Origin of the sequence: Alteromonas sp. LMIT006 (assembly GCF_024300645.1) — a bacterium.
Classification (GTDB): domain Bacteria; phylum Pseudomonadota; class Gammaproteobacteria; order Enterobacterales; family Alteromonadaceae; genus Opacimonas; species Opacimonas immobilis.
Genome location: NZ_CP101291.1, coordinates 1 through 57671 on the forward strand (window position 1 = coordinate 1; position 57671 = coordinate 57671).

At 44.1% G+C, this 57671-nt stretch carries 44 protein-coding genes, 1 tRNA gene, 1 other RNA gene and 1 pseudogene; 21 read left to right on the forward strand and 26 right to left on the reverse strand.

Features of this window, described 5'->3' with window-relative positions; all coding sequences use genetic code 11:
• Positions 1-49 precede the first annotated feature (49 nt).
• The 3 genes from NLG07_RS00005 to NLG07_RS00015 form a co-directional block, all read right to left on the reverse strand.
• A complete protein-coding gene (locus NLG07_RS00005) occupies positions 50-1945 on the reverse strand; it encodes a recombinase family protein (RefSeq protein ID WP_254855654.1) in 1896 nt (631 codons plus the stop codon).
• Positions 1946-2208: 263 nt separating this feature from the next.
• Positions 2209-2607 carry a hypothetical protein gene (locus tag NLG07_RS00010; RefSeq protein ID WP_254855648.1) on the reverse strand — a complete coding sequence of 133 codons (399 nt, stop codon included), beginning with the start codon at positions 2605-2607 and terminating at the stop codon, positions 2209-2211.
• 1 nt (position 2608) lies between these two features.
• Positions 2609-2920, reverse strand: coding sequence for a hypothetical protein (locus tag NLG07_RS00015; protein ID WP_254855649.1), 312 nt, complete (start codon positions 2918-2920; stop codon positions 2609-2611).
• Between the two features lie 192 nt (positions 2921-3112).
• On the opposite strand from NLG07_RS00015, the gene NLG07_RS00020 reads away from it, so the two are divergent.
• A complete protein-coding gene (locus NLG07_RS00020; protein ID WP_254855655.1) occupies positions 3113-4621 on the forward strand; it encodes a hypothetical protein in 1509 nt (502 codons plus the stop codon).
• 355 nt (positions 4622-4976) lie between these two features.
• The gene (locus NLG07_RS00025) at positions 4977-5240 is read left to right on the forward strand and encodes a hypothetical protein (RefSeq protein ID WP_254855656.1); all 264 of its coding nucleotides are present in this window, start codon (positions 4977-4979) and stop codon (positions 5238-5240) included.
• Between the two features lie 49 nt (positions 5241-5289).
• On the opposite strand, the gene NLG07_RS00030 is transcribed toward NLG07_RS00025, so the two are convergent.
• From NLG07_RS00030 to NLG07_RS00045, 4 genes are all read right to left on the reverse strand, one after another.
• Positions 5290-6504, reverse strand: a complete 1215-nt coding sequence (locus NLG07_RS00030) for a DUF3644 domain-containing protein (RefSeq protein ID WP_254855657.1) — start codon at positions 6502-6504, stop codon at positions 5290-5292.
• 89 nt (positions 6505-6593) lie between these two features.
• Complete coding sequence (locus NLG07_RS00035; RefSeq protein WP_254855658.1) at positions 6594-6977, reverse strand: hypothetical protein; 384 nt, start codon at positions 6975-6977, stop codon at positions 6594-6596.
• Positions 6974-7759, reverse strand: a complete 786-nt coding sequence (locus NLG07_RS00040) for an RHS repeat-associated core domain-containing protein (protein ID WP_254855659.1) — start codon at positions 7757-7759, stop codon at positions 6974-6976. The genes NLG07_RS00035 and NLG07_RS00040 overlap by 4 nt, the downstream gene beginning before the upstream one ends.
• 235 nt (positions 7760-7994) lie before the next feature.
• Positions 7995-8071 (reverse strand) — tRNA-Ile (locus tag NLG07_RS00045).
• A 214-nt stretch (positions 8072-8285) separates the two neighbouring features.
• Between NLG07_RS00045 and rimK the strand changes: the two genes are divergently transcribed.
• Genes rimK through NLG07_RS00060 form a run of 3 tightly spaced genes read left to right on the forward strand, consistent with a single transcriptional unit; the run spans position 8286 to position 10650 of the window.
• Positions 8286-9191: a 30S ribosomal protein S6--L-glutamate ligase gene (gene rimK, locus NLG07_RS00050; protein ID WP_254855660.1), complete on the forward strand. Its 906-nt coding sequence runs from the start codon at positions 8286-8288 to the stop codon at positions 9189-9191.
• Positions 9191-10210, forward strand: a complete 1020-nt coding sequence (locus NLG07_RS00055; protein WP_254855661.1) for a succinylglutamate desuccinylase/aspartoacylase family protein — start codon at positions 9191-9193, stop codon at positions 10208-10210. The genes rimK and NLG07_RS00055 overlap by 1 nt, the downstream gene beginning before the upstream one ends.
• Positions 10207-10650, forward strand: a complete 444-nt coding sequence (locus NLG07_RS00060; RefSeq protein WP_254855662.1) for an ATP-dependent zinc protease — start codon at positions 10207-10209, stop codon at positions 10648-10650. Before NLG07_RS00055 ends, NLG07_RS00060 begins: the two co-directional genes overlap by 4 nt.
• 93 nt (positions 10651-10743) lie before the next feature.
• Here the strand turns inward: NLG07_RS00060 and NLG07_RS00065 are convergent, their stop codons facing one another.
• Complete coding sequence (locus NLG07_RS00065; protein ID WP_254855663.1) at positions 10744-11610, reverse strand: DMT family transporter; 867 nt, start codon at positions 11608-11610, stop codon at positions 10744-10746.
• A 122-nt stretch (positions 11611-11732) separates the two neighbouring features.
• Between NLG07_RS00065 and NLG07_RS00070 the strand changes: the two genes are divergently transcribed.
• Positions 11733-14426, forward strand: a complete 2694-nt coding sequence (locus NLG07_RS00070) for a zinc-dependent metalloprotease (RefSeq protein WP_254855664.1) — start codon at positions 11733-11735, stop codon at positions 14424-14426.
• Positions 14427-14487: 61 nt separating this feature from the next.
• Here NLG07_RS00070 and hldE read toward each other — a convergent pair whose 3' ends face one another.
• Positions 14488-15924 (reverse strand): bifunctional D-glycero-beta-D-manno-heptose-7-phosphate kinase/D-glycero-beta-D-manno-heptose 1-phosphate adenylyltransferase HldE, encoded by a 1437-nt coding sequence (hldE, locus tag NLG07_RS00075; protein ID WP_254856875.1) that lies wholly within the window; start codon positions 15922-15924, stop codon positions 14488-14490.
• Between the two features lie 29 nt (positions 15925-15953).
• Positions 15954-16859, reverse strand: coding sequence for a DUF350 domain-containing protein (locus NLG07_RS00080; RefSeq protein WP_254855665.1), 906 nt, complete (start codon positions 16857-16859; stop codon positions 15954-15956).
• 76 nt (positions 16860-16935) lie between these two features.
• On the opposite strand from NLG07_RS00080, the gene glnE reads away from it, so the two are divergent.
• The gene (gene glnE, locus NLG07_RS00085) at positions 16936-19644 is read left to right on the forward strand and encodes a bifunctional [glutamate--ammonia ligase]-adenylyl-L-tyrosine phosphorylase/[glutamate--ammonia-ligase] adenylyltransferase (RefSeq protein WP_254855666.1); all 2709 of its coding nucleotides are present in this window, start codon (positions 16936-16938) and stop codon (positions 19642-19644) included.
• A gap of 104 nt (positions 19645-19748) precedes the next feature.
• On the opposite strand, the gene lpxL is transcribed toward glnE, so the two are convergent.
• Positions 19749-20672, reverse strand: coding sequence for an LpxL/LpxP family Kdo(2)-lipid IV(A) lauroyl/palmitoleoyl acyltransferase (lpxL, locus tag NLG07_RS00090; protein ID WP_254855667.1), 924 nt, complete (start codon positions 20670-20672; stop codon positions 19749-19751).
• A 121-nt stretch (positions 20673-20793) separates the two neighbouring features.
• Between lpxL and NLG07_RS00095 the strand changes: the two genes are divergently transcribed.
• The gene (locus NLG07_RS00095) at positions 20794-23925 is read left to right on the forward strand and encodes a PAS domain S-box protein (protein WP_254855668.1); all 3132 of its coding nucleotides are present in this window, start codon (positions 20794-20796) and stop codon (positions 23923-23925) included.
• An 11-nt stretch (positions 23926-23936) separates the two neighbouring features.
• On the opposite strand, the gene NLG07_RS00100 is transcribed toward NLG07_RS00095, so the two are convergent.
• Positions 23937-24194 (reverse strand): DUF3081 domain-containing protein, encoded by a 258-nt coding sequence (locus NLG07_RS00100; RefSeq protein WP_254855669.1) that lies wholly within the window; start codon positions 24192-24194, stop codon positions 23937-23939.
• Positions 24195-24297: 103 nt separating this feature from the next.
• Between NLG07_RS00100 and NLG07_RS00105 the strand changes: the two genes are divergently transcribed.
• The 11 genes and pseudogenes from NLG07_RS00105 to NLG07_RS00155 all read left to right on the forward strand — a co-directional run.
• A complete protein-coding gene (locus NLG07_RS00105; protein WP_303049211.1) occupies positions 24298-26574 on the forward strand; it encodes an acyl-CoA dehydrogenase in 2277 nt (758 codons plus the stop codon).
• Positions 26575-26676: 102 nt separating this feature from the next.
• Positions 26677-27267 (forward strand): thymidine kinase, encoded by a 591-nt coding sequence (locus tag NLG07_RS00110; RefSeq protein WP_254855671.1) that lies wholly within the window; start codon positions 26677-26679, stop codon positions 27265-27267.
• A 119-nt stretch (positions 27268-27386) separates the two neighbouring features.
• A complete protein-coding gene (locus NLG07_RS00115) occupies positions 27387-28619 on the forward strand; it encodes an acyl-CoA dehydrogenase family protein (RefSeq protein ID WP_254855672.1) in 1233 nt (410 codons plus the stop codon).
• Positions 28616-29695, forward strand: coding sequence for a phosphotransferase family protein (locus NLG07_RS00120; RefSeq protein ID WP_254855673.1), 1080 nt, complete (start codon positions 28616-28618; stop codon positions 29693-29695). The genes NLG07_RS00115 and NLG07_RS00120 overlap by 4 nt, the downstream gene beginning before the upstream one ends.
• 33 nt (positions 29696-29728) lie before the next feature.
• Entirely contained in the window at positions 29729-30475 is a 747-nt protein-coding gene (locus tag NLG07_RS00125; protein WP_254855674.1) for an SDR family oxidoreductase, read from the forward strand.
• Between the two features lie 8 nt (positions 30476-30483).
• On the forward strand, positions 30484-31365 hold the full coding sequence (locus NLG07_RS00130) for a bile acid:sodium symporter family protein (protein ID WP_254855675.1): 882 nt from the start codon (positions 30484-30486) through the stop codon (positions 31363-31365).
• A gap of 81 nt (positions 31366-31446) precedes the next feature.
• Positions 31447-33093: a serine hydrolase gene (locus NLG07_RS00135; RefSeq protein ID WP_254855676.1), complete on the forward strand. Its 1647-nt coding sequence runs from the start codon at positions 31447-31449 to the stop codon at positions 33091-33093.
• A gap of 4 nt (positions 33094-33097) precedes the next feature.
• The gene (locus NLG07_RS00140; RefSeq protein ID WP_254855677.1) at positions 33098-34843 is read left to right on the forward strand and encodes an autotransporter assembly complex family protein; all 1746 of its coding nucleotides are present in this window, start codon (positions 33098-33100) and stop codon (positions 34841-34843) included.
• Complete coding sequence (locus NLG07_RS00145) at positions 34807-38001, forward strand: translocation/assembly module TamB domain-containing protein (protein ID WP_254855678.1); 3195 nt, start codon at positions 34807-34809, stop codon at positions 37999-38001. The genes NLG07_RS00140 and NLG07_RS00145 overlap by 37 nt, the downstream gene beginning before the upstream one ends.
• A gap of 41 nt (positions 38002-38042) precedes the next feature.
• Positions 38043-38462 (forward strand): secondary thiamine-phosphate synthase enzyme YjbQ, encoded by a 420-nt coding sequence (locus NLG07_RS00150; protein WP_254855679.1) that lies wholly within the window; start codon positions 38043-38045, stop codon positions 38460-38462.
• A 401-nt stretch (positions 38463-38863) separates the two neighbouring features.
• Positions 38864-39703 (forward strand): annotated as a pseudogene (locus NLG07_RS00155) (mechanosensitive ion channel family protein); the annotation flags it as partial.
• A gap of 108 nt (positions 39704-39811) precedes the next feature.
• Here the strand turns inward: NLG07_RS00155 and NLG07_RS00160 are convergent.
• From NLG07_RS00160 to gcvT, 6 genes are all read right to left on the reverse strand, one after another.
• Entirely contained in the window at positions 39812-41455 is a 1644-nt protein-coding gene (locus tag NLG07_RS00160; protein WP_254855680.1) for an amidohydrolase, read from the reverse strand.
• A gap of 38 nt (positions 41456-41493) precedes the next feature.
• Complete coding sequence (gene purT / locus NLG07_RS00165) at positions 41494-42675, reverse strand: formate-dependent phosphoribosylglycinamide formyltransferase (RefSeq protein ID WP_254855681.1); 1182 nt, start codon at positions 42673-42675, stop codon at positions 41494-41496.
• A 68-nt stretch (positions 42676-42743) separates the two neighbouring features.
• Complete coding sequence (locus NLG07_RS00170; protein WP_254855682.1) at positions 42744-44336, reverse strand: ABC-F family ATPase; 1593 nt, start codon at positions 44334-44336, stop codon at positions 42744-42746.
• 273 nt (positions 44337-44609) lie between these two features.
• A complete protein-coding gene (gene gcvP, locus NLG07_RS00175) occupies positions 44610-47519 on the reverse strand; it encodes an aminomethyl-transferring glycine dehydrogenase (RefSeq protein ID WP_254855683.1) in 2910 nt (969 codons plus the stop codon).
• Between the two features lie 78 nt (positions 47520-47597).
• On the reverse strand, positions 47598-47987 hold the full coding sequence (gene gcvH, locus NLG07_RS00180) for a glycine cleavage system protein GcvH (RefSeq protein ID WP_254855684.1): 390 nt from the start codon (positions 47985-47987) through the stop codon (positions 47598-47600).
• Positions 47988-48038: 51 nt separating this feature from the next.
• Positions 48039-49118: a glycine cleavage system aminomethyltransferase GcvT gene (gene gcvT / locus NLG07_RS00185; RefSeq protein ID WP_254856876.1), complete on the reverse strand. Its 1080-nt coding sequence runs from the start codon at positions 49116-49118 to the stop codon at positions 48039-48041.
• A gap of 155 nt (positions 49119-49273) precedes the next feature.
• Between gcvT and NLG07_RS00190 the strand changes: the two genes are divergently transcribed.
• The gene (locus NLG07_RS00190; protein WP_254855685.1) at positions 49274-50122 is read left to right on the forward strand and encodes a LysR family transcriptional regulator; all 849 of its coding nucleotides are present in this window, start codon (positions 49274-49276) and stop codon (positions 50120-50122) included.
• Positions 50123-50127: 5 nt separating this feature from the next.
• Here NLG07_RS00190 and NLG07_RS00195 read toward each other — a convergent pair whose 3' ends face one another.
• Both NLG07_RS00195 and NLG07_RS00200 read right to left on the reverse strand, forming a co-directional pair.
• Positions 50128-50526, reverse strand: coding sequence for a TerB family tellurite resistance protein (locus NLG07_RS00195; protein ID WP_254855686.1), 399 nt, complete (start codon positions 50524-50526; stop codon positions 50128-50130).
• A gap of 311 nt (positions 50527-50837) precedes the next feature.
• Complete coding sequence (locus NLG07_RS00200; RefSeq protein ID WP_254855687.1) at positions 50838-51743, reverse strand: histone deacetylase; 906 nt, start codon at positions 51741-51743, stop codon at positions 50838-50840.
• 177 nt (positions 51744-51920) lie between these two features.
• On the opposite strand from NLG07_RS00200, the gene NLG07_RS00205 reads away from it, so the two are divergent.
• Entirely contained in the window at positions 51921-52127 is a 207-nt protein-coding gene (locus tag NLG07_RS00205) for a hypothetical protein (RefSeq protein WP_254855688.1), read from the forward strand.
• Here NLG07_RS00205 and NLG07_RS00210 read toward each other — a convergent pair.
• The 6 genes from NLG07_RS00210 to zapE form a co-directional block, all read right to left on the reverse strand.
• Positions 52124-53083, reverse strand: a complete 960-nt coding sequence (locus tag NLG07_RS00210) for a lipopolysaccharide assembly protein LapB (RefSeq protein WP_254855689.1) — start codon at positions 53081-53083, stop codon at positions 52124-52126. The two genes, NLG07_RS00205 and NLG07_RS00210, sit on opposite strands and share 4 nt — an antisense overlap.
• A 9-nt stretch (positions 53084-53092) precedes the next feature.
• Complete coding sequence (locus tag NLG07_RS00215; RefSeq protein ID WP_254855690.1) at positions 53093-53596, reverse strand: hypothetical protein; 504 nt, start codon at positions 53594-53596, stop codon at positions 53093-53095.
• 56 nt (positions 53597-53652) lie between these two features.
• Positions 53653-55179 carry a coniferyl aldehyde dehydrogenase gene (locus tag NLG07_RS00220; RefSeq protein WP_254855691.1) on the reverse strand — a complete coding sequence of 509 codons (1527 nt, stop codon included), beginning with the start codon at positions 55177-55179 and terminating at the stop codon, positions 53653-53655.
• A 108-nt stretch (positions 55180-55287) separates the two neighbouring features.
• An RNA gene (rnpB, locus tag NLG07_RS00225) (RNase P RNA component class A) lies at positions 55288-55637 on the reverse strand.
• Positions 55638-55694: 57 nt separating this feature from the next.
• Complete coding sequence (locus NLG07_RS00230) at positions 55695-56417, reverse strand: YebC/PmpR family DNA-binding transcriptional regulator (RefSeq protein ID WP_254855692.1); 723 nt, start codon at positions 56415-56417, stop codon at positions 55695-55697.
• Between the two features lie 59 nt (positions 56418-56476).
• Positions 56477-57586, reverse strand: coding sequence for a cell division protein ZapE (zapE, locus tag NLG07_RS00235; RefSeq protein ID WP_254855693.1), 1110 nt, complete (start codon positions 57584-57586; stop codon positions 56477-56479).
• Positions 57587-57671 lie beyond the last annotated feature (85 nt).

Below are 57671 nucleotides of genomic sequence, written 5' to 3' on the forward strand. Positions count from 1 at the left end.
AAATCCCCCTACCCACCCATAGCAATATGAGTAAGTAGGGGGCATTATTTTAAAGCTCAATGGCGGCCACTTGGCAGGCGTTTCTAAGCGTCTCCTGAGATATTTTTGCATATCTAAGGGTGGTGGTATAACAGGCATGATTCGCTAACTGTTGAACACTCGCTAATGAAACGTTGCTCGATACAAGATTACTACAAAACGTATGACGTAGGTCATGTATACGCACAGTCTGAGGTATATCAGCCTCCCTTAAAGCACTCTTAAACGACTTTTTAAAATCGTTATATGGCTTTTGCGTCACAGGATTAATAAACACATAAGTACAATGCATTCCTAACACTCGGGATAAGATATCCATGGCGGTTGTGTTGAGTAAGATCACATTTTGCTTTTTATTCTTAGCGACACTAGGTGGAACCGTTATTGTGCAGCTATTCATATCGACCCAAGACCATTGAAGCGCTTTTGCTACCCCACTTCTTACTCCCGTTACCAGTAAGAATATCATCAATAGGTTAACCGGGCGCTCAGGGTGCTGGATGAGGACTTCGATAAAACGCTGTTGCTCTTGAGGCGTTAAAAAGCGCTCTTTTTGATTATCAAACTTAATGTACTCAACCTTATCACATGGGTTCTTAGTGACAAGCTCCCATTGTATTGCCAATGTAAACATGCGACTCAATAACTTTAAGTGTCCGGTAATATGACTACCTGATAAATTTTGCTCTAACAAATTAGTTTGAAACCGCTCTATATCTATCACCTTAATCTCCTCAAGCTGCTGACATCCAAAAGTTGGCTTAAGACGAAGTCGCCACATCGACTCAATATTCCTAAATGTGCGCAATCGGGTTTTGACATGTGGCCAATAATACTGCTCCCAAAACGCATTCAAGCTCAACATTGACATATGACTCGTCTGGGTAATGGGTGGTGAAAGGGGGGAATGAGGGGATTGGCTGGATTGAGGGATGAGCTGAGCCACTTTTTGTAATGCTTCTTCCAATGAAAGCCTATCGGAACGTCCTAAGTTGTGGTCTTTTTCTTTGGTGCGGTAGCGATATGTCCCCACCCCTTTTGACGTCTGACGTATCTCGATGCGAAAGCCTTTCGGTAAATTGTCCGCTCGATACTCCGCCTTAATCTTGTCCTTTGGTGTGGGTAAATTATCAATAAAAGCTTGGTCAATATATGAGTATTTCATCATTATCTCCGGTATAAAATGTTGTTTAATGCTTTGAATGAAAAGGCAGGGGTGAGCCTGCCTTGTATGATTAAGCCTGACGCAGTAGTCGTGACACGATGGCACTGCTGAAAGGCTTGTTACGATAACTGCATAACCCACGTTGATTGAGCAAGTGGGCCAGTTCGACCGTATTGGCTTGCGGGTACTGAGCTTGCAGATGATGGATGACCTTGATGATTTTTTGTCGCCAAGCGCCTTGAGCAGACGTACGGGCTTGAGTTGCAGAAATAGTGTCAGTATTACGACAACGCTCAGTTGGGGGTTACCCAATTTCACACCACGCAACTTTGCCGCACTAAGGGCTGCTTTAGTTCGTTGCGAAATCATCTGCGCTTCATGTTGGGCCATTGCAGCCAAGATATGAATCGTCAGTTGGTCGATGTCAGGGAAATCAGCGAGTTTAAAGCGGACCCCTTTTTTCTGTAAGTCAGTAATAAAGTGTAAGTCTCGGCTTAGCCTATCTAGTTTAGCCACTAACAAAACAGCATTAGCCAGTTGAGCATATTCCACAGCCCTTTCAAACTCTGGACGGTCAGAGGCTTTGCCCGAACCAACCTCTGTATACTCAGCCACTAAGATGCCATTGTGTAGCCTTAGAAAATCACTTATGGCCTGTTTTTGAGCTTGCATTCCTAAGCCAGCTTTTCCTTGCTTCACCGTCGAGACTCGGTAATAAGCCACATAGTTAATTTGACTCATGCCTTACTCCTTTTGGCACTCTTATAAAATCGATGGATTTTCGTAATGAGCAAAATAAGCAAGCTGAACATACCAAACATGCACTGGCTTAGACGCTCTAGTGCGAGAGGTTTGGTACAAATGAGGTAAATAGTAAATAATGATAGTATCAAGAACATCTTTGGTTTCCTTTGAATGTGATACACCCACACCAAACAAATGCATAACGCTAAAAGGACATTTAGTGATATGTATTGATTGGGGTGGGCAAGTTTATTGATGATTTAAGACGTCGTCTTGTTAGGGACAACTGCGTGGTTTTTACAGATGGCATCGAGGTTGCCAATTTCGTGTCGATAAACATGCTTTGAGGATGGGCAAAGCATGCCTTCTTGGCGTAATACTGCTGCTAAAAAAGAAGCGTTATTTGCGCTTTTTCCAACAAACAAGCAATTGAATACCGTTGAGCTAAATACTTTCTCTGTTGGGAGTTTCTGCAAAACATCTTTGATTGCTGTTATAGCAATGATGTCCGGGCTAAAAAACCCACCTCCAGAGTTCGATACGAAGCGCAAATAGATATTCTGTTTGTCATCATGCAGGATGTCGTAGTTAAGCTTTGCATGCGAACGTGCATTGAGTAGAGGGCATTGTCCCGATGATATTAGAGTATAACCCTCCATGTTAGACCTCCTCAGCGTGCAAGATGAGTAAAAACACACCGCCCCCGGCATTACCGGTGATCTGACAGTAAAGTGAACATCCATCATCATGCTCGACAAAGTCCGGCTCTAATAAACAGCGAGTTTGAGCATCCGTCAAAACAGTTGGATAATCCGATAACTGAATATGCAAGCAGCATTTGGTGTCATGCCAGAATGCTTTTGACTCCTGCAAGTTATCAAAAGGCGTTACGATGACATCATGTAATAACCGATGCGCATGACTAGAGATTGCCATAGGGGTATCCCATGGCCACGTGTATGTTGTATACATAAGGTATTCCTATAAATGAATAAGATGGAGCAGTGCACGTAATGAAATACCGTGCTCTGTTTGGAAGGAGTTTTCCGATATAGATACTGATTTTTTCTCAGTTTAAATAATCAGTTTTTGCGAGCATCTCTGATTATGTTTATTCTATAGCGATACCTATTTTGTAATGTGCATGAACAGTAAGGAGCTGTGTTGACTGATAAACTCGATAGACGCTTTGATTGGTACCCAACTTTTACCAACAAGAGTATCAATAAGCTGGTGGATGAGTTAGCCAATACCAGTGTTGAACTATTGAACAAATCTCAGCAAGGGGGTAATGCACAAAAGCGACGAGTTGCATTGGAAGACATTGCCAGACATCTGATATGCGCACTATTTATTAACTACCAAGAAAAGCAATACCACAGGCATGAAAAGCTCATCAGTATTCCTTTGCACAAGCGCCATTACCACCTCACTGACCCCAACAAAATTCCTTATGTATACCCCAACAAAGTCGAAGCGGTCTTTAAGGCGCTTGATAGATTAGATTGGATAACGATACAAAAAGGTCAATATCGCTCCTCAGGTCAATCCAAAGTCACGGTTTTTAAAGCAACACAAATACTGGAAACGGCCTTTTCTCAGTTAAACATACACTGGCTTGCACAACAGCCCATGCCAATGCAAAGAGGCGTTGAAATCAGAGACAAAGACAAAACAGATAAGGCCGTTGCTATTGCTCATACCCACCCCAATCTTGACCATGAAAAATTGCACACATATCAACAAAATTTGGCGAAGATAAATGGTCACCTTGTACAACAGTGCATCCACCTTGATGCCACGGACGAGCAGCTCAGGCAAATACTGACACGTGAGCATGTTGACCAACGCACTCAACAACCTTACCAACACCATATAGATATCAATATGGTGCAATTACGACGCATATTTGCAAAAGGACGTTTAGATAGAGGGGGGCGATTTTACGGAGGCTGGTGGCAAGGGGTATCATCAGAGCACCGCCCAGTCATTCGGATCAACAACCGCAAGACCATCGAAATAGATTTCAGTGGAATTGCCATCAATATAATATATGCACTTAATAAGACATGCCTGCTTCCTAAAATAGATGTATATGATATTGGATTACCAAACTGGGAGGGGAAAGAGGATAGACGTCGCCCTGTGGTAAAAAAGGCCTTTAATGCGTTTATCAATGATGAAAAGGGACATTATCGATTAAGTGGAAAAGACATTAAGGCCCTCGGGTGTAACACTCAGGAACTGAAAAAAAAAATCATACTCACCCACCCTGTTATAGAATCTATATTCAGTACACAAATAGGCCTAGAGGCTCAGTATTACGATAGCTGTGTGGCAGAAGATATCATGCTGTCCCTCTTGGCACTTGGGATAACCTGCTTGCCCATTCATGACAGCTTTATTGTGACAGCATCACACTGGGATATCCTACAAACACAGATGCAACAAAGCTTTAAGAAAATAATGGGTGTGGAGATAACAGTAAAACCAGAGGTCATCAAGTCACACCGCACTTTGCATATCCAGAATAAAGATATGGCACTCAGGCCACCCCATGAGGACATCCTATCAACACAAGAACTTCATCAAGCATTCCTATTTAAGCAAGAGGGAAACCTCATGCAGAGATATTATGATAGCTATACTGATATCAAGGGAAAGGATATTTAGTATTCATCTTCTTTAGATACTATTAAATATTAAAGAGAATAATAAGAATAACTCCCCTAATGTTCTCTAAGTAGCACTAAGGGGCTACTAATGGTCCCTAATGAAAGCCTATGGATGCCTAAGGCTACCTCATTAGTGGCCCCAACTTTGTAATAAGTACCATTAGGTGATTAAGAGTGCTTTGTGTCCGTCCGGCAAACCCCGTCTAGCAACACTGGTAAGGCCTGAGACTTCCCGACACTTTTTATGGTAAAAATGTAACTATAACCATAAGAGGTAAATCGTGTCCGTCCATAGTAAAGGCAAAACGCTGACCATCAGGATGTGCATCGTTTCAATTTTTGATGGTGAGGAAATGGTCGGGAAAATTTTATGGGGTATATGTGTCGAGGACATGACGTACCGCTTTGCAACCAACGACTACATTAGCACATCAAAAATAGTGGAAATATCACCTAACAATCAGTTAATCAAAACCACTAGCGGTAGCCTTTATCAAGTTATTGGCGCAGGCAAAAAAGCCGAAGTGCAGATGAGAGATTTCCAACTCCTTCGGCATGGATTTTCGCCTGAACAGATCACCCAATTGAATGTGGCACCAAACGACTATTTTCATTGACCCAAAAAACAAAACCAGTTTCCGCTGGCTTTGGTTTGAGAGCAAAAGCTTATTTGTTTCTCAGTTGTTTTTTACGAAATTCTTTAGCAGAATCCAACCAATTAGGCTGCATTAAATTTTCTACAAACCACACAATAAACTTTTCTGAGTAGCGGGGTCTCCCATCAATTTCATATCGAAATTCGGATTTCTTTTGCTTTTTGATCTTGTGTTTACTTATTACAGCCTGAAATGCTCCGCTTTTTATAAATGCGATATCTTGCCGTTTGTTAATCTCGTCTAAAGCTTCTTTCTGATGATATGGATGAGTCAACTCTGGGTCTTTGGTTTTAGTAATTATTATCGCACCTTCACCTTCATCTCCCACGCTTAAAGAAAGGTCACTTTCATCCTCTCGCTTAACAAGAGCAAGTCGATAATCAATTGGTATCGAAAATTCAGTTGAATCAACTTCCTTGGCTGTTTTATCAAACCTATTAATGAATTTAGAAACAGAATTGGCGGTATGCTTGCCATATTGCTTTTGAATAAGGGCTATTTCTGGCTTGGGGCCATCAAGTACAAGGCTTAACATACCGACACTTTGCCCAGCCAAAGGCGCATTACCCATTTCATTTTTATATCTGGTTTGATAGTTCAAGACGGTTGCTTGAAACAGCCGTGATAGCTGCGGTTGCAATTCAGGCATTAACAAATGAACAGCTTGATCTCGCAAGTCTACTAGTGTTTCCAAATTTATACGTACAGGATCTTTCTCTTGAAGCCTTCGTTTTAAAGCATCGGAAACAGAAAGACTTCTATCATTGTCATAGAAAATCTTGTCATATCCTTCGACCTTTAAGATCTCCGCTTTTAACAATAACTCCCAAGCATTAACTATCATAATAGTAAATGCTTCGACTCTATTCTTCATACTTGGACGATTGTATACTTCTAGCGCCAACGTGAACGCATCAAGACTTCGACCAATCAATTTCTCGTAAAATTGTTCTTCGGGTGTCTTCTTCTTAGCTTTCGCAGACTGACTCATAACAGCCAGAAACTCTTCATTTGAAAGTGCTGCGATTCCTTCACACCTATATTTAGTGCGGGAGCCAGCGTGAAAAACATACTTATCTAAAAGCTTTTCATTTATGTATTTATTGACTGAGTTTTTGCTATATGTTGTCTGCTCTACAATCATATCAGCAGTGAAAATAGTGCCGTTTACTTCAAATTCTCGTAAAGTTTCTGCTAGTTTTATCTGGTTATAATTCCTTGCCATTTAACCTTTTCCATAAAAAGTTGGTTATTCTTTATCTTCTATGTCAGATATTAAAAAGCCCCGACTAGCGAGGCTTTGGATTCAAAAGGTTACTTCACCACATATTTTAACGATAGGCCGCAATTTTCACCATAATCAAACGTTATGAAATTTCCAACTACAAGCTGCTCATCAGCATCATACCAAGAAGAAACTCTACTGTTTTCAACGTATGTGTTTAAAGGAATGGTAAACACCGTCTGCCCTTTTTCTATTTTATGAAGGAGCACACCTTGCAGTACTTTCCCTTCAATTTCAGTGGGAGCGGAAAGTTCTACATTTAGCAACGGTCCTCGCTTCGTGAGCGTTATTTTGAATAGTTCTGCATATTTACTACTATTTTCAGCAATACTCTCTTCAGTAATCAAGCAAGTAGTCGCTTTGCAACCAAAACTAAACGCAAGAAAAGTAATTAAAACTATATATTTAATCATGGATAGACTCGACTCATAACGTGATCTGGGTTTTTATAACGTTTCCCTTTAGGCAAGTTTTTAAATGACATCTTTTGTCCAAAACTACCAAATCTATACGGCACAAAACCCATATATTTAGGATGTGTTAAACCTACATTATGCAAAGACTCATGCCCAGCCATCCATTGAGTATTTCTATTGTTACCGAATGCAGCATGGTCCGTTGCTACGTTGATGGTTGTACCACCAACTACAGCATTTCCAAAATTACCGTTAATATCACTGGTTGAAACCGCATTTGCCATGTGCCCACCTGAGCCATCATCATTTAACTTTGCAGCTCCGGCATCAAGGTCGTTTGCCATAGAGTTTAGCTCTGAGGCTGAATAGCCATCTCCATTAGTTGCTCCATCTTCTAGTCCTGCCGCCTCTTCACGCATTGATGCAGCACTTGCGGTCATATCTGAAGCTGCTTGTTTTTGAGCTGCATCAAATTGCTCCCATTGCTCATCCGTCCAACCACTTCCTCGACCATACATACCCGTTGGGTCAACCATATTAATAGGATCATTCCCCACATATGCATACAGATTCATCTGATCTTCATAACCAATAGGGTCAGTTTGCAGGAATCGCCCAAGCTTTGGATGATAAATCCGTGCTTTGTAGTAGTATAATTGTAACTCGTTTAAATACAATTGCCCCGTATAGGCAAACAAGGTGTTATTAATGCCAGCAGGCACACCAAAAGCATCGTATTGATTGACCTGCGATACTTTGCTATTGCTCAGATTGCTCACCGCAATGACACTGCGTTGGTAATTGGCATGTAAGTATTGAGTGGCACTGTAACTTGCTGCTGCGCCTTGGTATTGGATGAGCGGCTCATCGATTTGATCGGAGTGAATAAATCGCGCGGTGATATTGTTATTGCCATCCGTTGTGGCAATTAGCGCATCCCTTGCAAATACATAGTAACTCGTTTTGTCATTGATAATGGTCTTGTATAAACGCCCATTTAGATCGTAGGTAAAATGGTGGCCCGACCCCGACTTGAACGGGGGACCTGCCGATTATGAGTCGGATGCTCTAACCAACTGAGCTATCGGGCCATTGAGAGGTTCAGCACAGAAGTGCGGGTCGCATTATAAGGACATTTACAGGCGTTGTCATCACAGAATTGTGAAATCCTACACAAAAACCCAATCACCAACATATCAGCCTGATTATAATTAAAGAGATCATTGAACACTTTTACTAGGTGAATTGGCATTCCTGAATTATGATTGCTTTAAAAATATTTCATTACTTTAACAAGGACAGAGAATGCGAATTGGTATTTTATCGCGCAATCCCAACCTCTATTCCACTCGCCGACTGCGTGAAGCGGCTGAGCTGAAAGGCCATGTAATCGACATCATCGATACCATGCATTGCTACATGGATATTACCAGTGCCAAACCATCGGTTCGCTATAAAGGACGTGCATTACCTCATTATGATGCGATCATTCCTCGCATTGGTGCATCGGTTACGTTCTATGGTACCTCGGTCGTGCGTCAATTTGAGATGATGGGTACCTATTCCATTAATGAGTCGGTTGCGATCAGTCGTTCTCGTGACAAGCTGCGTTCATTACAGTTACTTTCTCGCAAAGGCATTGGTATGCCGCGTACCGGGTTTGCCAACCATCCAGACAGGATTGACGATTTGATCAAAAATGTTGGCGGTGCGCCTGTGGTCATAAAATTACTCGAGGGCACCCAAGGTATTGGCGTGGTACTCGCTGATACCAATAAAGCAGCAACGGCCATCATTGAAGCCTTTATGGGGCTGAATGCCAACATTCTGGTTCAAGAATATATTAAAGAAGCTGGTGGTGCAGACATTCGTTGTCTGGTCGTCGGAGGCAAGGTCATTGCCGCGATGAAGCGTCAAGCCCCTCCAGGAGAGTTTCGCTCTAATCTTCATCGAGGTGGTACTGCAAGTTTGGTAAGACTTTCTCCTGCTGAACGTAAAACGGCTGTTGATGCAGCCAAAACCATGGGCTTAAACATGGCTGGAGTCGATATTTTGCGCTCGAATCACGGCCCTGTGGTAATGGAGGTGAATTCATCTCCAGGCTTAGAAGGCATTGAAAAAGCGACCGGCAAAGACGTGGCAGGTATGATCATTGATTTTATTGCCAAATCTGCCAAACCCAACGCCACCAAGACTCGAGGCAAAGGCTAGTGAAAATCGCCCCTTTAACGATTGCGGGACAGACCATTAACGCTGGGGAAACGGTTCGATTGGGGTTGGAGATGCCCCCACTCTACACGGATACAAGCATGCACATCCCCATTGAGGTAAGACGTGGAAAACGCGCTGGCCCGATTATGTTTGTGAGTGCAGCCATCCACGGGGATGAGTTAAATGGGATTGAAATCATCAATCGTCTACAAAAAAGTCGCTCGATTAAGAACCTAAAAGGCACTTTGATTACGGTACCCATGGTCAATGTATACGGTGTGCTGAATCAAAGTCGTTATTTGCCAGACCGGCGCGATCTGAATCGCTGTTTTCCGGGTAGTCGCAAAGGCTCACTTGGTGGTCGTATTGCGCATCTTTTCGTCGAGGAAATTATTAAAAAATGTGATGTCGGTATTGATTTGCACACCGGAGCGATTCATCGCTCGAATTTACCTCAAATACGAGCTAACTGTGATGATGCTGAAACGTTGGAGATGGCAAAAGCTTTTGGTATGCCGGTCATTTTGAACGCTGATTTACGGGATGGATCCATGCGCGAAACCGCTAGCGAGCTTGGTGCCAAAGTGTTGTTGTATGAAGCTGGTGAAGCCTTGCGTTACGATGAATTTTCGATTCGAGCTGGTGTTAAAGGGATCATCAATGTGATGCGTCAAATCGGTATGCTCAATAAGGTCAAGCGCAAGGGGCACCCAATTGCACCATTCATCGCTCGGCAAAGTGGCTGGGTGCGCGCAAATGAAAGTGGCTTAATCAATCATCATGCTCAACTTGGCGATCATGTGAGTAAAGGCGAAGTGCTAGGCACTATCGCCAATCCTTATGGCGATGTATTGGACAAAATCCTCTCTCCCTCGGAGGGGGTTGTGATTGGCAAACAAAATATCCCGCTTACTCAAGAAGGGGAGGCGGTCTATCACATTGCGTATTTTCATAAACCCGATACCGTGGCAGAACACGTCGAACTGCTGCAAGATAATTTGGATACGGTAACACGATGAACAAAACCATCATTGGGGCAATTGAACAGTGCAATTTGCCCAAATTAGCCATCAAAGGCTTACATATTCGCGTTGATACTGGCGCCGCCACCTCATCTTTGCATGTCGATAATATCGAAGAATTTGAAAAAGACGGCATACCGTGGGTCAGTTTTGACATCCACCCTGACTATCACGATGTCAAACGAGTCGTGCGCCGTGAAGCACCGGTGGTATCTCGCAAAATCGTCAAAAGCTCAACTGCGACCCGCGAAAGACGGTTTGTGATAACGACCCCGATAACGATGAATGACACCACTTGGGACATCCAATTGACCCTCACCGATCGCTCGAACATGACGTATTTGATGTTACTTGGACGTGAAGCGATGCAAGACCGCTTTATTGTGGATCCAAGTATTGAGTATATTCTGGGGCGCTTTGCTACAGAAGATAACTAAATTCAGCTCTTAAATAGGTAATTTGTCACTTTGTCCAAGCTTTAGCTATCGCCAGGTTTACTTGGAATGATAACGCGTATGGTGCGCCAAGGGCTATTGGTTACCATGCTGATTTTGCACCGTTTTCTTTTGGCGAAAGTACAAGACGATACCTACTCCACCCAAAATTGAAATGCTAGCAATGCTCAAACGCAATGTCAGCATTTCATCCAATAATACAACTCCAGCAACGGCCGCAATGACCGGGACACTGAGTTGTAAACTGGCCGCTGTACTGGCTTTCATGCTTGGCAACACTGCATACCAAATTGCATAGCCTACACCTGATGTGATCGCACCTGATAATACCGCATAGATCACGCCATACCCATCCAAGGTTGCATAACTCAAGCCAATCACACTTAATACCAGCGCAAATGGAATACTGTAAATAAAATTTAGAGCCGTCGTTTGCGTTGGATCACCCCCTTGTTGCCCGCGTAAGGTATACAAGGCCCACGCTATGCCTGAACCTATCATCAACATTGCACTGGTCAGGGGCGGAGCCGTTACCCCAGGTAAAAACAAATAAACCAAGCCCAACCAGGCCATAACAAAGCCGAGCCATTGCGGTTTTGAGAAGCGGTCACCTTTCCACCAACTCAAACTCAACATGGTGAGTTGCACCGTCGCAAACAAAATTAACGCCCCAGTGCCCGCTGATAGACCTATGTAAGAGAGCGAAAAACAAATCGCATAGACAAATAACCACAAAGCCGAACGCCAGCTTTTTTGCGAATAAATTAAGCTCTGCCGCTTAACCAAGTATACAATAAGTAGCAGACACAACGCGCCAGAAACCAAGCGGATTGTGGTAAACGATACTGGATCGATATTAGTTTCATACAAAGCTATTCGGCACAGTAACGAATTTCCAGCAAACGCTAGAAGCGCCAAAATGGTTAAGATAATTAGTCGCATAACATCTCCTTTACAGTATTTGTAAAGCTTTGTTACAAACTAAGCAATGATTAGTTAGTCGTAGGGGTAGGCATTTGTGGATTGACTCATTAGTATATTTGCAGCAAAAATGGAGAATGTACATGAAGAATATGAGTTTAACCGCCATTGCGGTTGCCCTAGCCCTGTCGCTATCCCCCCAAATTTTAGCCACCGAGTTACTCGCTGAAGATGCTCCGAAACCACCGAAAGCCGAAAGCTCCAAAGCTCAGGAAGAAGGTGAACAAGCCGAAAAAAACGAAGAAGAAGAAGACGAGGAGGATGACGCAGAGAAAGAAGAAAAAAAAGAAACCTTTGCGGACAAAGTCAAAGATCTTGACCACCTCCCTGGTTATTTAGAAATTTATCGCGACCCTAAAACTGGCTCTGCAAAACTGAGTTTGAGCAAAGACCAGCTTGATACTCCAATTCTATACTTTGCCAAAACCGTCAATGGTGTGGTGGACGTACGTCATTTTGTCGGAGCATATCGCACCGAGCGTTTAATTGAATTTCGTCAGTACTTTGATCGTCTTGATGTTGTGGCGGTGAATGACTTTTTCTATTTCGATCCAGAAAATGCTCTTAGCAAGGCGTCTCACGCCAATACATCAGATGCGATTTTGGTGACCACTAAGATCGAATTTGATGAAGAAGGCAAAATCCTTGTCAATTTAGATGATATTTTGTTGAATCAAAATGTGCATCGTATTCAGCCTTACCCAAGTCGCAACCCCAAAGTGGAAAAAGAACGCTTCAAACTCGGCAAGCTTTCAAAGAATAAAACTCGCCTAAACAGCGTAAACAATTTCCCTGAAAATACGCACGTTACTGTGGATTATGTGTTTGAAAACCCTACCCCGCGCAACTGGGGCACTGGCGGTAATGCCGATCCCCGTTTTACCACCATTAGCTTGCAACACGCTTTTGTAAAGTTACCGGAGAACAATTTTGAACCTCGTGTAGATGATGCGCGTGTTGGCTATTTTGGTACGTACAAAGACGACCAAACTACACCTGATACCACACCGTATCGCGACTACATCACGCGCTGGCATTTAGAGAAAAAAGACCCAACTGCAGAGGTATCTGACCCAGTCAAACCCATAACATGGTGGATTGAAAACACCACACCTGTCGAGTGGCGTGAGACTATCAAAGAAGGGGTGTTAGCGTGGAACTCTGCGTTTGAAAAGGCCGGAATTAGCAACGCGTTAGAAGTCAAGATTCAGCCCGACGATGCAGATTGGTCTGCCGAAGATGTTCGTTATAACGTCTTACGCTGGACGAGCTCTCCACGCCCTCCGTTTGGCGGCTACGGTCCAAGTCTAGCAAACCCTCAAACAGGGGAAATCATTGCTGCAGACATCATGCTTGAATACGTATTTATGACCAATCGTTGGTTGTATGAAGGTATGTTCACGCAAGGTACGATGTTGAATGACAATGACGCACACGATGCGCATGATCACAATTCGTTAATGAACGCCTGGGCTGAAGAGACGTTACATTGCTCAAAAGGCCACGAAATCAATATGGGCGTGGCATTAGGTCAGATGATCGGCGGCCAAAGCACCACTGATATCTATGACCTAGACAATAATGAGATTTTGCGTCAAGGCTTATTACACCTTACTTTACACGAAGTGGGTCACACTCTTGGCCTGAATCACAACATGATGGCCTCGCAATTATATTCGCCCAAAGACGTGCATAATGCAGACATCACACAAGGAGCCATCACAGGATCGGTCATGGATTATGCCCCAATCAATCTTGCGCCAGTGGGTGTTGAGCAAGGCGATTACTATGATTACGCGCCAGGGCCTTATGATGATTGGGCCATTTATTATGGTTACTCTCCCGCACTGGATGATCCAGAAGAAGAAGCCAAACGCCTAGAGTCTATTTTGCAAAAATCGACGCAAAAAGCACTCGCCTTTGGTAATGATGCCGATGACATGCGTGCACCTGGCCGCCACATCGACCCTCGGATCATGACCGGTGATATGTCGAGCGATGCCGTGACCTATGCTGAGCAATACATAGAGCGTTTACACTTTGAGGCCAAAACGCTTAAAGACAAAGTGTTACAGCCAGGCGAAAGTCATCAAGATTTGGTGGTAGCGGCCAATATCATTGTCGGCAGCATGGGGACCCAAGCCAACGTGATGTCTCGCTATGTTGGTGGTGTTTACATCAATCGTGCGGTGGTGGGCCAAGAAGGATATGACCAGCCGTTTACGCCAGTCCCACGTGAGAAGCAAGTACAGGCAATGCAAGCGCTCAATAAGCATATTTTTGCACCTGATGCGATTGCTGACTTAGAGCCGCTTTTTGCGTTTTTACAAAAGCAACGTCGTGGATTTAGTCACTACGGCAACAACGAAGATCCAAAGCCACACTCCATGTTATTGCGCATGCAGTCTCGTGTGATGGACCATCTGCTCCACCCAAATGTCATGATGCGGATCACTGACAGCACTCGCTATGGAAACGAATATCCATTAGCCGATATGCTCAATGATTTAACTGATGCGGTGTTTAAAGCGGATATTCGTGGCGATGTGAATACGTATCGTCAAATGTTACAAGTGGCCTACGTTGAACGTCTAATTGCCATTGCAGGATTAGAAAAGCCAAGTAAGCATGATTTGATCAGTCAAGCGACCGCAACTTATATCTTGCAAGAGTTAAATGATACGTTAAAAATCAATCGTGGGGATACCGCGACTAAGATTCATCGGAACTTCTTAAAAGACCGCATGAACCGAGCGTTTCACAAATCGAAAACTTAATCTAGGTTAGAAAATTGGAAAGGGGCTGAAGATTCAGCCCCTTTTTTGTCTATTTGACAAGTTACTCGCCCGTTATCTGCTTGATGATCGCAGTAGTAGATACCCCTTCTTCAAAATGCATGATTTTGACTTCACCACCATTGGCAATCACCTCAGCCCCACCTGCAATTTGCTCTACGGTATAATCCCCTCCTTTGACCAAGATATCTGGCAACACCTCAGCAATCAATGCCTGTGGCGTATCTTCCCCAAATGGCACGACAAAATCCACAGCGCCTAACCCAGCCAATACCGCCATCCGACGCGAGACATTGTTCACCGGCCGACCTGCGCCCTTTAAGCGAGTAACCGAAGCATCGTCATTGACCGCCACAATCAAACGATCGCCTAATTTTGCCGCTGCTTGTAAATACGATACATGACCTGCATGTAAAATATCAAAGCATCCATTGGTCATTACCACTTTTTTGCCTTGTGCTTGTAACTGACGAACGGTATACACAAGTTGCTCGGCATTCATAACACCACTGTCTTCGTGCACCACATCTTGTATCGCTAATGATAATTCAGTTGGAGATACGGTTGATGTTCCAAGCTTACCCACCACGATGCTTGCGGCTTGGTTTGCTAACACACATGCCTGATTTAATTCCAAGCCAACGGCAACGCCTAGCGCAAGGGTCGCGACAACCGTATCACCAGCTCCGGTCACATCATAAACTTCTTTGGCTTTGGCCGGTAAGTGATAATCAGGGCCCTGTGAAAACAACGACATGCCATGTTCCGAACGCGTGACCAAAATATGTTCGAGAGCCAATTGCTCACGCAAAGCTTGTGCTTTGGTGCTCAACTCACTTTCACTATTAACAGAACCTTGAATTTGTTGGAATTCAGACATATTCGGGGTAATCAACATTGCCCCGCGATAGCCACTGTAATCAGTGCCTTTGGGATCAACAACCACTGGCACTTGTGCTTGCTTTGCGAGTGCAATCAAAGACGCTGCATCACTTAATGTGCCTTTGGCGTAATCAGAGAGTACCAACACATCAACATCGCCTAATACCGCTGCGACTTGTTGCGTCAATACGGATTTATCTACCTGAGCAAATGACTCTTCAAAATCCAAACGCAATAACTGTTGGTTGCGACTCATGACTCGTAATTTGGTGATGGTATCCATACCATCAACAAAAGCAAAATGACAGGTCACCCCATGAGCTGACAAACGCTCCTCTAGGATTTTAGCCGCCTCATCCGCAGCGCCTTCTCGCGCTCCACACAGGCCAACCAAATGCACTTGTGCACCCAATGAAGCTGCGTTAATGGCCACATTTGCAGCCCCGCCCGGCCTAGCTTCATGGTCATTGACTTTCACCACAGGTACTGGTGCTTCTGGTGAAATCCGGCCAGTATCGCCACTGTAATAGCGGTCAAGCATGATATCGCCGACAATCATAATACGGGTGTTCTGAAAAGACGGTAAATGAACCATAATGACTAACAACTCTTTATCTTAAAATTTTATTAAAAACTGATGATGCCCAACACAATAAGAGCTATGCCGACGCTTAAGACCCATTCAAGGGTAGCGATCCCAATGTTTTCTTGCAGATCGACTTCTTGTTTCCAATCGATCCCCAGCAACACCAAACGTTTGGCCAAACCGACAATAATGGCTAGTAAGAACGCGCCAACCACACCACAAAACAACCAGCCAGTCACGTTAGTGACATAGGTCGCCGCATCGTATTGCAATATATTCCCAGCACCCGAGACCACGAGCGCTGTGCCGATTAAGTTACCAGAGTGTTGGATACCAAGCGCCAGATTACCTTTGCGCAACTGGCCTTGTAGTGAATCCACTTGATTGTTACGCGCAAAGCGCAATTCATAAATACGAGTCGTCACCAGCAATACAGTGAGCATGACAAAAAAGCCCGTAATGATCGCCACAATCGCTTGTGTATCTGTGCCTTTAACCCAGTTGATTACGCCATAAATCACAATCGCCGAGGCAATGGCGCTCGATGCATCTACTACTGCGACAGCCGTGTTGCGCTTGGCAATCGCCTCGTCTTTCACTAAGCGATGCAAAATCACTTTATCGTGTGCCACGCGCCCTAATTTGATTAGAAGAATACCTATGGTGCCAAACAACAACATACCCAATGCGGCGATATCAAACCCTTGTCCAATGTGCCGGCCGACAATCGCAGATAATACAATGCACAACGCAAGCATGCGCCCTGCCACACTGATGCCAAACGCCGCATTGTCTTTGCTTGCGAGTTCATCCGACACACTCACCTTACTTTGCGAGCCCGCGAGTAAACGAATGGTTAGAAGTAATGCTAAGACGATGACAATGTCCATCAAGACATAAAGCATGAGTGCATTAGGGAAAGCGACCAGAGCAACCAACTGTTCCATATAAGAATTCTTTTTTTTGCAGGGTTTTGCGGTATGATTTGTATCATACCATAGCGCATAATAAAAGTGACAAGAGATGACACACATTGCGATTGATTCGCCTTACTCAGCCCAGGTCATAGACCAGTATTCTGAGCAGTGGGAAAGCTTCGTTGCCCAGTATCCATTGAGCCACCCTCTGCCTCAAGATCTCCACCTCATTCTTGATAACCTGGTAACACAGTGCCAATCAGAAACTGAGCAACTTCGCGAATTACGTCAATTTAAACACTTGGCCATGGCACATATTACGCATCGTGACCTGTATCATGAGCAATCGATTCAGCAATCCGTACAACAGGTGTCACTGGTTGCTGATGCTACCATTTTATGTGCTTACAGCATGGCATATCAGCAAATTTCACAGCGCTATGGTGAACCTTTGGGTAGTCATGGCAAACAGCATTTATACATCTTGGGCATGGGCAAGTTAGGCGGTAATGAGCTCAACTTTTCTTCCGATATTGATTTGATCTTTGCTTATCCCGAAACAGGCGAATTCAGCGAACGACGCAAACCATTTGAATATCAACAGTTCTTTACCAAAGTGGCACAAAAGCTTATTTATTTGCTCGACCATACCACACTGGACGGCCAAGTTTGGCGGGTAGACATGCGCTTGCGTCCGCTCGGTGACAGTGGACCTTTAGTCATGCCTTTTTCCGCAATAGAAGAATACTATCAAAGCCAAGGTCGCAGTTGGGAGCGTTATGCGATGCTAAAAGCACGCATTCTCAATGCACAAGATGACTACAGCAATCAATTAAGCGACATACTGCAACCATTCATTTACCGTCGTTATGTGGATTTTAGCGTGCTCGACTCACTGCGCGAAATGAAACGTAACATTGCCCAAGAATACCGTCGTAGACAACTTTCAGACAACATTAAATTAGGTCGAGGCGGTATTCGTGAAGTGGAGTTCTTGGTGCAATGTTGTCAGCTGATCTATGGCGGGCGACATAAAGACTTACAGACGGCATCATTACAGAACGCTATGCAACACATCACCGAACATCAAATTTTGCCGAGCTCAGTGACCTATGAGTTGGAGCGTGATTATTGGATATTGCGTACCGTTGAGCATCGCTTGCAACAGTACAACAACCAACAAACTCAAACTCTGCCTCAAGATACGCAGCATAAAACGATTCTAGCTAAACAGTTAGGTTTCGCTTCATGGGCAGAAACGTATGAATATATTCAACAAGTTTCACACCGTATCCATGCTCATTTTAGATTGTTTATCCAAGATGAAGATGAACCAAACACAGAACAACACAATGCATATCAAGATATCTGGGAGCTAGCTTTAAGTGTCGAAGAGATGACCACTATTTGCACGAGCATAGACATTGCATTAGCGGAACAACTTATCCACGATAAAAATACCGCAAAACAATGGCAACTTGGTGAGCGAGGTGCGCGAATTTTAAATGCGCTGTGCCCGTTGTTTATCAAGCCGATCAGTGAGCATTCAGGTCGCGAACAAGTGCCGGTATGGTGTAGTGTTTTTCATTTGCTACAGGCTGTCTCTAAACGCACTGCTTACTTGGAACTGATGCTCGAAAATCACAATGTGCGTGAGCAGGTCTTATTATTTTGCAACAAAAGTACTTGGGTGATTGAACAATTATGTCAATTTCCAGTACTTCTTGATGAGCTCATTCATCCACAATATTTGCAACATTCGGAATACGACATGGATGGCTGGCGCACTGATTATCAAGCGCAACTACAACATGCATTACTCCGCATAGAACCGGATGATGTTGAGGCGCAAATTCAGGCGCTACGCCAGTTTAAACTTGCCCAAATGTTACGTATTGCTGCAGCTGATATTTTGGATGTTTTACCAATAGCGCATGTCAGTGACAAATTGACGTTGTTAGCTGAAACAATCCTAGCCAGAGTAGTAAATGATGCTTGGCATCATGTGACTACGCGATACGGTAAGTTACCCAACACCACTGAACAGGATACTGGCTTGGTCATAATTGGATATGGCAAGCTCGGTGGCATAGAATTGAGTTATCGTTCGGATTTGGATCTAGTCTGTCTCTTTGACCGTCCCAAAGACGCGGTAACCGATGGCAAAAAATCACTCTCTGCTGTAGAGTTTTACACCAAATTTGTTCAGCGTATCATGCACCTTATGCATACCAAAACCCTACTTGGGGATTTGTATGAATGTGATTTGCGCTTGCGCCCATCTGGCAATTCTGGATTGCTGGTTAGCTCATTCGAAACATTTTTAAGCTATCAACAAACAGAAGCGTGGGTATGGGAGCACCAAGCACTCTTGCGCGCTCGTCCGGTATATGGGGAGATGCATAGTTGTGCAAAATTTGCAGAGATTCGAAATCAAATATTAAGTCGACCGCGTGACGCTAAAAAACTCGCAAAAGAGGTATTGAACATGCGCCTCAAAATGCGCGAACACCTCAAAGCCAAAGACAAAGGAGTGATGGCTGATATCGAGTTTTTGACACAATATTGGTGCCTCGCAAATGCGCATCAACACCCAAATATTATCAATTACAGTGATAACATACGACAACTCGAAGCGTTGTGTAAGGCGAATATCATCTCAGAAACCACCGCACAGGAACTGACCCAATCTTATTTAACCTGGCGCCATCATCAGCATCATATGAGTATACAGCGCTCCCAAGTACATGATGATACAACATTGGGTTTACTCCAAGATGCTGTGCATAAGATTTGGAGACGTGTTTTTGAATGATGACTAGAACTATAATTTGAAGTTCGGTGCAGCGCTACAGTAGTAACAACAAAGGTACGTTTGTCAGGGCAAGTCTTAGCCATTACCAGTTCAGGAAAATGATCTCAGTAAAAACCAGCCTCCCCTTCGGGGCGTGTTTTGAAGCGTTTATGCATCCATAAATAACTTTCAGGCTGTTCGAGGACCATCGACTCTATATGTGCATTAAGCTCTGTTAATGCTTGTATATCTTCTTTATCGGCAAAATCTGGTATTGGTGGATAAAATTTTAATTTATATCCTGTTGCGGTGTATTGTGTACTTAACATGATAGGAATTGCTCCAGATCGACGCGGGAACATTAAGCATGCAGAAAGAGTTGCAGTAGACTCTACCGCAAAAAACGGGATGAAGTGACTGCCTCGGCGGCCGTAATCTTGGTCGGGTAAATACACACATAATTCACCGTCGCTTAACGCCTCAATCAATGCTCTAGAACTGCGTTTATCAATCATATACTTGTTCGAACGCGCGCGACCTCGATATTGCAAATAATCCATCAATGGATTGTTATGCGGTCTATAAAACGCTACGCTTGGTTCATATAAACCCAACAAACGGCAACTGACCTCCAGGTTCATGTTGTGGATAGCCATAACAAATGCGCCTTTACCTTGAGCTAACACCTTTTGAATATGCTCTTGGCCCTCTATCTCTAATAATGGTCTAAGACGTCGGTCCGGCCACCACCAGCCCATTGCTGTTTCAAACAAGGCCATTCCAGCCACTTTCAAATTCTGCTCAACTAGGTTATCGCGTTTAGCCTGAGGCCAATCTGGAAAGCACTTATCAATATTGACTCGAGCGATATGCACCCGTTTTTTGGCAAGTGTTTTGAGCAAAAAAGTATTCACTAAAGCGAGCTTGCGCAAAATCGCTAACGGTAATAGGGTAATGAGATACAAACACCCCACCCCAAACCAAACAGGCCAGTATTGAGGGAGAAAAAAAGCATAGGTAAATTGTGGTTTGTTGATTTTTTGGGGCACGTTAGTCACTGTGTTTCAGGTTACTGAAAAAGGTTTCTAAAACATTATTATATATAAATGCGGATTCACTGCTATAACTATATATGCTAACTCGGTTTTAATTACTTTGACGGATGCTATCTTGTCCAGTACTAATGATTTTCTTAACATTTTAAATGCAAGCTCAGCAGGGATTCTGCAGGTCGATGCAAACTCCATCATTCGCTTTGCGAATCAGCAGATCTGCCTTATGTTTGGCTACACACAACAAGAATTAAATGGCCAAGCTTTATCCATTTTATTACCCCAAGATATTGATTCTAGTCATAGTAATTGGGTAAAAATATTCCTACAACAAGGCAAGCGTCGTCCCATGGCCTTTGGTAACGTATTCAAAGGTATGGCAAAGGACGGTCAAGAAATTGCAGTCACAATTGGCTTAAACACCCTTGAAGTTCATAATGAAAACTTTGTTATTGCGACTATTACTGAGGCCTCTCGTTTATATGCTTCAGAACTGAGTCTAGAGGCTGCAAATATAGGAATGGCATCGCAAACTCAAAAATTATCAGAAACACAAAACGCCTTAGCATTAGAACAAGATAAGTACCAACTATTGGCACAAGTAACCGAACAAACTGACAGTGCGATTTTGTTGACAGACACCGACCTTAACGTGATCTGGAGCAATCGTGCAGCAGAAGTGATGAGTGGATACTCGCGTAAAGAGCTTGCCAGTATGCATCCACTAGATAGAATTTCTATACGAGCTAATCAGATTGATATCAATCGGTTGCGTAATGCCGTCAACCGTGAACAAATGTTCTCTTGCGAAATAGAACTGCTTAACAAAACACTCAAACCCTATTGGATAAAACTGTCTTGCCAACCCATTATGACTGAGGGTAAGTGCACCGGCTACATGTTTTTCGAATACGATATCAATGCGCGAAAATCATTCGAACACCAATTGCGCAATCGCAATAATTTGCAACGCGCTATACTGGATTCGGCCCAACAAATCATCATTTCAACTGATTTAAATGGGATTGTAGTGACCTTTAATGAGTTTGCATCAAGTTTATTGGGCTGGGGTTTTTTTGAAACGGTATCAGTATTGTCGATGAATATCTTTTTCGACTACACCTGTTTAGAGCAATTTGCAGACGAGGTCTCAAAAAAAATGGGTTACCCAGTTAGTGCCAATGTCGAAGCTTTATTACTTGCCACTAGAAAAAAACTATTTTCTGAGTATACCTTTACCTTCATCACCAAAGATAAGAAATCATTGCAAATATCATTGAATATGAGCGCTCTTTACTCGCGACATAATGATATCGAAGGTTATTTATTTATTGGACGCGATGTGACTCAATTGATTGCATTAGAAAATGAAAGTAAACGCAGTCATGAGTTAATTGAACAAACCGCCAAGGTCGCTAAACTAGGAGGCTGGGAATTCGATCTAAACACGAATAGTCTTTATTGGTCGGACGAGGTCTATCGGATCCACGAATTACCTGTTGGCAGTCATATCGATATCGAAGATGCGATCAATTATTATACCCCTGAAGCCCGCCCATTAATCCAACGCGCGATTGCCCAAGCTATCGAAAAACAAGTCTCATGGGATCTGCAAGTCCCTTTTATGACAGCCAAAAACAACCGTATTTGGGTTCGGGCAATGGGGCAACCTATAGTTGAAAACGGTGAAACCGTTTTACTGAAAGGGACGTTCCAAGACATCACAATTTTAAAAAATGCCGAAGAAAAGGCCAAAGAGGCCAATAAAATTAAGGGGCAGTTCCTTGCTAATATGTCACATGAAATTCGCACTCCAATTAATGGCATTATTGGTATGAACGAATTACTGCTTGAAACCAAACTCACTAAAAAACAGCGGAATTATGTCAATCTGGCTATGCAAAGTAGTCATTCACTGTTGCGCTTAATCAATGACATATTGGACTTCTCAAAAATTGAAGCAGGTAAATTAGCACTCCGCAGAGAACCAATTTTTATCCAGGCTTTACTCGAAGAGGTTGTGACAACGTGTAAGTTGCAACTCAAAGAAAAAGGATTAAGCTGTATCATCCAAAACGAAGTTTCTGAGCAAATCATCACTGATCCGATACGCTTGCAACAAATCCTACTAAACCTTTGCACGAACGCTATCAAGTTTACCCATAGTGGGAGTGTGACTCTTCGTGCACACTGGAGTAATACGCAACAAATAGAATTTAGCGTCATCGATACTGGGATTGGTATAGAACCAGACAAGCTAGAAGAATTATTTGAAGAATTCACGCAAATTGATGCAACGTCTACACGCGCGTATGGTGGCACTGGGCTTGGCCTCGCTATCAGCAAACAATTAGTCCAGTTGCTGGGCGGCACGATAAAAGTTTCTTCGATTATTAATCATGGTTCGACGTTCAGTTTTACCATTGCAACGTCTCTCTCTAAAAGGCAACAACCAACAAACTATAACGCCCTTTGCATTGGTAATGAAGCACAATTTGAGACTGTTTTTGACACACTCAAGCAAGCACCGAACTGGCAGGTTAAAGTTTCAAACTCAGTTCCAGAGATAATACAAAATCTAATCAAACCATCTTTTGTAAAATTTGACATAATTATAATAGCCGAACAAATTAATCAATTTGCAGCTACTGATGTAGTAAAAGCTTTGCGGCAAAATATTCAACAAGATGTTGCCCCAATCGTATTGCTTAGTAATGATCATTCTCACAACGCGACTTTTTTACAACAAAATGGTTTTGCAGGGCTACTCAATCCGAACTCTATTACTTCACACAACATAGAAGATTTAGCTATTTTAGCGCAACAACCCGATGCATTAAACTTGATGCCCATTCATGATCTTGATCCCAGTATGACATCCAGAATTTTACTGGTGGAAGATAATGAAATTAATCAAACCGTCGCCTTGGAATATCTACTCAAGCTTGGGTTTGAATGCGAGCTCGCGAAAAATGGTATAGAAGCTCTGAATATTCTTAACCAACGTGATAAACAGTTTGATCTAGTATTAATGGACTGTCAGATGCCAGAAATGGATGGCTATGAGACCACTAAGAAAATTCGCCAAGACCTTACTTACGCGCATCGCAAACATATACCCGTTATTGCATTAACTGCTCACGCGATGGAAGGAGACCGCGAAAAGTGCCTTGCATCCGGTATGAATAGCTACATCAGTAAACCCATTGACAAGGCGCAGTTAGCTGCAGAAATAAACCGCTGGCTGTGAGCTACTATGGCCTAATAGTTTTGCGCAATACTTTCAAGCTTACGAGTAAAGGCTTCTTTGTGCTCGGCTTTGTCATAATCAAGATGATATTGGTTGTGAAAGCCAACGCGCATTTTGACTTGTGCATCTTCCAAAAACACCGTGTAACCATCGTGATCAGTAAAGGCTTTGACACCTTCTAACCTATACGCAAAATCTTTGTACTCACCGTGTTGTCTGATTTTTTCAAACACTGAGAGCAAAAATTTAGTCTCGATATCATTTTTCATTAAATCAGTTCCTTTTTGGTATTTGTACGAAAAACTTGCAATTTTGTTTTGGTACTATTAAGCTTATCCAACTGGTCAGACATCAGAGGTCTTATGACTAGTCATGTGTCAACATTTTACATTGAGGCAATTTGTAATGAGCTTACGTACCCAACTTAAAAAAGTATTACCGCCAATTTCTGTTACCGAGCAAGAAGCACTTGATGCGGGAGACACTTGGATTGAAACATCAATTTATCAAGGTAAACCGGATCTGCATGCAGTACGCGCTCTGCCACAAGCCAAATTAACCGAAGAAGAACAAGCGTTTTTTGATGGTCCCTTACAAACTTTGTTAGGGATGCTTGATGATCATGCTTTACTGGAAGGTAAGCACATCCCACAACCCATTATGGATTTTTTATGCGAAAACAAATTTTTTGCCATGATTATTCCCAAAAAATTTGGTGGTCTTGAGTTTTCTCCTTATGCTAACTCGACTATTGTTGCGACCATTGCCACCAAAAGCGGTTCCATAGCGGTGACCGTCATGGTGCCAAACTCTCTAGGCCCAGGCGAGTTATTGATGCACTATGGTACTGAAGCACAGCAAAACTATTGGTTACCTCGTTTATCTGCTGGTCAAGATATTCCTTGTTTTGCGCTGACTAGCCCAGAAGCGGGTTCAGATGCTGGTGCTATTCCCGATGCAGGTATCGTGACTAAAGGTATGTACAATGGTGAAGAAGTATTAGGCTTATCCGTCACTTGGGATAAGCGATACATCACCTTAGCCCCCATTGCGACCGTATTGGGGCTTGCTTTTAAAGTATTCGACCCAGACCAGTTACTCGGTGACAAACTCGAATTAGGCATTACTTGTGCACTTCTACCCAAAGACCACCCAGGCGTTGAGTTAGGAAACCGTCACGAGCCGATGGGCATGCGTTTTTATAATGGTACGACACGGGGCACCAACGTCTTTATCCCAATGGACTTCATTATTGGTGGGCAGAAAAACATTGGTCGCGGTTGGCAGATGTTAGTGAGCTGTCTCGGTGCAGGTCGCGGTATTTCACTCCCAGCGCTCGGCACAGCGTCTGCGCACAGCGCGTTTAAATCAACGGTTGAATATTCATTCGTGCGCGAGCAATTCGGTGTACCTATTGGTCGCTTTGAGGGTATTCAGGAAAAGATTTCTGATATTGCGGGTAAAACCTTCCTGCTCGAAGCTATGCGTGTCATGACAACAGAAGGCCTAGGTGAAGGTTTGAAACCTTCTGTTGTGACCGCCATTGCAAAATATCACATGACTGAGCTTGGTCGTGACGTAGTGAATTCCGCTATGGATGTACAAGCGGGTAAAGCGATTCAACGTGGACCACAAAACACACTTGCCAACGGTTATTGCTCATTACCGATTGCCATCACAGTTGAAGGCGCAAATATTTTAACTCGCAATCTGATGATCTTTGGCCAAGGTGCGATGCGCTGTCATCCTTACTTAAAGGAAATGGTGGATTTGATTCACTCTGATGATGCCTCTGCTGACAAAGCCTTCCGTAAGGTCTTAGGCAAAACGGTCTGGTTCAGTGTAAAAAATGCGTTTAGAAGTATGCGTAATGCATACCTACCTTTCACGCGAAACACCTCTTCTGAATTACCAGAGGTTCGTGTATATGAAAAACGCTTAAATGCCTTATCCGCAAAACTCGCGCCAATGGCCGATTTATCACTGCTAGTATTAGGCGGTGAGCTGAAAAAGGCCGAAATGCTATCTGCACGTTTAGGCGATGTGTTGAGTCATGTCTATGCGGCAATGGCCTGTATTCGCTTCTATGAACAACGCGTTTCAGACCGCGCGGAGGCTCAATTGTATTTTGATTATGCAATGCAGTGGACCTTGACCCAGGGTGAAAAAGCGCTAGCGGAGTTTATTAACAACTTCCCTAATACGCCAGCTCGTGGCTTGATGCGTTTACTGACAAATACCTACAGCAACCGCATCGATACCATTAGTGATGAATTACGTCGTGATTTATCGGTAGCCACAATGCAGGACAACAGCATCAAACGTGAACTGTCACACCTAGTCATTGCCCAGCCAGGCGATGGCAATGATATTAACGAGCAAGCGTTTTTGGCTAAGCATGAGGCAATGCCACTGTTAAGCAAGGTGCAAAAAGCATTGCGAAAAGCGCCTGTCGTACCGTTCATTTCATTTGCCCATGCGGTATCTGAATTGACGCAAAAAGGTGAACTCACCAGTGCCGAGGCTGATACATTGCTCGCCTATGATGAAAAACGCAAACTGGCTGTTCGTGTAGATGAGTATACCTTCGATTTGGAACTCATTGATGCCACGCAGGAAAGTCACAAAGTAGCGGTCGACGCAGCATAAAGAATTGTTTTGATTTAATCTGGGCCAGTCGTTACTGGCCCTTTTTGTTTCTGTTGTGCACTGTGCTAGAATCCAATTCTTTTAAAGATCCGAGACGGTTTTGTGGCACAACTTTATTTTTATTACTCAGCAATGAACGCAGGCAAATCGACCGCCTTGTTACAATCTGCGTACAATTATGAAGAACGTGGTCACAAGATTTTGTTGTACACCGCCCAACTGGATAATCGCTATGGCGCGGGCAAGATCACATCTCGATTAGGCATCAGTCGCCCTGCGTTGACCTTTCACGAAGGAACTGATTTATTCAGTGATGTCATTGCCAAACGCGAACTCGGCAATATCGACTGTATTTTCATTGACGAAGCTCAGTTTCTGAGTAAGCAACAAGTTATGCAATTAGTTCATATTGTGGACGACTTAGATATCCCAGTTTTGTCTTATGGGATCCGTACAGACTTCTTAGGAGAAACCTTTCCAGGCAGTCAATATCTGTTGGCGTGGTCTGACAAATTAACGGAACTCAAGACGATTTGTCATTGCGGCCGCAAAGCGAATTTTGTCGTTCGACTTGACGAGCAAGGTCATCCCATCCACGGTGGTGAACAAGTACAAGTCGGGGGTAATGAGCGCTATGAATCTGTGTGTCGGAAGCACTTCAAAGATTTGGTGTGGGGGCACTTACCCATTTAATTCGCCGTCTTAACGTTGCAACATTTTGTAACGGCTTTTTTTGTAATCCAATCAAGAGTTTGCCTAGCGAAATTCGATAAGTTTTAGTATCCTTTAGCAAAATGTTAATGGAGTGTTGCGTGGATTTTACTTATTCAAACAAATGTCAAGAATACTTAAACAAAGTACAAGAATTTATCGACGAGCACATCGCCCCAATAGCATCCGATGTCTACGCATTTATGCACCACCAAAACAATCATGGTAACTGGCGAGAATGGCAACTTCACCCAGAAGTAGAACGCCTCAAAGTCCTCTGTCGAGAACAAGGGCTGGCGAATTTGTTTTTGCCCGATACTGAACTAGGACAAGGTTTAACTACCTTAGAATATGCCCCTCTTGCTGAAGCCATGGGACATTATTTATTTGCTCCTGAGGTATTTAACTGTAATGCGCCAGATACTGGCAACATGGAAGTGTTATATCATTTTGGTTCAGAAGCACAAAAGACGCAATGGCTCACTCCTCTTCTCAATGGCGAGATCCGTTCGGTGTTTGGTATGACTGAGCCAGACGTTGCCTCTTCCGATGCCACCAACATGCAGGCCAGCATTGAGTTTGATGGAGATGAGCTGGTGTTAAACGGGCGAAAATGGTGGTCTACTGGACTAGGCCATCCAAACGCAAAACTGATTATTTTTATGGGTCTTTCCAATCCTGAAAACGACAGACATGCACAACATTCTATGGTCTTAGTACCGGTTGATAGCGAAGGTTTAACCATTGAACGCATGCTCACCGCCTACAGCGATTATGACGCACCCTATGGGCATGGACAGATGGTGTTTGAGAATGTCAGAGTGCCTAAAGAGAACTTAATTCTCGGCGCAGGCAAAGGTTTTGCCATTGCTCAAGGCCGTCTTGGACCTGGTCGAATTCACCATTGTATGCGCGCCATTGGCATGGCCGAAGAAGCTTTGTCATTGTCAATGAAGCGGGCTGTATCACGTGAAGCCTTTGGCAAAAAATTATTTGATTTGGGGGGCAATAGCGAACGTATTGCCGATGCGCGAATGAAAATTGAGCAAGCTCGCTTACTGACACTGCAAGCTGCATGGAAAATCGATAATTTAGGCGTCAAGAATGCCATGGTCGATATCAGTGCCATCAAAGTGGTTGTGCCCAATATGCTGCAAGAAGTTGTCGATATGGCCATTCAAATCCACGGTGGTGCAGGTGTTTCAGATGATTTTGTACTGGCTCGCTTAGCCGGTGCCGCACGAGTATTAAGACTTGCAGATGGGCCAGACGAAGTGCATCGCGCGATGGTCGCTAGATTAGAAAAACGCAAATACACAGTGAGCACACGATGAGTCATGCCCAATGGCAAGATCGTGCCCGTTCTGTGAGAAGTGGAGAGGAACTGCCTCTTGATTCGTTGCAACCTTGGTTGCAAGCGCAATTAGATTTGCCCCATACGGCTCCGGAAGTCACTCAATATAGCGGTGGCGCCTCGAATTGGACGTATTGCTTGAGCTATGCTGAGTGCGAGGTGATTTTGCGCCGTGCCCCTGCTGGGCGAAAAGCGAAAGGCGCCCACGACATGGCGCGTGAATATCGCTTGCAAAAAGCCCTGGCAGAGGTATTCCCATTTGTCCCACAAATGCTCGGTGTGTGTCAGGATGATGCGGTGATAGGCAGTGATTTTTATATCATGCAAAAGCTCAACGGCATCATTCCACGAGCGAATTTACCCAAAGATCTGGATTTGTCGCGCGATCAGATTGAAAAACTTTGTCTGAACGCGATTGATACACTTATTGCATTACATAAGGTGGATTACGTAAGTGCTGGCTTAAATGATATTGCTAAGGGAAGTGGCTACGTTTCGCGCCAAATTCACGGCTGGAACGAGCGTTATGTGCAAGCCAAAACATGGCAAGTCCCGTCAGCAAAAGGGATCCGCGAGTGGCTGGTCGAGAATATGCCGACCACCGAAACCATTTGTCTTACCCACAATGATTTTCGCTTTGATAACTTGGTTTTGGATTTAGACGACCCAACACGCATTATTGGCGTCCTAGATTGGGAACTTGCGACTTTAGGTGATCCACTCATGGATTTGGGCAACTCTCTAGCCTATTGGGTAGAAGCGGGTGATGATCGCATTGCACAAGGGACACGCCGTCAACCTACTCATCTGCCGGGCATGCTAACTCGGCAAGAAGTCATCGAATATTATGCAGAGAAAACCGGCGCAGATGTATCCAATATGACATTTTATCAAGTGTACGGTTTGTTTCGCTTAGCGGCGATTGTGCAGCAAATTTATTATCGCTATCATCACAAGCAAACGCGAAACAAGTCGTTTCGACATTTGTGGTTTTTTAACCATTATTTACAACATCGTTGCCGCCAATTGATCAATCGACACGGTATATCAGCGTAATAAGCATGCATAAAACAACAAAAAGGAAGCACCATGCGACAGAATATTTTAATCACCGGAGCCAGTTCAGGATTGGGCTATGGCATGGCCATCGAATTTGCCAAGATGGGGAGAAACCTTGCATTATGTGCTCGTCGGGTGGAAAGATTAGATGAACTCAAAGCCGAACTTAATCACATCAATCCCAATATTAAGGTGGTTTGCAAAGCGTTAGATGTTAACGAACACGACGATGTGTTTAAAGTATTTAAACAGTTTGATGATGAGATGGGCGGGCTTGATCGGATCATTGTCAATGCTGGGATGGGCAAAGGCGCTTCAATTGGGACTGGGTATTTTTATGCCAACAAGCAGACCGCAACGACCAATTTTGTTTCGGCATTAGCGCAGATGGAAGCGGCAATGGAGCTATTTCGGCAGCGCAACGCCGGACATCTGGTGACTATTTCATCCGTGAGTGCAGTCAGCCCCTATCGTCGAGCGTTAACCGTGTATGCCGCAACCAAGGCAGCGCTGACATCCATGACGCTCGGGCTGGCAATTGATGTGATGAACACCCCAATCAAAATAACCGCTATCCATCCAGGCTTCATTCGCTCGGAAATCAACGAGAAAGTCAAAAAAGTCCCCTTTATCGTGGATACCGAAACGGGGTGTAAAGCCATGGTCAAAGCGATAGAGAAAGAAGGGGAAAGCTATTTTGTGCCCGCTTGGCCGTGGGCGTGGCTGCAGTATATTTTGCGTATTGCACCCAAATCCATTCTCAAGAAAATGAGTTAGGAACGACGATGGAAGCTTCTTTTTTTACCCAAGTGTTACTGCCGTTGTCTCTTGCTGTCATTATGTTTGGGATGGGGCTATCTCTCACTGTAAGTGACTTTAGACGATTATTACAAACGCCAAAAGCGGTATTTTTAGGTTTGTTTGGACAATTAATCGTTCTACCGGTTGTGGCGATTGGGCTTATCTACATATTTGCGGTACCTGCGCATATCGCAGTAGGGATTATGATTTTGGCGGCATGCCCAGGTGGCACATCATCGAATCTATTGGCGCAAATTGCACGTGCCAATCTTGCGTTATCCGTCTCGTTAACAGCCATTACAACTGTGTTTTGTATTATCACGACACCATTGCTCATCAAATGGGGGATCAGTCTGTTTTCTGATACACCTGATGAGCAATTTTCACTAATCAAAACCTCATTAAGCCTACTCGTCATCTCCTTGATACCCATTGCTATAGGCATGATGATCCGACGTTTTGCTCAAGGGTTTGCTTTGCGTTCCGAAGGCTTTTTTAGGCACTTATCGACTTTTTTCCTGTTCTCGATGATCGCAAAAATTGCCTATGACGAACGAGAGATGCTGATGGACTCGTTTCCAACGATATTTATTTTTACGCTTTCATTGAATCTAATCGCCACACTGGCTGGTGTATTATTGGCAAAATTGGGCAAACTCAAGGTTCACGATGCAGTGACTCTGGGCATTGAAGTCGGTACTCAGAATGGCTCAATGGCTATTTTAATTGCGGTGACATTTTTAAGTAATTCGCAATACGCTATTGCCGGTGGTGTTTATGGAGTATCCATGTATCTCGGCGCATTGCTTCTTATTATTCTGAAACGCAAAGGACTGCTCGACAAATTGGGTTTCGTTACAAATTAATCCCATTGTTTGATCGTATATTCATTGGCATTTCAGCATCCCTCTAGTACTCTATAAACAGAGAATGAATAGAGGGATATTATGCTGGGTCGTTGGTCAATTGGATTGGTTTCTTTAGGTTTGCTATGTGGTTTTGCCGCCACTGCTCAAGAGGCAAAGCTTAGCCATAATTTGGCAACACAAATCACATCTATTCACCCAAACCCCAACCCAGAGCTTATTACCCCTGATTCACTCAGAAGAGTTGTTGATAAAGCACTACAAACGTTTCACACCCCAGGCGTCGCGGTTGGCATCAGTCACCAAGGTCAAATCGTGCATGCCCAAGGTTATGGCCATCGCGACTTAGCCAATGAATTACCGGTCAATCCGTTTACTTACTTTCGCTTAGCGTCCACTTCAAAAGCGTTTACCGCTGCGTCAGTCGCAATTTTGGTGGATGAAGGCAAATTAGCATGGGATGACCACGTGATAGATCACTTGCCAGATTTTCGCTTGCATGATCCGTATGTCACTCGAGAATTTCGTATCATTGATTTGCTCACTCATCGCAGTGGCCTTGATGACGGTGCAGGGGATGCGATGATTTGGCCTGAACCGTCAGGATTCACTCGCGGTGAAGTCATTCATAATTTACGTTATTTAACCCCGCGTTTTTCCTTTAGACAAACCTATAGTTATTCAAATGTACTGTATATCACCGCAGCTGAAATCGTGGCAAAAGTAGCCCAAATGCCGTGGGCGCAATTTATTGACGAGCGGATTTTCCAACCTCTAGACATGGAGTGTTATGCTGGTGATATGCCATTAAATGCTTTAAACAATGTGGCAAAGGGGTATGGTCATAATGACGAACGTGGGATTTATCCCATTCCACGCAACGAAATTCAAGGCAAAGAGCTGATGTCCGCCGCCGCAGGCGGTTTGGTCTGCCATGTTGATGGGATGCTCAAATGGATCGAAGCGCTGTTAAACGATGCCAAAGCCCCAAATGGCGAAATGATATTCAGTAGCAAAGCATTAGCCAATATGTGGCGTTCTCACACCTTATTGAATGTTTCGAGTACCGCTCGCAATCTGCACAAAACCCATTTTAGAGCTTATGGCATTGGTTGGCGCAAAGAAAACATCTACGGCTATGAGATGCTGTCTCACACCGGAACACTTTCAGGATATCAGGCTTATGTAGCGTTAATTCCAGAATTTGAACTCGGCGTGGTCGTGCTCAATAACGGTTCCAATTATGGTGTGCGTTCATCTATTATGCAAAGTATCATTAAATCAGTAATGCCTGAGGCGCCACCGATGGATTGGGTAGATTATTATGTTGAGCGGCAAGCCAAAGCCGAAGCACGATGGCTCGAGCAATATGGTGAAAAACCCGAAGGTAGAGGAAAAGTCAACCTGGCAGCGTCTGCTTATTTTGGTGAATACCAGAGTGAGTGGTACGGCACCATGCGGGTATTTGCAGATGAGCAAAATACCATTCGTCTAGTATCTGAACGAATGGCTACCCTCACTGGCACGCTAGAGCCTTTTGCTGATCACTCTTGGGTCGTGCGTTGGGACAATCAAAACGCGGCATCTGATGCCTTTGTACACTTTGTCGTAAACCCCAAACAAGAAGTTATGCACTTTACGCTGCATCCTTTTCAAAACAAAATCGAAGACGATCATAATTGGCGTGACATGACGTTTATCAAACTAGTGATGAACGACACGGAGTAAGAATATGAAATTCTGGGCATGGAGTTGCCTTTTTTTGACTTCTCTAGCAGTAGCTCAAGTCAATATACAATGGCACCACCCCCCTCCATCAGAGGTTAAAAACAACATTGAAATCGCGTTAAAGACCTACTCGGGCTTCGCTGATTGTGACTCAATCAGTCCTCTCGAGCTTGCCCAACAGCGCCAGTCTTTGGGTAGTTTATTGCTCGATTCGTTTCATGCGTTTGGGTATTTCGATGCTCAATTTACTGAGTTGGAGATGAGCAGTTCGACCCAATGTAATACTTGGTCGGCCACTCTGCGGTTGGGCGAGCGCGCTCAGCTTTATGCCATTGAGGTTGACGCCGATTCAGCACTCTATGACGACCCAGTGCTCACCAAACGCTATACAGAATTGACGCAACACGTTGGCAAGCGTTTTAGTCAAAAACATTATACTGCCTTCAAAGATGATATTTACAGTCTAGCAATTGCACGTGGCTATTTTGATATCACAATGGGTCAAAGTCAGATTGTCGTCGCACAAAACAATCGTGATATCACTTTGCGCTATGATTTTGAGTTTGGCGATAGATATGTCATCAATGCATTGGAACTTCCTGCTAACACCATCAATCAAGCTTTACTCAATAATATTATTGAGCTCAAGCTAGGTGAGCCCTATGCATTGGAACGTATCAACGAGATGCGCAATGCCTTAAATCGCTCGGGGTATTTTGCAACGGTACAAATCCGGCCAGACCTGGCCAATCGACGTGATGGCAAAATTAATCTCATCGCCACATTAACTGAAAAGCCCAAACACCAAGTCGAATACGGTATCGGCTTCTCAACCGATGTCGGTCCACGCGCGTCGGTTTCATGGAAACGCGCCAGATTAAATGACAGTGGTCATAGTATACGCTTATCCTCCAAAGTATCCGCTCCCGAGCAACAAATCAGCGCGACGTATAAGGTCCCTTTGGCTAATCCAAATCGCGAATACATTAACTATCAACTTGGACTTGAACGAACTGACTTCAATGACAGCGAAGGCTTATCCTTGAGTTTAGGGGCAACCCGATTTTTCCCAGTCGGTCATTTTCATGAACGCCTTAACGACTGGCATGCCAGTATATTTTCTCGGTACACATACTCAGACTTTACCCAAGCGGATGTCAATGCCAACACTAAATTATGGTACTTAGGTGGGAGTTTGCATTATTTACAAACCGACGATATGTTATTTCCGTCAACCGGTGAGCGACATGATCTAACGCTAGAAACTGCTCAGAATAGTTTATTGAGTGATTTTACGGTGTATCGTCTTACGGCTCAAACCAAGTGGTTAAGACCATTATCAAGCGCTTGGACATGGCTCGGGATCTGGCGCGCAGGCTGGATGGACACAGATGATTTTACTCGTACTCCGAGCGAACAACGCTTTTATTTGGGCGGTGACCAAAGCATTCGTGGGTTTGGCTACAAAGACATCGCACCTAGAGATACAAATGGTGCTTTGCTTGGTGGCGAGCAAAGCGTATCGACCCAACAAGAACTCATATATCAAATTAATGACTCATGGGGCGTAGCCGGATTCTTCGATACGGCTCAAATCAGTTACAATGCTCAATCCTTGTCTGCCTCTAGTGTTGGATTGGGGGCGATTTGGCGCTCATCCTTGGGCCCTGTGCGTTTGTATGCTGCCCGAGGCAGCAGTACTGCAGAGTCTACTTGGCGACTGCACATTTTGTTGGGGCCGGTATTATGACGACAGACAATGCTGTTGCAAAACAGGTCACTCCCCCGCATTGGCGCTGGCTACGACGCTTGCTATGGACCCTATTTGCTTTAACCCTTGTAACATTAAGTTTATTGGTTGGTTTGCTTAATTCAAACTTAGGTACATTAGCGATTAAGCAAGCCCTTGAACGCATAGATTGGGTCAGCGTTGAACAGATTGATGGGACGATTTTTCATGGTATGCGCTGGCGTAATGTCCGTGTCGCGCATCCAGCTCTATCGGGACAGATCACGCAACTAGACTTTGCGCTATCGCCCATTTGTCTATGGCAAAAGCAAATTTGTCTGGAACAACTGTTTATTGAATCAGCCAGTTTTCAGCTTGAAGATAATACCACCATCAATTTAGCAAACTGGTCTGCTCTGGTTAACATTAATCTGGAAAATGGCATTGTCATTTATCCTACGCAAATCCAAGGTGACGAGCTACATGTTTATCTACCTGATAGTCAACCGCTTTCATCAATAGCTGCAGCACCGTCCCCATCGTTCGACTTTAGCTCAAAAGAAGCAATTATTGAGCAAATAGAGACCGGAATTGAAACGATTTTCCAGGCCGTTCAGTATTATCAAACAACGCTCTCCAAAACCACTGACTTCGAGTTTAGCCCCGAGCAACTGCAAAACGCACTGCCAAAACTAGTTTGGCCTGTATTGGCAGAAGACATTGCACTCTCTATCAGTTCGTTTGCCGTAGTACAAAACCAAACATCCGTTATACCTGAGAGTATGGTTAAAGGTCACTTTGCACTGACTGAACAACTCAGCATAAAATCGATACTTGTCAGTAACCAATATGGGGAGCTTAATGGTAACGCGACTCTTGGACCAGACTATAATGTGCGTGCGGATCTTAGCTTATACATCAACGGTCTTTCACTGCCGATTGAAAATGTTGTATTTGCATTAGATGGCTATCTGCTCTCGCCAGCAATTGCATTTGACACCACTGGCCAATTCATAAGTAATGGGCACTTAAGAGTTGATTTGACTGATAGAGCCATACCCGTCGATGTCTCTCTGACTTGGGATAGATTTGTAGAACAAATAAATGATATTCAGATTGACCTTGCCCCAGGTATCTTAATCATACAGGGCAATCGCTATCAAGCTAAAGCAGAGATTGATGTGTTTTTAGAGCACGTAGTTCAAGAAGATAAATTGGCGATTACTGGAATCAATATTGACTGTTCGCTATCGGTAAGTCTTACTCAATTAAACACGCAAGATTGCGGTGTTGGCCTAGGCAATACGTACATACCATTGAACCTCCTAATCGACGCTAGAGAGAGTCTGGCCTTCACTGTTACGACGCAGTTCGCTCTAAACCAACAAAGTGATCTGTTTCAATGGCGCATTCAGGGCACTCCTCTTAAAAATTATTGGCAAGGCTTTTTACTCGATACCTATACGGCTGATATTTCAATTACCCAAGATTCGTTTTCCTTGCGTCACACACTTACTGGTGAACTTGGTAAACCACTATCAGTGCATAATGACATGACCGCTGAGCTATTTAATGATGCGATAAAAATAGACATTTCCAAGCTCAACCTGAGTTACGGTGAGGAAAATCTGGAATTAGCCTCTTTTAGCAGTGCGTTGAATGGTCAAACACTGACTCTTTCTCCAGTGCAGATTGATTTATATTCTTCAAATAATAGGGTGAGTAGATTATCCGTTACGCTTGATCCTCTGGTATTTGAGCAGATGGATTTAGGAGCAGAGATTATTTTGGATGACACTGGACTGGCTGAAATTTTCAATTTGGTAAACGGATATTTAACTACGCCAATTCAAATTCACACCGATGCATCAGTTGCGCTAGAAACGCGCTTGCAATGGAAGGACTATCAGCTCAAAGCAAATACCAATTTACGGGTATCACCAAGTACTTGGGCACTAACTCCAACTTTGCAATTTGTTTTAGAAGAAGCTCAAATTAAGGGAGACGTAAAGTGGGATATTGAACAGCCTATCAGTACGGCTCAAATCCGTTCACGTGGGCAAATTACCGGCCAAAATTTAGGTCAAATTGAACTTGAAATCGACTTCCTAAATACGCTAGCCGTGTATGCTCAGTTGAAAGAAGTAAATTTAGCAATATTCTCTGACTTAGTGCCTATGTTTGAGGATTTTAGTGGGTTGGCCTCAGCAAATATTGCGTTACGACAGTTCGATAATGATTTGAATATTAACGGTGTGGTCATAGTACCTGCACTGAATCTTGAGCTTGATAAACTGCCCGAGTCACATATTCAATCACACCCTGACCTTGTATTCATCCAGCCACAAAAACAGATCTTTAGCCTTGAGGAAAGTGATAAATTCAGTATGCCATTTGGCATTAACCTTGATATCAATGCCATCATCGACCCACTTAAACGTCAAAAAGTACGATTAAAGGCGTTTGACTTTGCCACATCTCTACATGGTGCGCTAAACGTACGCCTTGAGGGCACAAACTTAGCGGTATTGGGGGATCTCAATCTAACTGATGGTTTGTACCAAGCATATGGTCAAGATTTATTGGTGCGGCGCGGAGTGTTGAATTTTACGGGTCCGGTTGGTTTGCCATATATATCACTAGAAGCCATTCGCAACCCAAAAACCATGAACGAAGACGTCATTGCAGGGATTAGAGTTCAAGGTTTGAGCCAGAATTTACGCGCAGAGCTATTCAGTGAACCTGAATTTGAAAATCCCAATATTTTGTCTTACCTGATTCGCGGCAAAGAGCTCAATGCTGCATCAGATGAAAACTCGTCTGTGGTGATTACTAATGCCCTGCTCGGTTTTGGTCTGGGGCAAAGCGAGAGTGCATTGTCGCGCTTGGGTAGTTCATTAGGGGTGGACAACTTACAATTGTCGACTCAAGGTGCTGGCGAGCAAACCCAAATAGGTGTTAGCGGTAAGCTCAATGAGCGACTGAGTGTCGAATATCGAGTTGGCGTGTTTGAAGAAATTGCCGAATGGGGACTGCGCTATCAATATCGTCCCAACCTTTATATCGAAGCAACCAGCGGTGCACATAATGCATTGGATGTATTTTACCAGATCGCGCGGGGCACTCGCTCCGAAACAGAATCGAATCAGGTACTTGAGTCAACGCCTAGTGAGCAGTAGCATAGTATCTTATTAACACGTATTTTTACTAGGTCATTTTCATGTGGGTGCAGCATCAACTTACTTTACCAGCTTATCAACGGGGGTTTCACCTCATTACAGATAGGATAGCCTCTCAAATCCCTCAGCTAGCACTGTGTAAAACAGGTCTTTTACATGTATTTATCCAGCATTCTAGTGCATCTCTCACCATTAATGAAAATGCCGATCCGACCGTGCGAATCGATTTTGAATCGCACTTCAATGTCATCGCTCCTGAAAACCAACCCTATTATCGCCACACCTATGAAGGCCCAGATGATATGCCGGCACACCTTAAAGCGAGTCTCCTTGGTTCATCTGTAACTATTCCCGTCGCTAATGGCAAACTTTTACTTGGTACATGGCAAGGAATATATTTAGGGGAACATAGAGATCATGCATCACCACGAACACTGGTCTTGACCTTGCATGGAGAGTAATCAAAAGTCACTGTGCGCTTCACGTTGCTCATGTAATCTCTCAATTTCTTTAATCACGATTTCTTTTAATAGTGGACGCGCACTTGAATTCAGGTAAAGACAGGTTCGCTCAACATTCGTAAATTCTTCCTCTGAAAAAAACAAGGTAATGCGTTTTTTAGGAGACGACGATATATGGTTATAGTTACTTTTGGAAGTAGTCGGAATCAATTGCACTATGGTTCTCTCTTGGGGTGTATTATCCAGTGATTTAATGATACCGAACGCTATTCTTGTGCCTACTGGTCAAAAGCTCTGATTTCACAAAATATACTTTGTGAAAAACGCATTTTAGTCAATAATGCGCAAAAGCGACAAAAGGAAGCATCATGCTCGACACGTTAAACGAATTTTTATTATATCTAGACTCCATTTCCCTATCCCTTGGTGCTGTATCTATATCGGTTTTGGATGTGTCTAGGGCCTTATTTTTAGGAGCTTTGGTTATTTGGGCAGGTATTTGGATCAACCGTCGAGGTATCAATACAATCAAGCGCCAAAAACGCTTTGATGTACGAACCAAAGAAGTGTTGAGTAAAGTCTATCAAGTGCTTATCTTTTGTTTTGTCGCCATTACCTTATTACAACTGTTGGGTATAAACCTGACAACCCTCGCTGTATTTGGTGGTGCAGTAGGTGTCGGACTCGGTCTGGGCTTACAGTCCATAGCGTCGAACTTTATTTCAGGCATTATTATTTTAATTGACAAATCCGTTACCGTTGGTGATTACATTGAACTAGATGATGGCAGCAAGGGGTGGGTACGCGAATTTAGAATGCGTTACACCATCCTTGAAACCTATGACGGAAAAGACATCGTAGTGCCCAATGAAAAATTTATCAGCTGCACCTTTATCAATTGGTCACACAAAGACCCACTACAGCGCTATCGCGTGGATTTTTCTGTGGCGTACAAAACCGATATTAGGCATGTTGTGGAAATCATAAAAGAGGCAGTTGCACAGCACCCTCAGGTTTTGAGTGGCGAAGATATTGCAATTGAACTGCGCCCTGATTGTGAAATCGACTCATTTGGTGACAGTGGCGTGAATTTGTTTGTTGAGTTCTGGATCGAAGGGATTGACGATGGCAAAAACCGGGTCGGCGGGGATTTGAATCTCATTATTTTTGAAACATTACGCGAACATGGTATCGAAATTCCATTTCCGCAAAGGGAAGTGCGCTTGCTTGAAAACAAATAACCTATAAAGAGTATTATTTATATTTATAAATTTCACTTTTATGAAGGAATACTCATTGTTTCGTTAATTTATAGAAAAAGGGAGCTTCACGCTCCCTTTTATATCTTTTTAATATTTGCGCTTTCCTGCGACCCAAGTTTCCAGTACTTGTGTATCTCGGATCAGCCCTTCGTCCACGGTAAAAATATCACGGTCAATGACGATAAAGTCCGCTTGTTTTCCTACTTCTAACGAACCAATCATGTCCTCTTGGAATGCGGCATAAGCAGCATCTAAGGTAAAGCCTTTAAATGCTTGCTCACGGGTGACTGCCTCGTGTCCTAACCATCCACCTTTAGGCTTTCCTTCAGCGTTTTGACGAGTGATCGCAGCGTGTAAACCATGAAACGGATTCGCTAATTCGACTGGAAAATCGGAGCCAAACGCAATATCCGCCCCCATCTCTAGTAGCGTTTGCCAGGCGTAGGCGCCTTGTAAGCGATGTTTGCCCAATCGGTCTTCAGCCATATTCATATCTGATGTGGCATGCGTCGGTTGCATCGAGGCGATGATGCCATATTTAGGAAATAAAGAGAGGTCCTCGGGCGCAATCACCTGAGCATGTTCGATTCGATGACGAGCGTTGTTCTCAGGAAAAATCTTAAACGTCTGTGCAAACGTTTCTAAGCCAAGGCGGTTCGCTCTATCGCCAATTGCATGATAGTTAAGCTGAAATCCAGCGCCAATGACCTCGCGAAACAAGTCTGGCATGGCTTCTTCAGAAGTTACTAACAAACCCACATTATCTGGATCATCCGAATACGGTGCGATTAAAGCCGCTCCCCGACTGCCCAATGCACCATCACCATAAACCTTAACACTGCGAATGCTCAACATGCCTGCGTCATCTGCGATATGACCTTTTTGCAACAGCTGTGACAACTGCGGATCAGTTGCGGCAATCATAGCATAGATACGAAAATCCAAATCAGGCGCGGAGCGCGTAAAGAAATCTACCACTTGCGCACTGATCCCGGCGTCATGAGCAGAGGTGATCCCCAAACTCAGTAAATGCTCAGACGCTTTATCCAAATATTTTGCTAACAAACGGTCATCAACGGGTGGAATGTTTTTTTCAACGATATACATCGCATTGTCAATCAACAAACCGGTCGGCTGGCCTTGTGCATCTTTCACAATTTCGCCACCACTAGGAGAAGTCGTTGCAGAATCAATCCCTGCCACTTGTAAGGCGGCGCTATTTACCCAAGATGCATGCCCATCAATGCGTGATAACACTATGGGTTTATCGATATTTAACGCATCTAAACTGCTTTTTGAGGGGAATTGCTGATTATCCCATAACACCTGATTCCAACCTCTGCCAACTACCCAGTCAGCTTGTGGGTTCAGACCAATAAAATCCTTCACGCGCTTTACGGCTTCTGCTTCAGAACGTGTACCACGTAAATCGATTTCAAAGAGACCCTGTCCTAAACCTAAGATATGGCCATGCGCATCAATCAAACCTGGTAACACCGTCTTACCTTGTGCATCAATGACTTGAACCCCTTCTGGAATCGCGATTGCGTTACCTATCGCAACAATTTTATCGTCTTCTATCATCATCTGACGAAACTGAGTGAGTTTTCCATCTGCACCAATGGTATAGCCGTTGGCGTTTACCCAAGCGGTTTTTTCAGATGCACTAGCCGCCCCTAGTAACACACTCACAAACAGTAGAATGACCGATCCAGTCCATCGAAATTTCATAAGCACCTCTTTTATATTTTTATTGTGTTATATTGTGTTTAAAGTTTCACTTGGCAGTTTTGTTTCATACGCAGTCCTTTCGCAACGGCCTCATCACAGTTCTCCCCTCGTGCTAACATGACAGCCATGCGCCGAGTACCCGAGACGGCTGGCTTTCCAAAAATGCGTAAATCGGTTTGCGCCTCACTCAAGACTAGCGCTAAGTCAGAAAACGCCACTTGTTCACTATGACCTTGAACCACCAAAGCAACCGAGGCAGATGGTCCGTATAATTCGATATTGGGGATCGGTAGCCCCAAAAACGCGCGCACATGTAAAGCAAACTCACTCAGATTTTGGGAAATCAACGTCACCATACCAGTATCGTGGGGGCGTGGTGATACTTCACTAAAGTACACTTCATCACCTTTAATGAACAATTCAACACCAAACAAACCGCGACCACCCAGCGCATCGGTCACTTGTTTTGCGATGCCTTGTGCTTTTTGTAATGCGGTATCGGACATGACTTGAGGTTGCCAAGATTCTTGATAATCCCCTCCGGATTGACGATGCCCGATGGGTGCACAAAAACAGGTACCATCAATATGCCGAATCGTGAGTAAGGTAATTTCATAATCAAAATCCACCATGCCCTCGACAATCACCTTACCTTGTCCCGCACGCCCGCCTTGTTGCGCATAATCCCACGCGCCTTTCACCTCATCAGCGGCTTTCACTAAAGATTGGCCTTTGCCAGAAGAACTCATAATGGGTTTGACAAAGCAAGGATAGCCTATTGCTTCAATTGCTTGATGAAACTCCGATTCGTCTGCAGCAAAGCGATAGTCAGACGTTGCGATTTTGAGCTCTTCAGCAACCAGTCTGCGAATCCCCTCGCGATTCATGGTGAGATGAGCAGCTTTAGCACTTGGAACAATATTAACGCCCTCGCTTTCTAATTCTAATAAGGTGGCGGTGGCAATTGCTTCCACCTCTGGGACAACAAAATCAGGTTGTTCTAATTCAATTACGCGGCGTAGTTCAGCCCCGTCCAGCATAGAAAACACATGAGAGCGATCCGCAACTTGCATCGCTGGTGCATTGACATAACTATCACAGGCAATGACTTCACAGCCGAGACGCTTGAGCTCAATCACAACTTCTTTGCCAAGCTCGCCTGAGCCACATAGTAAAACTTTGCTTGTAGAGGGAGAAAAAGGGGTACCAAGAACGGTCATAGAGAAAACCTTTGTTATTATGATGATACGCACAATAACAAAGGTTATCAGATTTGCCTAGCCTAGAATTAACTCAGCTGTTTATGGCTCATATACTCATCAAACGAGCCTTGAAAATAATGTAGGTTTTGCTCGCTAATTTCGATAATACTGTCGGCGAGCGACGACACAAACTCACGGTCGTGGCTCACAAAAATCAACGTACCGTCAAAGTCAGTGAGTGCTTTATTGAGGGCCTCAATCGACTCCATGTCCATGTGGTTAGTAGGCTCATCCATAATCAAAACATTGATGTCCTGCATCATCAACTTACCAAACATCAAGCGGTTCTTTTCTCCACCTGAACAAACGGACACTTTCTTGTTAATTTCATCTGAGGTAAATAATAATCGGCCTAAAATCGCTCTAACCGCCAAATCATCATGTTGTGGGGTACGCCACTGCGACAACCATTCAAATAAGGTCAAATCGTTAGCGAAATCTTTTGAGTTATCTTGTGGACAATACCCAATCGTGGCGTTTTCAGACCATTTCACCACACCAGCATTCGCGCTGATTTCATTGACTAAGCACTTTAAGAATGTGGATTTACCTGCGCCGTTTTCGCCAATCACCGCAAGTTTTGCGCCCGCTTCGAGCAAAATATCTCCGGAGGTAAATAAGGTTTCTCCGTCAAAGCCATGGCTGATTTTTTCTAGCTCAAGGGCCTGACGATGGAGTTTTTTATGCTGTTTGTACGTAATATATGGCATTTGGCGAGAAGATGGTTTGACTTCTGCAAGTTCGATTTTTTCTAAGCGTTTGGCACGAGAGGTCGCTTGTTTGGCTTTCGACGCATTGGCAGAAAAGCGTGCAACGAAGGCTTTGAGCTCTTCCATTTCAGCGGTCTTCTTGGCGTTTTCGTTGAGCAGCTGCTCTTTGGCGAGCATTGACGCGGCCATGTATTCATCGTAATTACCTGGATAAATACGTAGCTCTCCGTAATCGATATCCGCCATGTGGGTACACACGCGGTTCAAGAAGTGTCGGTCGTGCGAAATAATGATCATAGTGCACTTGCGGTCATTTAACACATCAGCAAGCCAGTTAATGGTGTAGATATCGAGGTTGTTGGTCGGTTCATCTAACAACAAAATATCGGGGTCAGCAAATAGCGCTTGTGCCAATAACACACGAAGCTTTACGCCAGGCGCCAGCTCCGACATCAAACCAAAATGATATTCCTCCGCAATCCCAGCTTCAATCAATAACTCCCCTGCCCGACTCTCCGCCGTGTAACCATCGAGCTCCGCAAATTGCGTTTCAAGCTCCGCGACAAGCATACCGTCTTCCTCGGACATTTCAGGTAGACTGTAGATGCGGTCACGCTCCACTTTGATTGGCCAGAGCTGAGTATCGCCCATGATCACTGCATCCACCACCGAATATTCTTCAAACGCATACTGGTTCTGACTCAATATCCCCAAACGTTCACCGGGTGTAATCGAAACATTACCTGAAGAGGGCGTTAACTCTCCCGATAATATTTTCATAAAGGTGGACTTGCCACAGCCATTAGCGCCAATAAGGCCGTACTTGTTACCATTACCAAATTTAGCAGAGATATTTTCAAATAAGGGTTGCGCACCAAATTGCATGGTGATGTTTGCAGTAGTAATCACGAGTTATTCCAGATGATGTTGCGAGCGGATTTGCGTAAGCGCGAGATTATACAGTAAGCCGCTAGTAGTAGCGAAACAAACCCCTTAATAATGTCGTTTTTTTTTCCAATCGCTTGATCACACTGTTGCCTTAGTAGAAGTCACGTTTGATCATATATGGCCCTTTTAAATCGTTAACTATTAATAATCATAAGTTTGCACGAGTATCAGACCAAAAAGTTCAAAGACATAAAAAGAAAAAGGGCCTGTCGGCCCTTTCGTCAATTTTATGGGTTACTCCGCAGACTCGCGATAGCTATCCAAATCCGGACAACTACAGACCAGGTTGCGATCCCCGTACACATCGTCAATACGATTCACAGTGGGCCAGAACTTATTGCGCTTCACCGCTTCAACTGGATAAGCAGCTAACTCGCGTGAGTAGCTACGATTCCATTCACTATCAATGATGTCATCCAGCGTATGCGGCGCATTGTGTAATGGATTATCGATGCTATCCCAATCACCCGACTCGACTTTAGCGATTTCTTGGCGAATGCAAATCATCGCTTCGATAAAGCGGTCAAGCTCTACTTTGGCTTCGGATTCCGTCGGCTCAATCATCAAGGTCCCTGCAACAGGGAAAGACATGGTCGGTGCGTGGAAACCATAGTCATTTAAGCGCTTGGCTACATCCATCTCGGTGACGCCTGAGGCTTCTTTGAGCGGGCGCAAATCGATAATACACTCGTGTGCAATGCGACCATTGGCACCGGTATACAGAATTGGGTAATGGTCAGCGAGTTTTTTTGCGACATAGTTTGCGTTTAACATCGCCACTTCTGTCGCTTTGCGCAACCCCTCTGAGCCCATCATTTTGATGTACATGTAGCTAATTGGTAAAATCGAGGCACTGCCAAAGGGGGCTGCTGACACTGCGCCATTGTCCCCTAAATCCTCACCTGTACCAGCAGCTTTCAATGGTTGCATAGTATGGCTTGATAAGAATGGGGCTAGGTGAGCTTTTACGCCAATCGGTCCCATACCTGGGCCACCGCCACCGTGCGGGATACAGAAAGTTTTATGTAGGTTCAAATGCGAGACATCTGAGCCAATCAGACCTGGTGAGGTCACCCCGACTTGCGCATTCATATTCGCGCCATCCATATACACCTGACCACCGTGCTCATGCACGATGTCACAGATTTCTTTGACGGTTTCTTCATATACGCCGTGCGTCGATGGATAGGTGATCATGGCACACGATAAATTATCTGAGTGTTCTTCGGCTTTAGCTCGAAGATCAACCAAGTCCACATTACCCTTTTCATCACAGTTCACGACAACCACTTTAAGTGACACCATTTGCGCCGACGCTGGGTTGGTACCATGTGCAGACTGTGGAATCAAACAGATATTACGATGCGCATCGCCACGGCTGATGTGATAACGCTGAATAGCTAAGAGGCCAGCATATTCACCTTGCGCGCCAGAGTTAGGCTGCATGGATAAAGCATCATAGCCAGTAATATCAATTAACCAATCAGACAACTCGTCAATCATTTCCTTATAACCAAGTGCTTGGTCAACTGGCGCAAATGGGTGCAGTTGACCAAACTCAGGCCATGTCACCGGGATCATCTCAGCGGTTGCATTGAGCTTCATCGTACAAGAACCAAGTGAAATCATGGAATGGTTCAGCGCCAAATCTTTGTTTTCCAGCGATTTGATATAACGCAACATCTCAGTTTCTGAGTGGTATTGATTGAATACTGGCTTGGTCAAAAACTCACTTTCACGAACCAACTCAGTTGGAATAGCTAGTGTGGCAGACACTTGTGCATCCAGCGCTTCAATATCCAAGCCGTGGTCAGCACCGATAAATGCGGTGAACAAATCATTAATATCCCCACGAGTTGTGGTTTCATCAACGCTTACACCCAACACATCAGCTTGGTCGATGCGTAAATTCATATCCATGCTTTGCGCGGCAGCAAGAACTGCATCGCGGTCAACTGGTTTGACGGTGACGGTATCAAAGAAATGTTCATGTGCCACAAAGACGCCTTTGGCTTTCAGACCAGCCGCCAAAATTTGCGCCAAACGATGCGTGCGTAATGCGATGTTTTTTAAGCCCTGCGGGCCGTGATACACAGCATAAAAAGAGGCCATGTTGGCGAGTAATACCTGTGCAGTACAGATATTAGAGTTGGCTTTTTCACGACGAATATGCTGTTCACGAGTTTGTAATGCCATGCGCAGTGCAGGACGGCCACGGGTATCTTTGGATACACCGATGATACGACCTGGCATAGAGCGCTTGTACGCATCGCGTGTACCAAAGAATGCTGCATGTGGACCTCCATAGCCCATGGGCACACCAAAGCGCTGAGCTGAGCCAAACACCACATCTGCACCTAGCTCACCTGGAGATTTTAATAAGGTTAATGCTAATAGATCGGTTGCAACTGCAACAATCGCTTTGTTCGCTTGCAGTGCGTGAATGATTTCTTCGATGTTGTGAATCTCACCTTGGGTGCCAGGATATTGTAACAATGCGCCAAATACATCGTGCTCTGCGGCATTCACCGCAGGACCGATAATGATTTCAAAACCGAACATTTCTGCGCGTGTATTGACCACATCTAGGGTTTGTGGATGCACATTATCTGCCACATAAAACGCATTGGCTTTTTTGTTTTTAGACACGCGCTTGGCTAATGCCATCGCTTCTGCCGCGGCAGTGGCTTCATCTAACAATGAGGCCGAAGCTAAATCCATTCCCGTCAAATCCAGCGTAACTTGTTGGAAGTTCAAAATCGCTTCCAAACGACCTTGTGCAATCTCCGGTTGATACGGCGTGTATGCGGTATACCACCCCGGGTTCTCTAATACATTGCGCAAAATCACATTGGGCGTATGCGTGTTGTAGTAACCCATACCGATGAAAGAACGTTTGATTTGGTTTTTGCTTGCCACGGCTTTTAACGCGTTTAAAGCATCAACTTCGGTAACGGCTTCACCAACATTTAAACCTTCAGACCGAATACCGGCAGGAACGGTTTGCTCCATCAAATCATCTAAAGACGATGCGCCCACTTCTGCCAGCATGGCTTCAATTTCTGGACGGCCTGGGCCGATATGGCGGCGAATAAAATCAGTATTGTGCTCTAGATCAGCTAGAGAAAATGGAGTATTTGACATAGTAAAGCGCTTCGTTGGTTAATACGTAAAATGTGCGTATGGTCATCGGCACATGACCATACGGTTTAGCTTGATCGATTATTCGTCGGCGATGCTTTCTGCGTATCCTTCCGCATCTAATAGCTCGTTGACTTCTGCTTCATCTTCCGCTTTGATTTTGAATAACCAACCGTCTCCGTACGGGTCAGAATTCACTAGCTCAGGGGAATCTTCTAGGTCTTCATTTACCTCAACAATGGTGCCACCGATTGGGGCATACACATCCGAGGCAGCCTTCACCGATTCAGCTACTGCGGCATCATCTCCTGCACCATATTCATCATCTACATCCGGTAGATCCACAAACACCATATCGCCCAAAAGATCTTGAGCGTGCTCGGTAATACCGACAGTGTAAATACCATCACCTTCTGGACGGACCCATTCATGGGTCGTGGCATATCGTAATTCTGCTGGAATGTTACTCATATTTTTTTCCTAACACTGGTTGTTAAAGATTAATTTCAAATATTGTTTTGCTTATAGAACGCTTTTGCCATTGCGCACAAAACTGGGCTTTACGACATTCACTGTAACCCATTTTTTGCGCATTTCAACCTCGGCGGTTTCACCCACAGGCTTTGGCACTCTAGCCATGGCGATTGCATGTCCTAATGTTGGTGAAAAGGTGCCTGACGTAATCACGCCGTCACCACCGTCCACTTTCACTTTTTGACCCGCTCGCAAAACGCCTTTTTCGGTCATAACTAAGCCAATCAATTGCTCAGTACCTTGCTCGCGCTGTGCTTCTAATGCAGCACGACCAACAAAGTTACGTTCTGCCGGTTCCCATGCAACGGTCCACCCCATATTCGCCGCTAGTGGCGAAATGGTTTCGTCCATATCTTGGCCGTAAAGATTCATTCCCGCTTCTAAACGCAACGTATCCCGCGCCCCCAAACCACATGGCGCTACGCCTGCCGCGATCAGTTTGTCCCAAAAATCGCCTGCTTGGGCATTGGGCACCATGATCTCGTATCCCGCTTCACCGGTATAGCCGGTGGTCGCAATAAATAAATCTTCCGCTTGCACGCCAAAGAATGGTTTCATATCCGCAACGGCTTCTTTTTGTGCATCCGAAAAGAGCTCTGCCGCTTTGGCTTTTGCATTTGGGCCTTGCACGGCGATCATAGCAAACTCGTCACGCTCAGTAATGCTGACGTCAAAATCTGAAGCGTGTTGATTTAGCCAATCCAAATCTTTTTGCTTGGTGGCTGAGTTTACAACTAAGCGATAATTCGTCTCGTCAAAGAAGTACACAATCAAATCGTCAACCACACCACCGGTTTCATTGATCATGCCCGAGTACAATGCTTTGCCTTTGACTTGTAACTTATCCACATCATTCGCTAACAAGTAACGCAAGTAGTCTTTTGCTTGCGCGCCTTTAACGTCTACTATAGTCATATGCGACACATCAAACATACCTGCATCTTGTCGGACAGCGTGATGTTCTTCGATTTGTGAGCCATAGTTAATCGGCATGTCCCAGCCAAAAAAATCCACCATTTTGGCGCCTGCTTCAAGGTGTTTTGCATGGAGTACGGTTTTGTTCATGATGCGTCTTCTTTTTGTTTGATGTTCGAATTCTACAAATTGGAATTCAAAACTCTAATTAAAAAAACAAAAGTCATGATAAGTTTTTTAAATATATGCTATATTCGTGATTACTATTTTTTATATAACTAAATTATATAACGGCGTGAGGACAGGCGATGAAACAGTTATCCATGGATGCCATTCGCACATTTGTCACTGTGGTTGAGCTAGGTGGATATGCCAAAGCAGGAGACGTATTGGGGCGGTCACAACCTGCAATCAGTTTGCAACTTAAAAAACTTGAACAACAAATCGACAAAACCTTATTCGTCAAAGTTGGGCAGCGCCACGTTTTGAGCAATGATGGACAATGGTTTATGCCTTATGCCAAAAAGCTCCTTGAAGTAAACGACGAAGTGTTTCGTGCTGTCGAGCAAGATCCGCTCAAAGGACGTTTACGGCTAGGGATCCCCAGTGAATTTGCCTCGACTTTACTGCCCAGTATTATTGGCGAGTTTTCTAAGCGCTATCCGGATGTGTCACTTGATGTGACATCGGCTTTGTCACAAAATTTGCTAGGTCAACAACACAAAGACGATTTTGATTTGATTTTAGCTCTGGTACCGCCTGACACAGAGACTCAAGGTGAAGTATTACGGGAAGACGAGTTAGTGTGGGTGGGTGATATTCGTCAACCTCTCAAAACAGATCCGTTATCGCTGGTGCTTGCCCCAAATGGTTGTATGTATCGCTCTCGTGTTATAGAGCAACTCAAACAGCAGACCAATATGTGGAAGATTTCGTATACCAATGCGGATTTATACGGCTTGATTGCTGCGATACAGCAAGGTCTAGGGATCACCGCATTGGCAAAAAGTTCTGTGCCTCCGAGCTTATCCGTAATACAACATCCTGCATTACCCTATTTAGGCAAAATCAAAATTGCATTATTTGACTACGATACGCAACATCCTGAAGTGTCAAAGACACTTTCAGAGTTTATTCGTAAGAGGTTGAGTGATTAATACACTTATGATGCCTGAGGAACGGGCTCTTGTTGTGTTAATTCTTTGGCTAAGAGTTTGTGCGTTAAATAATGCAAAATCTCCGCTTCACGCTCGCTGCGATCTCCGTCTATACCGGTGATCCCCATCGCCACTTCAACCACATGATTGGCGTCAAAATTCAAATCATTGGCCATATCACGAACAAATTCTACTGCTTCATCGTTGTCTACGGCTTCTCTAGCGAGATGAATGGCCTCGTTACAAAATGCGGTGATTGAAATAGGACTTTGCCATCTCATTTTACTGATGACGCCTTCTAGGTAGTCTTGTTCAGACAATGTGATTTTGCCATCTACTTGGTACAATAATACGGCAAGTTTAATTAACGACTGATTATAACGCTGTAGGGGGGATAACTGCATAAAATACCTCTCGCTTATCCTTTTTTAATATTCACACTGTTGAATGACGGTTCTGTCCTCAACGACCAATGTGTGCGTCCGTTCTTGCTGGTCTTGCGTACTTCTTAATTATTATTGTTCTTATGCTTTTATTATTGTTATCGCTAAGAAAGAAATGGTATTGCTTTGTTGTTAAGGATTCGCATTATACTGAAAAGTTTCAGAAAATGGTGAAAATTAACATTTATTTAATCAATATATTGAATTTATTCACATTATCTTCACAAATAAAGATACTCCATTTTTACTATATCGACTGATTTTTCAACACTTTAATTTTCCATGTATACCCCGGCAGCACGATAAAGTTGGAGATGCACCTTTACTAAAGCATCAATATCTCGTTGATAACCTCCCCCAATCACCGCAGCAATGGGTGTATCTAATTGAGCGGCTCGTTCAAACACATATTTATCACGAGCATAAACGCCTTCAGTGCTTACGGCCAAATGCCCCAAGTCATCATCAACATGCACATCCACCCCCGCATCATAAATAATCGCATCTGGCCGGTGTAGTCTAACCGCTAGCTCGAACGCTTCTTCTACACAGGCCAAGTACTCGGCGTCGCCTGTTCCTTTGGGTAAACCAAAATCAAAATCCGATACTTGTTTACGATACGGAAAGTTTTTCTCGCCGTGAATTGATAAGGTGATAATGGCGTCATTGCCTTGAGCTAATTTTGCCGTGCCATCGCCTTGATGTACGTCACAGTCAAAAATTAATACTTTATCAATAGCCGAATTCTGCAGCATCGTTAACGCGGCAAGATACAAATCGTTAAACAAACAAAAACCTGAACCAAAATCGGCAAACGCATGATGATAACCTCCTGTTAGATTTAAGGCTTTGCCATGTTCTAATGCTTTTTGTGCGGTCAATACAGTGCCAGCACACGCTGTCAATGAACGTTTAATGAGCTGTTCAGACCATGGGAAGCCAATGCGACGCATGGATTTTGTATCCAATGTGCCAGTGGTCAGCTCTTTTATGTAAGTAGGTTGAAACACTTGACTTAATTTTTCAGGAGTTAATGGAGTGGGTGTTAAGAACCACTCAGTAGGAACGTTTTTTTGAATCAAGGCATCATAGATCCCTTGGTATTTTTCAATTGGAAAGCGATGTCGAATCGGCAAATGTAATTCTGAATAGATCGGATGAAATATCAGTGGAATCATGTTTACTATTGGTGGTCAGCAAAGATTGTTCTACAATATACCCTCTTATCTATCTTTTTTGTATAGCTATGTCAGGGCAGCCTTTGAACCTCAATGTAAACATTTGCGAATCAATATGAACAGCCCATTTATGAATTTGAAATTATCCAAAAAAGTTGGTCAAAACGGCGCCGCTTTGTGCCTGAGCCAAAGCCTTTAAACGTCATCATCGATGACTTTCGTTTACGCGATAACAGCTATTGTACTATGCATGTAGAATATGATGATGGTAGCAATCGAGAGCTATTATCACGGGTGATTCACAATCCCAATACTGGTGAATGGAAAGTTGACGGCATGCACGTGGCGGTAAAGGTCATCATTTCGAGTCAAAAATTCCCTTAGAGTGTCCTGAGCATTTTTCTTAATTCTTTATATAACTGCTTATCTTGAGTCTCTATCGCATTTAAAATGTTTTTTCCTTTCTTTATCTCCCCTGAACGGGCAAGCAACACTCCGTAGCGATATTGTGCCCACTGAGCAAATTGTGGGTTGCGATATTGAGGCGATTGCTTCATAAATAGCTCAATACTGACCAGTGCTTCGTCATAATATTGATTCGCCATCATTGCCAGCTTTGCCATTTGATACTGAGCGCCATAATATGCCTCACGTTGTGACTCTGTTGCTTCACTAGGTAATTGAATCTTGCTGAATGTTGCAAAACTCTGCTCGAACGCTTGCTGATTCATTAATAAGATACCTGCGCTTAATAACACCTCTGGTTCAGAGCTATGTTGTGCTGCGCTCAAGACGAGTTGAGAGAGGGATTCAGGTTGTTCGGTCACTTGGTAATAGGCTACTTTAGCTTGAAAGGCCATAACGCTGTCAAGCTCCTCTAAGACTTGAATCTGTTTCCATGCTTGCTCTTTATCTCCCCCTGCGAATCCAGGCGCTTGCAAGTAAAATTGAACTAAATCCATGCGATATTGGGAATTTTGCGGTGCAAGCTCCACCGCTTTGGCAAATCCGGCTTTGGATTTTTTGGCATAACTTAACGCAGAGAACACCGCGCCCATGGCTTGACGGCTCATGATGACGCCTTTTACATTGTATAAATCAGGGTTATCAGGAAACCGTTTTATTCCTGCGACAATTATATCCTCGGCATCATCCAATTCGTCTTCTTTCATATAAAAATACGCCAGCGCTTTAATACCCTCTGGTGTATTTTCTACCGCTTTGTAATAAGCTAATGCCCCGACTTTATCTCCTTGAGCATAAGCTTGGTCGCCTTTTTGTACATCAGCGCTCACCTCAGAGGCGACTAACAAAAATGCAATAATTACAATGTATTTCACTTGTTTTCCTTATTCGTTGGCCACAATAGCCAGATACGTTTTTTGTATAATTTCAGCATCATTACTGGCGCGATGCCTAGGCAATTTTAAAGTGTGTGTCACTTGCGCCTTCGTTGCATCCCAATTAGCGAGTTGCTCTTCGCTCAGTAACATTTCGATGGCGCTTACACGAAACTGCATCTCGATTTGAGCATGCGCAAATAACTCGCGTACCCAAGGATAGTCAACCACCCAAGCATCGCTATATAAAGTACGATCGCTGTAGAGCCGGTTGAGTTCCTGACACACCTCCAAACCAAGGCTTCCATTTTGTATCAAGATATCTCGAGTGATTCCATGCAAGGTTTCGGCTTCTTTATCCCAAAACTGCCAATCTTGGAATGGCTTTATCATGCGACAGTAGCGAGAGCCATCTGCAGTCACCACACCCACTTCAATGGGGTAGGAAGTACTACCAAAACCAATGGCTTCAACGTCTAACACATCTGGAACAAATATTGGATAAGTTGGCATATCAAGGTCACACAGGATTTTATTTAACCCTAGACCTTGATAGCCCTCTGCGCAAATCAGCCTTTGAGTTTTAACAGTATATTAATCACTTTATCGGCGAGTTTTCCATACGGTGGTGCTAATAATTTGAGGCTGGATATATTCGCTTGTTTAAAAATAGGACGTAATTTGGAGAAGGTCAAAAAGCCTTCATAACCATGATAATGCCCCATTCCGCTTGGGCCCACGCCACCAAATGGCAGGTCATTTTGGCCCACGTGGAATATCGCGTCATTAACCGTCACACCACCTGACATGACCTTCTCAATGTACATGTCCACAAGCTTATTGTCTTTGCTAAATGGATAGAATGCCAATGGTCGGTCATGGGACAAAATATAATCAATGACTTCTTGTGGCTCACGATAGGTTTTGACCATCAAAATTGGGCCAAAGGTTTCGCGGTTTTCGATGATCATATCCGCTGTGGTATCTAGCATTAACGTCAATGGATATTTGCGCAGCTCTGAATTTGGCTCTTGATGGTTAAGTACCTCAATACGAGCGCCTTTCTCCGCCGCATCGGCAACGGTGGCTTCCATTCTTTGGAATGCTCGCATATCGATAAGCGAGGTATAGTCTTTGCTATTGATATCCGGAACGTGTTTGGCTACCCACTCTTTGGCTGCCACAACAAACGCTTCTTTTTGTTTTTCGTGGACAAACACATAATCGACATTGGTACAAATCTGCCCGGCATTATACTGTTTAGCAAACATAATGCGTTCAACCGCTTTATTAAAGTCATAGTTCGGATCAATCACCGCGGGTGACTTACCACCTAGCTCCAAGGTCACTGGGGTTAGGTTTGCCGCAGCATTGGCCATGACTTTGCGACCGGTTGCGCCAGAACCTGTGAACATCAAATGATCAAATGGGACGCGCGAAAACTGCTGACCAACAATACCTGTTTCTTTGAAAAACTGTAATTTGTCTGCAGCAAAATATTTCGGCGTGATCTCAATTAATAAATCCGTCAGTGCGAGAGAATTCTCGGACATTTTGACCATCGCTCGATTCCCTGCAGCAAACGCCGCCGCCAAGCCGATAAAGCTCAAATTAATCGGAAAATTCCACGGAATAATTAAGCCCACCACACCCAAAGGTTGCGGCACGACTTTGTTAGAGCCTCCAAAATACATAGCGTAATCAATTTTGCGACGCTGGACTTTCATCCACTTTTTTAATGCTTTCTTGGTATGGCCGATGTCATCCATCGCCACAATCAGTTCTGCCAGCATGGTTTCATGATACGCGCGGTTGCCGTAGTCTTTATTAATCGCTTCGGCAATGGCGTCACGATTTTCAGAAAGTAATCTTTTGAGATTACTCAAGTGCTCTAAACGCTCTTCACGAGACTCGTAAGGGTGCACGTCAAAAGCCGTTCGCTGCATTGTATAATGCGCTAATAACGCTTGATAGATAGTTTCCGGGTCGTTATCAGGTACAGGAATATTGCTATCAGTGGCACTAGCATGGGTTGATTGTGAGTCCAATGCTTCTGTGTGTTGCACTTCCGTAGTTAGGGTATCACTGTCGATCATAGGTTAAGTCCTTATTGTTATATTCACTTTATACAATAGTTGGCCATGACAGTTCAAATTTTATCCTCGTTCGAGACAAAAAACCCAGCCGAAGCTGGGTTTCTCAAAAAGGGGTGTTGACCGATAAGCCGGGTTCTGTCGTGGACAATCATTCATCTAGGCCAATAATCGCTCATTGGCTCAAGCAACCTACCCGTTCCCAGCGCGGGTCACACATAATGGGAACCTATTTGGTCTTGCTCCGAGTGGAGTTTACCGTGCCGTTGTCTGTTACCAGCAACGCGGTGCGCTCTTACCGCACCCTTTCACCCTTACCAAGCGAACTTGGCGGTCTACTCTCTGCTGCACTAGTCGTCAGCGCTTGCGCACTGCCCAGGCGTTACCTGGCACCCTACCCTGCGGAGCCCGGACTTTCCTCCCCCTCACCGATGTGAGGCAGCGATTGTCTGGTCAACGTGAGCATTTTACGGGGTTCGATACGCAGAGTCTAAAGGTTTATGCGATAATTGACCGTATTATTCTGGTAACACTGCGTTGTGATAGACATTTTGCACGTCATCACAATCGTTGAGCATTTCGATGAATTTTTCAAACATCGGCAAATCATCCACGCTGATTTCCGTTTCTGTCTGTGGCACAAAGGTGATTTCATCAACGTCTAACGTTGTGTCAGGATAAGCATCTGCTAAAGCGTTTTTCACCGCAAAATACTCTGTATGTGGGGCAAAAACAGTAATCTTGCCATCTTCTGATTCAACGTCTGTCACATCGACATCCGCTTCTATCAAAGCTTCTAATACGGCATCTTCATCATCGCCATCGAACGAAAAAATCGCACTGTGATCGAACATATGTGCCACCGCACCTGGGGCGCCAATTTTGGCTTTGGTTTTGGTAAAGCAATTACGAACATCTGTGATGGTACGGTTGTTATTATCGGTTAAACAATCCACAATGACCATACAGTTACCTGGACCAAAACCTTCATAACGCGCTGGAACAAAGTCTTCACCCGCGCCACCAACCGCTTTGTCGATAGCCTTATCAATCACGTGCCCAGGGACTTGGTCTTTTTTGGCTTTTTCGATTAAACGCTTTAAAGAAAGGTTGGCTTCAGGATCCGTTCCACCATTTTTGGCGACCACGTAAATCTCTTTACCGTATTTGGAATAGACTTTGGTTTTTTGCCCAGCGGTTTTCGCCATGGCATTTTTGCGAACTTCAAATGCGCGACCCATAAGAACTCTCTTAATATTATAATTTTAGATATCAGTTAATAGTATTAGTTTATCACGGCTTAAGGCAAATGCGCTAACGCAAGGTAGTCCTCAGATTGCATCTCTTGTAATCGTGATAAGCAACGACGAAATTCAAAATTCAATCGCCCTTCGGTATACAACTCCAACAAGGGCACTTCGGCGGAGATAATAAGCTTTACGTTGCGCTCATAAAATTCATCGACCATCGCGATAAAACGCCTAGCAATGTCATCCGTCGCCAACCCCATTTGTTCAACGTTGGCTAACAGTACCGTGTGATACAACCGAGATAACTCCATATAATCTGCTTGGGACCGCGGTCCGTCACACAGTTCTCGGAAACTGAGCATGAGTACCCCATCGGCATTGCGCATACTTGTAATAGGACGATTCTCAATGGTGATCACTTCATCGACTGTACCGGCTTCAGGCGCAAGTTGCGCAAAGTAGGTGTCCAAATTCAATTGCGCTTGCGCGTCTAACGGATGATGATAAATCTCGGCTTGTTGTAAGGTGCGCAAACGATAATCCACCCCACTATCCACGTTCACAATGCGCGTATTTTGATTGATTAAATCAATGGCGGGTAAAAAACGTGCCCTTTGCAAGCCATTGCGATACAGGTCATCCGGAACGATATTGGATGTCGCTACCAAAACAATACCTTGAGCAAATAAGTTCTCCATCAAGGTGCCCAAAATCATGGCATCCGTGATATCGGAGACAAAAAACTCATCAAAACAGATCACTCTCGCCTCGTTGGCTAAACGCGCAGCGACGATTTTAAGTGGATCGGATTGACCGTCTAGGGTTTTGAGTTCACTGTGGACACGGTGCATAAAACGGTGAAAATGCACGCGCATTTTGCGCTCAAACGGCAAGCATTCATAAAACGTATCCACGAGATAGGTTTTGCCGCGGCCCACGCCACCCCAAAAGTAAATCCCTTGGATGCTGGGTCTTTGCATGCCTTTACCAAAACGCGCTTTGATTTTGACGCGCCAGGTGAGTTTTTTCTGAGGCTGAGTTAACTCATTATACAGGCGTTGCAATTCACGCACCGCGTTCTCTTGCGCGGGATCGTGACTAAAATCATCGCGTTGTAAATCAGCTTGATATTTTTGCCAGGGGGTTAACTGCTCGGACACACAGAACTCATACAAGGTAAAAGAAAGCGGTTATAATAATACGAAATGAAATTTTTTTGAAATCCGACACAGGTAGCAAGGACAA

What these genes read in the sequence shown, in the direction of transcription:
- NLG07_RS00005 (WP_254855654.1), bottom strand. Translation starts at nt 1,945, where the DNA reads ATGAGTCAAATTAACTATGTGGCTTATTACCGAGTCTCGACGGTGAAG.
- NLG07_RS00010 (WP_254855648.1), bottom strand. Translation starts at nt 2,607, where the DNA reads ATGGAGGGTTATACTCTAATATCATCGGGACAATGCCCTCTACTCAAT.
- NLG07_RS00015 (WP_254855649.1), bottom strand. Translation starts at nt 2,920, where the DNA reads ATGTATACAACATACACGTGGCCATGGGATACCCCTATGGCAATCTCT.
- NLG07_RS00025 (WP_254855656.1), top strand. Translation starts at nt 4,977, where the DNA reads ATGGTCGGGAAAATTTTATGGGGTATATGTGTCGAGGACATGACGTAC.
- NLG07_RS00030 (WP_254855657.1), bottom strand. Translation starts at nt 6,504, where the DNA reads ATGGCAAGGAATTATAACCAGATAAAACTAGCAGAAACTTTACGAGAA.
- NLG07_RS00035 (WP_254855658.1), bottom strand. Translation starts at nt 6,977, where the DNA reads ATGATTAAATATATAGTTTTAATTACTTTTCTTGCGTTTAGTTTTGGT.
- rimK (WP_254855660.1), top strand. Translation starts at nt 8,286, where the DNA reads ATGCGAATTGGTATTTTATCGCGCAATCCCAACCTCTATTCCACTCGC.
- NLG07_RS00060 (WP_254855662.1), top strand. Translation starts at nt 10,207, where the DNA reads ATGAACAAAACCATCATTGGGGCAATTGAACAGTGCAATTTGCCCAAA.
- NLG07_RS00065 (WP_254855663.1), bottom strand. Translation starts at nt 11,610, where the DNA reads ATGCGACTAATTATCTTAACCATTTTGGCGCTTCTAGCGTTTGCTGGA.
- NLG07_RS00070 (WP_254855664.1), top strand. Translation starts at nt 11,733, where the DNA reads ATGAAGAATATGAGTTTAACCGCCATTGCGGTTGCCCTAGCCCTGTCG.
- NLG07_RS00080 (WP_254855665.1), bottom strand. Translation starts at nt 16,859, where the DNA reads ATGGAACAGTTGGTTGCTCTGGTCGCTTTCCCTAATGCACTCATGCTT.
- glnE (WP_254855666.1), top strand. Translation starts at nt 16,936, where the DNA reads ATGACACACATTGCGATTGATTCGCCTTACTCAGCCCAGGTCATAGAC.
- NLG07_RS00100 (WP_254855669.1), bottom strand. Translation starts at nt 24,194, where the DNA reads ATGAAAAATGATATCGAGACTAAATTTTTGCTCTCAGTGTTTGAAAAA.
- NLG07_RS00105 (WP_303049211.1), top strand. Translation starts at nt 24,298, where the DNA reads ATGTGTCAACATTTTACATTGAGGCAATTTGTAATGAGCTTACGTACC.
- NLG07_RS00120 (WP_254855673.1), top strand. Translation starts at nt 28,616, where the DNA reads ATGAGTCATGCCCAATGGCAAGATCGTGCCCGTTCTGTGAGAAGTGGA.
- NLG07_RS00125 (WP_254855674.1), top strand. Translation starts at nt 29,729, where the DNA reads ATGCGACAGAATATTTTAATCACCGGAGCCAGTTCAGGATTGGGCTAT.
- NLG07_RS00130 (WP_254855675.1), top strand. Translation starts at nt 30,484, where the DNA reads ATGGAAGCTTCTTTTTTTACCCAAGTGTTACTGCCGTTGTCTCTTGCT.
- NLG07_RS00135 (WP_254855676.1), top strand. Translation starts at nt 31,447, where the DNA reads ATGCTGGGTCGTTGGTCAATTGGATTGGTTTCTTTAGGTTTGCTATGT.
- NLG07_RS00140 (WP_254855677.1), top strand. Translation starts at nt 33,098, where the DNA reads ATGAAATTCTGGGCATGGAGTTGCCTTTTTTTGACTTCTCTAGCAGTA.
- NLG07_RS00150 (WP_254855679.1), top strand. Translation starts at nt 38,043, where the DNA reads ATGTGGGTGCAGCATCAACTTACTTTACCAGCTTATCAACGGGGGTTT.
- NLG07_RS00160 (WP_254855680.1), bottom strand. Translation starts at nt 41,455, where the DNA reads ATGAAATTTCGATGGACTGGATCGGTCATTCTACTGTTTGTGAGTGTG.
- purT (WP_254855681.1), bottom strand. Translation starts at nt 42,675, where the DNA reads ATGACCGTTCTTGGTACCCCTTTTTCTCCCTCTACAAGCAAAGTTTTA.
- gcvP (WP_254855683.1), bottom strand. Translation starts at nt 47,519, where the DNA reads ATGTCAAATACTCCATTTTCTCTAGCTGATCTAGAGCACAATACTGAT.
- gcvH (WP_254855684.1), bottom strand. Translation starts at nt 47,987, where the DNA reads ATGAGTAACATTCCAGCAGAATTACGATATGCCACGACCCATGAATGG.
- NLG07_RS00190 (WP_254855685.1), top strand. Translation starts at nt 49,274, where the DNA reads ATGAAACAGTTATCCATGGATGCCATTCGCACATTTGTCACTGTGGTT.
- NLG07_RS00195 (WP_254855686.1), bottom strand. Translation starts at nt 50,526, where the DNA reads ATGCAGTTATCCCCCCTACAGCGTTATAATCAGTCGTTAATTAAACTT.
- NLG07_RS00200 (WP_254855687.1), bottom strand. Translation starts at nt 51,743, where the DNA reads ATGATTCCACTGATATTTCATCCGATCTATTCAGAATTACATTTGCCG.
- NLG07_RS00215 (WP_254855690.1), bottom strand. Translation starts at nt 53,596, where the DNA reads ATGCCAACTTATCCAATATTTGTTCCAGATGTGTTAGACGTTGAAGCC.
- NLG07_RS00220 (WP_254855691.1), bottom strand. Translation starts at nt 55,179, where the DNA reads ATGATCGACAGTGATACCCTAACTACGGAAGTGCAACACACAGAAGCA.
- NLG07_RS00230 (WP_254855692.1), bottom strand. Translation starts at nt 56,417, where the DNA reads ATGGGTCGCGCATTTGAAGTTCGCAAAAATGCCATGGCGAAAACCGCT.